The organism is Morganella sp. TYF_1, from assembly GCF_043105645.1.
Taxonomy (GTDB): Bacteria; Pseudomonadota; Gammaproteobacteria; order Enterobacterales; family Enterobacteriaceae; genus Morganella; species Morganella morganii_B.
The window spans coordinates 1-57,348 of sequence record NZ_JBICLU010000024.1 but is presented as its reverse complement, the minus strand read 5'-3'; the positions used below and the strand labels follow the sequence as shown (position 1 = coordinate 57,348).

Annotated in this window: 58 protein-coding genes (1 of these 58 only partly in view); 19 read left to right on the top strand and 39 right to left on the bottom strand. The window is 48.6% G+C overall.

Annotated elements, in window-relative coordinates; translation table 11 throughout:
- The 3 genes from gntU to gntR all read right to left on the bottom strand — a co-directional run.
- Positions 1 to 1,226: the 5' portion of a gluconate transporter gene (gene gntU, locus ACF8OF_RS11455; protein WP_262860130.1), read on the bottom strand. It extends 112 nt beyond the left edge of the window; 1,226 of the gene's 1,338 nt are visible here — the first part of the coding sequence; it begins with the start codon at positions 1,224 to 1,226; its stop codon lies off the left edge, out of view.
- A complete protein-coding gene (gene gntK, locus ACF8OF_RS11450) occupies positions 1,223 to 1,765 on the bottom strand; it encodes a gluconokinase (protein ID WP_262860131.1) in 543 nt (180 codons plus the stop codon). Before gntK ends, gntU begins: the two co-directional genes overlap by 4 nt.
- A gap of 170 nt (positions 1,766 to 1,935) precedes the next feature.
- Entirely contained in the window at positions 1,936 to 2,931 is a 996-nt protein-coding gene (gntR, locus tag ACF8OF_RS11445) for a gluconate operon transcriptional repressor GntR (protein ID WP_262860132.1), read from the bottom strand.
- A 201-nt stretch (positions 2,932 to 3,132) separates the two neighbouring features.
- On the opposite strand from gntR, the gene ACF8OF_RS11440 reads away from it, so the two are divergent.
- The 6 genes from ACF8OF_RS11440 to ACF8OF_RS11415 all read left to right on the top strand — a co-directional run bounded on the left by ACF8OF_RS11440 (position 3,133) and on the right by ACF8OF_RS11415 (position 9,688).
- Positions 3,133 to 4,164 (top strand): ABC transporter substrate-binding protein, encoded by a 1,032-nt coding sequence (locus ACF8OF_RS11440; protein ID WP_392496697.1) that lies wholly within the window; start codon positions 3,133 to 3,135, stop codon positions 4,162 to 4,164.
- Positions 4,161 to 5,174, top strand: coding sequence for an iron ABC transporter permease (locus ACF8OF_RS11435; RefSeq protein ID WP_262862363.1), 1,014 nt, complete (start codon positions 4,161 to 4,163; stop codon positions 5,172 to 5,174). The genes ACF8OF_RS11440 and ACF8OF_RS11435 overlap by 4 nt, the downstream gene beginning before the upstream one ends.
- On the top strand, positions 5,171 to 5,944 hold the full coding sequence (locus ACF8OF_RS11430) for an ABC transporter ATP-binding protein (protein WP_392496696.1): 774 nt from the start codon (positions 5,171 to 5,173) through the stop codon (positions 5,942 to 5,944). Before ACF8OF_RS11435 ends, ACF8OF_RS11430 begins: the two co-directional genes overlap by 4 nt.
- Positions 5,941 to 6,780, top strand: coding sequence for a class I SAM-dependent methyltransferase (locus ACF8OF_RS11425; RefSeq protein ID WP_262864193.1), 840 nt, complete (start codon positions 5,941 to 5,943; stop codon positions 6,778 to 6,780). The genes ACF8OF_RS11430 and ACF8OF_RS11425 overlap by 4 nt, the downstream gene beginning before the upstream one ends.
- Entirely contained in the window at positions 6,777 to 7,622 is an 846-nt protein-coding gene (gene modD / locus ACF8OF_RS11420) for a ModD protein (protein WP_392496695.1), read from the top strand. The genes ACF8OF_RS11425 and modD overlap by 4 nt, the downstream gene beginning before the upstream one ends.
- Before the next feature lie 128 nt (positions 7,623 to 7,750).
- Entirely contained in the window at positions 7,751 to 9,688 is a 1,938-nt protein-coding gene (locus ACF8OF_RS11415) for a TonB-dependent receptor plug domain-containing protein (RefSeq protein WP_392496694.1), read from the top strand.
- A 54-nt stretch (positions 9,689 to 9,742) separates the two neighbouring features.
- On the opposite strand, the gene ACF8OF_RS11410 is transcribed toward ACF8OF_RS11415, so the two are convergent.
- The 5 genes from ACF8OF_RS11410 to soxR form a co-directional block, all read right to left on the bottom strand.
- Entirely contained in the window at positions 9,743 to 11,014 is a 1,272-nt protein-coding gene (locus ACF8OF_RS11410; protein WP_392496693.1) for a nitrate/nitrite transporter, read from the bottom strand.
- 30 nt (positions 11,015 to 11,044) lie between these two features.
- A complete protein-coding gene (locus ACF8OF_RS11405) occupies positions 11,045 to 12,202 on the bottom strand; it encodes a trans-sulfuration enzyme family protein (RefSeq protein ID WP_392496692.1) in 1,158 nt (385 codons plus the stop codon).
- A gap of 296 nt (positions 12,203 to 12,498) precedes the next feature.
- Complete coding sequence (locus ACF8OF_RS11400; protein WP_262860140.1) at positions 12,499 to 13,356, bottom strand: MerR family transcriptional regulator; 858 nt, start codon at positions 13,354 to 13,356, stop codon at positions 12,499 to 12,501.
- An 82-nt stretch (positions 13,357 to 13,438) separates the two neighbouring features.
- Entirely contained in the window at positions 13,439 to 14,476 is a 1,038-nt protein-coding gene (locus ACF8OF_RS11395) for a mechanosensitive ion channel family protein (RefSeq protein ID WP_392496706.1), read from the bottom strand.
- A gap of 58 nt (positions 14,477 to 14,534) precedes the next feature.
- Positions 14,535 to 15,026 (bottom strand): redox-sensitive transcriptional activator SoxR, encoded by a 492-nt coding sequence (gene soxR, locus ACF8OF_RS11390; protein WP_046894693.1) that lies wholly within the window; start codon positions 15,024 to 15,026, stop codon positions 14,535 to 14,537.
- 152 nt (positions 15,027 to 15,178) lie between these two features.
- Here soxR and ACF8OF_RS11385 point away from each other — a divergent pair, with 152 nt between their 5' ends.
- A complete protein-coding gene (locus tag ACF8OF_RS11385) occupies positions 15,179 to 16,291 on the top strand; it encodes an efflux RND transporter periplasmic adaptor subunit (protein WP_392496691.1) in 1,113 nt (370 codons plus the stop codon).
- A complete protein-coding gene (locus tag ACF8OF_RS11380; RefSeq protein ID WP_279796938.1) occupies positions 16,291 to 19,383 on the top strand; it encodes a MexW/MexI family multidrug efflux RND transporter permease subunit in 3,093 nt (1,030 codons plus the stop codon). Before ACF8OF_RS11385 ends, ACF8OF_RS11380 begins: the two co-directional genes overlap by 1 nt.
- A 51-nt stretch (positions 19,384 to 19,434) precedes the next feature.
- Here ACF8OF_RS11380 and ACF8OF_RS11375 read toward each other — a convergent pair whose 3' ends face one another.
- The 20 genes from ACF8OF_RS11375 to ACF8OF_RS11280 form a co-directional block, all read right to left on the bottom strand.
- Positions 19,435 to 20,028: a LemA family protein gene (locus tag ACF8OF_RS11375; protein WP_262881828.1), complete on the bottom strand. Its 594-nt coding sequence runs from the start codon at positions 20,026 to 20,028 to the stop codon at positions 19,435 to 19,437.
- A gap of 382 nt (positions 20,029 to 20,410) precedes the next feature.
- Positions 20,411 to 21,214: a MetQ/NlpA family ABC transporter substrate-binding protein gene (locus ACF8OF_RS11370; RefSeq protein WP_279796941.1), complete on the bottom strand. Its 804-nt coding sequence runs from the start codon at positions 21,212 to 21,214 to the stop codon at positions 20,411 to 20,413.
- 49 nt (positions 21,215 to 21,263) lie between these two features.
- A complete protein-coding gene (locus ACF8OF_RS11365; RefSeq protein WP_392496690.1) occupies positions 21,264 to 22,538 on the bottom strand; it encodes a bifunctional O-acetylhomoserine aminocarboxypropyltransferase/cysteine synthase in 1,275 nt (424 codons plus the stop codon).
- A 304-nt stretch (positions 22,539 to 22,842) separates the two neighbouring features.
- Positions 22,843 to 23,610, bottom strand: a complete 768-nt coding sequence (locus tag ACF8OF_RS11360) for a hypothetical protein (RefSeq protein WP_392496688.1) — start codon at positions 23,608 to 23,610, stop codon at positions 22,843 to 22,845.
- A gap of 18 nt (positions 23,611 to 23,628) precedes the next feature.
- Positions 23,629 to 25,347 carry a type III secretion system translocon subunit SctE gene (sctE, locus tag ACF8OF_RS11355; protein ID WP_392496686.1) on the bottom strand — a complete coding sequence of 573 codons (1,719 nt, stop codon included), beginning with the start codon at positions 25,345 to 25,347 and terminating at the stop codon, positions 23,629 to 23,631.
- Between the two features lie 15 nt (positions 25,348 to 25,362).
- Positions 25,363 to 26,646, bottom strand: coding sequence for a hypothetical protein (locus ACF8OF_RS11350; RefSeq protein WP_392496685.1), 1,284 nt, complete (start codon positions 26,644 to 26,646; stop codon positions 25,363 to 25,365).
- Positions 26,643 to 27,110 (bottom strand): tetratricopeptide repeat protein, encoded by a 468-nt coding sequence (locus ACF8OF_RS11345; protein ID WP_072868954.1) that lies wholly within the window; start codon positions 27,108 to 27,110, stop codon positions 26,643 to 26,645. Before ACF8OF_RS11345 ends, ACF8OF_RS11350 begins: the two co-directional genes overlap by 4 nt.
- An 83-nt stretch (positions 27,111 to 27,193) precedes the next feature.
- Positions 27,194 to 28,264 carry an EscU/YscU/HrcU family type III secretion system export apparatus switch protein gene (locus ACF8OF_RS11340; protein WP_279796953.1) on the bottom strand — a complete coding sequence of 357 codons (1,071 nt, stop codon included), beginning with the start codon at positions 28,262 to 28,264 and terminating at the stop codon, positions 27,194 to 27,196.
- Entirely contained in the window at positions 28,257 to 29,015 is a 759-nt protein-coding gene (gene sctT, locus ACF8OF_RS11335) for a type III secretion system export apparatus subunit SctT (RefSeq protein WP_392496684.1), read from the bottom strand. The genes ACF8OF_RS11340 and sctT overlap by 8 nt, the downstream gene beginning before the upstream one ends.
- A gap of 6 nt (positions 29,016 to 29,021) precedes the next feature.
- Entirely contained in the window at positions 29,022 to 29,288 is a 267-nt protein-coding gene (gene sctS, locus ACF8OF_RS11330; RefSeq protein WP_108656053.1) for a type III secretion system export apparatus subunit SctS, read from the bottom strand.
- Position 29,289: 1 nt separating this feature from the next.
- Positions 29,290 to 29,952, bottom strand: coding sequence for an EscR/YscR/HrcR family type III secretion system export apparatus protein (locus ACF8OF_RS11325; protein WP_392496683.1), 663 nt, complete (start codon positions 29,950 to 29,952; stop codon positions 29,290 to 29,292).
- Positions 29,949 to 30,806, bottom strand: a complete 858-nt coding sequence (locus ACF8OF_RS11320; protein ID WP_392496682.1) for a FliM/FliN family flagellar motor switch protein — start codon at positions 30,804 to 30,806, stop codon at positions 29,949 to 29,951. The genes ACF8OF_RS11325 and ACF8OF_RS11320 overlap by 4 nt, the downstream gene beginning before the upstream one ends.
- 14 nt (positions 30,807 to 30,820) lie before the next feature.
- On the bottom strand, positions 30,821 to 31,654 hold the full coding sequence (locus ACF8OF_RS11315; RefSeq protein ID WP_392496681.1) for a hypothetical protein: 834 nt from the start codon (positions 31,652 to 31,654) through the stop codon (positions 30,821 to 30,823).
- Between the two features lie 29 nt (positions 31,655 to 31,683).
- Complete coding sequence (locus ACF8OF_RS11310) at positions 31,684 to 32,064, bottom strand: hypothetical protein (protein ID WP_392496680.1); 381 nt, start codon at positions 32,062 to 32,064, stop codon at positions 31,684 to 31,686.
- Complete coding sequence (gene sctN / locus ACF8OF_RS11305) at positions 32,045 to 33,337, bottom strand: type III secretion system ATPase SctN (RefSeq protein WP_392496679.1); 1,293 nt, start codon at positions 33,335 to 33,337, stop codon at positions 32,045 to 32,047. Before sctN ends, ACF8OF_RS11310 begins: the two co-directional genes overlap by 20 nt.
- Positions 33,338 to 33,339: 2 nt before the next feature.
- Positions 33,340 to 33,750: a Type III secretion system protein BsaR gene (locus ACF8OF_RS11300; protein WP_279796966.1), complete on the bottom strand. Its 411-nt coding sequence runs from the start codon at positions 33,748 to 33,750 to the stop codon at positions 33,340 to 33,342.
- 22 nt (positions 33,751 to 33,772) lie between these two features.
- Positions 33,773 to 35,833, bottom strand: coding sequence for an EscV/YscV/HrcV family type III secretion system export apparatus protein (locus tag ACF8OF_RS11295; RefSeq protein ID WP_392496678.1), 2,061 nt, complete (start codon positions 35,831 to 35,833; stop codon positions 33,773 to 33,775).
- A gap of 22 nt (positions 35,834 to 35,855) precedes the next feature.
- A complete protein-coding gene (gene sctW / locus ACF8OF_RS11290; RefSeq protein ID WP_392496677.1) occupies positions 35,856 to 36,908 on the bottom strand; it encodes a type III secretion system gatekeeper subunit SctW in 1,053 nt (350 codons plus the stop codon).
- A 1-nt stretch (position 36,909) separates the two neighbouring features.
- A complete protein-coding gene (sctC, locus tag ACF8OF_RS11285) occupies positions 36,910 to 38,535 on the bottom strand; it encodes a type III secretion system outer membrane ring subunit SctC (RefSeq protein WP_392496676.1) in 1,626 nt (541 codons plus the stop codon).
- The gene (locus ACF8OF_RS11280) at positions 38,519 to 38,989 is read right to left on the bottom strand and encodes a helix-turn-helix domain-containing protein (RefSeq protein ID WP_279796972.1); all 471 of its coding nucleotides are present in this window, start codon (positions 38,987 to 38,989) and stop codon (positions 38,519 to 38,521) included. The genes sctC and ACF8OF_RS11280 overlap by 17 nt, the downstream gene beginning before the upstream one ends.
- A gap of 374 nt (positions 38,990 to 39,363) precedes the next feature.
- Here ACF8OF_RS11280 and ACF8OF_RS11275 point away from each other — a divergent pair, with 374 nt between their 5' ends.
- Genes ACF8OF_RS11275 through ACF8OF_RS11245 form a run of 7 tightly spaced genes read left to right on the top strand, consistent with a single transcriptional unit; the run spans position 39,364 to position 43,376 of the window.
- Entirely contained in the window at positions 39,364 to 40,425 is a 1,062-nt protein-coding gene (locus ACF8OF_RS11275; RefSeq protein ID WP_392496675.1) for a hypothetical protein, read from the top strand.
- 8 nt (positions 40,426 to 40,433) lie between these two features.
- Positions 40,434 to 40,697 (top strand): hypothetical protein, encoded by a 264-nt coding sequence (locus tag ACF8OF_RS11270; RefSeq protein WP_279796976.1) that lies wholly within the window; start codon positions 40,434 to 40,436, stop codon positions 40,695 to 40,697.
- A gap of 56 nt (positions 40,698 to 40,753) precedes the next feature.
- Positions 40,754 to 41,062, top strand: a complete 309-nt coding sequence (locus ACF8OF_RS11265; protein ID WP_247709314.1) for a hypothetical protein — start codon at positions 40,754 to 40,756, stop codon at positions 41,060 to 41,062.
- Positions 41,062 to 41,796, top strand: a complete 735-nt coding sequence (sctJ, locus tag ACF8OF_RS11260; protein ID WP_279796980.1) for a type III secretion system inner membrane ring lipoprotein SctJ — start codon at positions 41,062 to 41,064, stop codon at positions 41,794 to 41,796. The genes ACF8OF_RS11265 and sctJ overlap by 1 nt, the downstream gene beginning before the upstream one ends.
- The gene (locus tag ACF8OF_RS11255) at positions 41,793 to 42,356 is read left to right on the top strand and encodes a hypothetical protein (protein ID WP_392496673.1); all 564 of its coding nucleotides are present in this window, start codon (positions 41,793 to 41,795) and stop codon (positions 42,354 to 42,356) included. The genes sctJ and ACF8OF_RS11255 overlap by 4 nt, the downstream gene beginning before the upstream one ends.
- The gene (locus ACF8OF_RS11250; protein WP_279796984.1) at positions 42,337 to 42,954 is read left to right on the top strand and encodes a hypothetical protein; all 618 of its coding nucleotides are present in this window, start codon (positions 42,337 to 42,339) and stop codon (positions 42,952 to 42,954) included. Before ACF8OF_RS11255 ends, ACF8OF_RS11250 begins: the two co-directional genes overlap by 20 nt.
- Before the next feature lie 5 nt (positions 42,955 to 42,959).
- Positions 42,960 to 43,376 (top strand): hypothetical protein, encoded by a 417-nt coding sequence (locus ACF8OF_RS11245; RefSeq protein ID WP_262881855.1) that lies wholly within the window; start codon positions 42,960 to 42,962, stop codon positions 43,374 to 43,376.
- Between the two features lie 45 nt (positions 43,377 to 43,421).
- Here ACF8OF_RS11245 and ACF8OF_RS11240 read toward each other — a convergent pair whose 3' ends face one another.
- The 5 genes from ACF8OF_RS11240 to potA all read right to left on the bottom strand — a co-directional run bounded on the left by ACF8OF_RS11240 (position 43,422) and on the right by potA (position 49,063).
- Positions 43,422 to 43,736, bottom strand: a complete 315-nt coding sequence (locus ACF8OF_RS11240) for a helix-turn-helix domain-containing protein (protein ID WP_262860167.1) — start codon at positions 43,734 to 43,736, stop codon at positions 43,422 to 43,424.
- Between the two features lie 1,327 nt (positions 43,737 to 45,063).
- Positions 45,064 to 46,107 carry a spermidine/putrescine ABC transporter substrate-binding protein PotD gene (gene potD, locus ACF8OF_RS11235; RefSeq protein WP_262860168.1) on the bottom strand — a complete coding sequence of 348 codons (1,044 nt, stop codon included), beginning with the start codon at positions 46,105 to 46,107 and terminating at the stop codon, positions 45,064 to 45,066.
- A gap of 217 nt (positions 46,108 to 46,324) precedes the next feature.
- Positions 46,325 to 47,107 (bottom strand): spermidine/putrescine ABC transporter permease PotC, encoded by a 783-nt coding sequence (potC, locus tag ACF8OF_RS11230; RefSeq protein WP_025152481.1) that lies wholly within the window; start codon positions 47,105 to 47,107, stop codon positions 46,325 to 46,327.
- Positions 47,104 to 47,964 carry a spermidine/putrescine ABC transporter permease PotB gene (gene potB / locus ACF8OF_RS11225; protein WP_262862351.1) on the bottom strand — a complete coding sequence of 287 codons (861 nt, stop codon included), beginning with the start codon at positions 47,962 to 47,964 and terminating at the stop codon, positions 47,104 to 47,106. The genes potC and potB overlap by 4 nt, the downstream gene beginning before the upstream one ends.
- Positions 47,948 to 49,063: a spermidine/putrescine ABC transporter ATP-binding protein PotA gene (potA, locus tag ACF8OF_RS11220; protein WP_262860170.1), complete on the bottom strand. Its 1,116-nt coding sequence runs from the start codon at positions 49,061 to 49,063 to the stop codon at positions 47,948 to 47,950. Before potA ends, potB begins: the two co-directional genes overlap by 17 nt.
- Positions 49,064 to 49,478: 415 nt before the next feature.
- On the opposite strand from potA, the gene ahpC reads away from it, so the two are divergent.
- The 3 genes from ahpC (at position 49,479) to ACF8OF_RS11205 (ending at position 52,609) form a co-directional block, all read left to right on the top strand.
- Positions 49,479 to 50,042 carry an alkyl hydroperoxide reductase subunit C gene (gene ahpC, locus ACF8OF_RS11215; RefSeq protein ID WP_262860171.1) on the top strand — a complete coding sequence of 188 codons (564 nt, stop codon included), beginning with the start codon at positions 49,479 to 49,481 and terminating at the stop codon, positions 50,040 to 50,042.
- A gap of 68 nt (positions 50,043 to 50,110) precedes the next feature.
- Positions 50,111 to 51,685 (top strand): alkyl hydroperoxide reductase subunit F, encoded by a 1,575-nt coding sequence (gene ahpF / locus ACF8OF_RS11210; RefSeq protein ID WP_072868903.1) that lies wholly within the window; start codon positions 50,111 to 50,113, stop codon positions 51,683 to 51,685.
- A 522-nt stretch (positions 51,686 to 52,207) separates the two neighbouring features.
- Positions 52,208 to 52,609: a hypothetical protein gene (locus tag ACF8OF_RS11205; protein WP_392496671.1), complete on the top strand. Its 402-nt coding sequence runs from the start codon at positions 52,208 to 52,210 to the stop codon at positions 52,607 to 52,609.
- Positions 52,610 to 52,658: 49 nt separating this feature from the next.
- Here the strand turns inward: ACF8OF_RS11205 and ACF8OF_RS11200 are convergent, their stop codons facing one another.
- The 4 genes from ACF8OF_RS11200 to ACF8OF_RS11185 form a co-directional block, all read right to left on the bottom strand.
- Positions 52,659 to 52,997, bottom strand: coding sequence for a tetratricopeptide repeat protein (locus ACF8OF_RS11200; protein WP_262861759.1), 339 nt, complete (start codon positions 52,995 to 52,997; stop codon positions 52,659 to 52,661).
- Positions 52,998 to 53,034: 37 nt separating this feature from the next.
- Positions 53,035 to 53,670, bottom strand: coding sequence for a polymer-forming cytoskeletal protein (locus ACF8OF_RS11195; protein WP_274370766.1), 636 nt, complete (start codon positions 53,668 to 53,670; stop codon positions 53,035 to 53,037).
- 13 nt (positions 53,671 to 53,683) lie between these two features.
- Positions 53,684 to 53,869, bottom strand: coding sequence for a hypothetical protein (locus tag ACF8OF_RS11190; protein WP_025152473.1), 186 nt, complete (start codon positions 53,867 to 53,869; stop codon positions 53,684 to 53,686).
- Between the two features lie 68 nt (positions 53,870 to 53,937).
- A complete protein-coding gene (locus tag ACF8OF_RS11185; protein ID WP_262861694.1) occupies positions 53,938 to 54,240 on the bottom strand; it encodes a hypothetical protein in 303 nt (100 codons plus the stop codon).
- Between ACF8OF_RS11185 and ACF8OF_RS11180 the strand changes: the two genes are divergently transcribed.
- On the top strand, positions 54,239 to 54,520 hold the full coding sequence (locus ACF8OF_RS11180) for a hypothetical protein (protein ID WP_262861695.1): 282 nt from the start codon (positions 54,239 to 54,241) through the stop codon (positions 54,518 to 54,520). The genes ACF8OF_RS11185 and ACF8OF_RS11180 overlap by 2 nt on opposite strands.
- 72 nt (positions 54,521 to 54,592) lie before the next feature.
- Here ACF8OF_RS11180 and ACF8OF_RS11175 read toward each other — a convergent pair whose 3' ends face one another.
- Positions 54,593 to 54,901 carry a helix-turn-helix domain-containing protein gene (locus ACF8OF_RS11175; protein WP_051583026.1) on the bottom strand — a complete coding sequence of 103 codons (309 nt, stop codon included), beginning with the start codon at positions 54,899 to 54,901 and terminating at the stop codon, positions 54,593 to 54,595.
- Positions 54,902 to 55,840: 939 nt separating this feature from the next.
- On the bottom strand, positions 55,841 to 57,348 hold a 1,508-nt coding region (locus ACF8OF_RS11170; protein WP_392496670.1), incomplete at its 5' end, for an Ig-like domain-containing protein.

Genomic DNA, 57,348 nt, shown 5'->3' with positions numbered 1-57,348 from the left:
CCGAACAGCCAGAAACCGGAGTCGTTCACGTGGCTCAGTACAATAGAGCCGCCCGCGATACAGACAGACAATGCCGCCAGCTGTGCGCCGGAATAGCCCAGCTCACCGATAACCGGTAATACCAGACCAACGGTGGTCAGACAGGCAACGGTTGCAGAGCCCTGGATCACACGGACGGCAGCGGAGAGAACAAAACAGGCAGCCGCAATCGGCAGCCCCGCACCAATCAGGGATTCACCCAGCGCCGGACCCACACCGGAATCCACCAGCACCTGTTTGAACACACCACCGGCACCGGTCACCAGCAGGATAATCCCGGCCGGCTGAATAGCGGCAGAGCAGATTTCCATGACTTTATTGCGGCTCATGCCACGGCGGATTGCCAGGCCATAAATCGCCACCAGACAGGCAATCAGGATCGCCAGGAACGGGTGTCCGATAAACACCAGCCAGGCGTGCAGTTTTGAATCCGGATCCACCATCGGCGCGGCAATGGTTTTCAGACCGACCAGCACCAGCGGGAACAGTACCAGCGCCAGGCTCAGGCCGAACGACGGCATTTTACTCTGCCCGATGCTCGGTTCAGTCAAATCTTCCGGCAACTCCAGGGTGACAAACTTACTGATAAAGTTACCGAACAGCGGGCCTGCCAGGATCATGCCCGGGATCGCCGCACACAGGCCGATCAGGATCATCCAGCCGAAATCCGCATCCATCTGGTCTGCCAGCAGCATCGGGGTCGGTCCCGGCAGCAGGAAGCAGGCCGCCGCCGCCACACCGGCAAACAGTGGGATAGCCAGGCGCACCACATTACCGCCGGTCCGGCGGGCAACGGCGAAAACCACGCCGATCAGCAGCACAATCGCCACATCAAAGAACAGCGGCAGCGCACAGATAAGCCCGGCGATCCCCAGCGCGTAGTGCGCCCGTTTTTCACCGAAGGCGTTAAGCAGCTTCACGGCTATCTGGTCGAGTGCGCCGGTTTCATGCAGGATTTTGCCGAACATCGCCCCGAGCGCGACCACTATCGCCAGGAAACCAAGTGTGCCGCCCATACCGTTTTGCATGGTCTGTGTGATCTGCTCCAGCGGCATGCCGGAGAACAGCCCCGCGCCGATAGCCACAATCATCAGCGCCACAAAGGCGTGCAGCCGTGCGACCATCACCAGGAACAGCAGCAGTAATACCGACCCGGCGGCAGTTAACACCAGAGTTAATGTTGTCATGACTGACCTCCGGAAACCTGTCTGATAATCTGAACCGCGCCCGCAATCACATCCTCAAGCGGCGGCTGAATGTCCAGCACCTGCACATCCGGCTCTGCGGCAGTGTCCGGTGCTTCTAAGGTATCGAACTGAGTGATCAGCATTTCCGGTTTGAAGAAATGCCCTTTGCGGGCTTTCAGGCGGCTTTCGATCAGATCAAAATCCCCTTTCAGCCAGATAAATGACAGGTTTTTGTTCTGACGGCGCAGGATATCGCGGTAGCTTTTTTTCAGGGCCGAACAGACAATCACCGAAAGCTCATTGGTCCGCTGCATAGCAAAAATCGCGTCATTGATGGCTTTCAGCCACGGTTCGCGATCGGCATCATTCAGCGGGTGCCCGGCTGCCATTTTTTCGATATTGGCACGCGGATGCAGGTAATCCCCGTCCAGAAAGGCCGCATTCAGCCCGGTTGCAACCCCGTTAGCCACAGCGGATTTTCCGCAGCCGGAAACCCCCATCAAAACAAAGGCGTGATGTGGTTTTTGGCTATCACTCATAACAATTCCTCTTATGCGGTCATTATCACCGGACATGTTACCGGTAACTATTACCGGTAACATTACCAACGGATATGGTTACAATGCAATCAAACACTGTTTTCAGATGAATAAATTGTGACAGTTATCTCAAACGAAATACCTGTCACTTCAGGAAGGGCCGGGAGCCGTTAAATACTCTCTCCCGGTAATAATTCGAAGCCGACATTCACTATCTGCTGAGGCGGCAGTTCACCGCGCAGACGCGCCAGCAGCACTTCTGCCGCACGGCGGCCCATCAGGTCACGCGGTGTGAGAACACTTGCCAGTTTCGGGGTCATCACACGACCGACATCATGGCCGTGGAACCCGGCAACCGCCAGATCCTGCGGAATGCGGATCCCGAGACGCTGACACTCAAAAATAGCACCGATCGCAAGGTCATCGTTGGTACAAAACAGCCCGTCAGCATCCGGATAATCGGCTCTGACCTGGTGCAGTTGTCTCGCCCCCAGCGAATAGGATGAACTTTCCTGTGTCATCACATTGCCCGGTTCAAGCCCGGCGTCCCGCATGGCCTGTTCATAACCCTGAAGGCGCATGAATGTCCGTTCGTCATGACGTGCGCCGAGGTAAATCACACGGCGGCAGCCGCGTGTAATCATGGCCTGTGTCATTTCAAATGCAGCGAGCCGGTTATCCAGCCCGACGGCGGAATCATAGCAGGGGGAGACGCTGTCCATCAGCTCAACCACCGGAATGCCGGCGGTAGCCAGCATTTTCAGGGTGCGCGGGGTGTGGGTACGTTCGGCCAGGATCAGGCCGTCAATATTGTAGGACAACAGGGAGACCAGGCGATCTTCTTCTTTCTCCGCCTGATAGCCGTAGTGCGCCAGCATCGTCTGATACCCGGCGGCATCTGTCACGGTTTCGATACCGCGGATCACTTCCGCAAACACCTGGTTGGTCAGCGAGGGCAGCAGCACGCCGATAGCCCGGCTGGTGGCGTTGGATAAAATATCCGGCACCCGGTTCGGAATATACCCCAGTTCATCGAGGGTACGGGCAATGGTGCCGCGCAGTTTTTCGGAAACCTGTTCAGGGTTACGTAAAAAGCGGCTGATAGTCATTTTGGTTACACCAACGCGGTCAGCCACGTCCTGTAACGAAGGGCGTTTTTTCTTCATAGTGCTTATCTTAATACAGACTGGTCTGTGTGTCGTCATATCCCGCCAAAAGAGGCCGTAGTTATACCGTATTCCACCCGGAATTTTACCTTGTTTTGACTTACTTCCCTATTTACCGCTGATTTTATTGACTCACCTCATGCTCTGCGCTAACGTCCCGCTGTATAACAATACATATAACGATAACGACGACTGATCACGATGACACTTAACCGCCTCTGTTCCGGATTTCTTTTCTGCTGCGCACTGCTGTTCACTTTCCCGGCATTGTCAGCCGCTGCCGCGCCGGAAACCGCCTCTCAGGTCTTTATTTATGGTCAGCTTCCGCCGCCGGAGGCCATTCACCGTGTGGTCAGCAGCGGCCCGCCAACTGATCAGCTGCTGTTTGCGGTCGCCCCGGAAAAACTGCCCGGCTTCGCCTCCCTGTCGGTAAAAAACAGCCCGTATTTTGCGCCCCGCTGGCGCGCGCTGCCGGTCACCGGACGCCTCTCCGGACGCGGCAGTACCCTCTCCCCGGAAGCCCTGCTGGCACTGGCACCGGATGTGATTGTTGACAGCGGACTGACCGATGACACTTACCGCTCTCAGGCCGCCCGTTTCAGCCGCCAGACCGGTATTCCGTATATTCTGTTGTCCGGTAATCTGACACAAACGCCGGATCTGCTGCGTCAGGCCGGTGCATTGCTGGGGGAAACAGAACGCACGGAACAACAGGCACAGCTGGCAGATAAATGGCTGCGGGATGCTGCCGCTTTTGCTGATCGTCAGACACACAACCGCCGTTTTTATCTGGCACGCGGTGCAAAAGGTCTGCAAACCGGCCTGCGCGGCTCCATTCACAGCGAAGCCCCGGAATTGCTGGGGTTTGAGAATGTCGCGGATGTCCCGGATATGCAGGGGCTGGCGGAAGTCTCTTTCGAGCAGTTACTGCAGTGGAACCCGGATTTTATTATCGCCCAGGATGCCGTGACGTATGATGCGATTATGCAGGGTGAGGTCTGGCAGAGCCTGGATGCGGTGAAGAATAAGCAGGTCTTTTACTATGCCGGGCTGCCGTCCGGCTGGCTCGACAGCCCGCCGGGACTGAACCGGTTATTAGGGCTGCGCCGCCTTCAGGCACAGTTTGACCCGGAGAGTGCCGATCTGAAAGCAGACACCGGTTTGTTTTTCAGTCTGTTTTATCACTCGCCGCTATCGGAGGCACAGATTAACAGTCTGTTATCCGCCCGATGACCACCTCCGCCAAAACCCTGTTACTGCTTGTGCTGCTGGTGCTGGTCACTGGTATTGCCCTGAATGTTGGTAAGTTCTCACTAACTCCGCAGCAACTGTGGGACGTGGTGACAGCGAAAATTACCGGCAACAGCGGTGCGGACGATCCGGCGCTGAGCCGCGATATGACCGTCTTCTGGCAAATCCGTCTGCCGCGCATTGCCGCCGCGCTGATCATCGGCGGCGGGCTGGCTATCGCCGGGGCAGCGTATCAGGGCATGTTCCGTAACCCGCTGGTTTCACCGGATATTCTGGGCGTTTCCGCCGGGGCGGGGGTTGGTGCGATCCTCGGGATTTTTGCCGGTCAGTCAATGCTCACTATCCAGCTGTTCGCCTTTACCGGCGGGCTGTGTGTGGTTGCCCTGGTCTATTCTGTCGCCCGGCTGGCGCGTCAGCATGATCCGGTACTGTCACTGGTGCTGGTCGGGATCGCCGTCAGCGCCCTGTGCGGCTCTGCCATTTCCCTGATGAAAATTCTGGCCGATCCCTATACCCAGCTGCCTGCTATGACCTTCTGGCTGCTCGGCGGCCTGTCCGCGATTTCACCTGATGATATTAAAACCACCGCTCCGCTGATCGTTGCCGGGATGGTGCCGCTTCTGCTGCTGCGCTGGCGCATGAACCTGCTCAGCCTGAGTGATGAGGAAGCCCGCGCACTCGGGCTGAATGTCACCGTGACGCGGCTGATTTTTATTGCTTCAGCCACCCTGATCACCGCCAGTGCGGTCTCCGTCGCGGGGATTATCGGCTGGCTCGGACTGATTGTCCCGCATATCACCCGTTTGTTAGTGGGTGCCAACTTCAGCCACCAGCTGCCGGTATCTCTGCTGATCGGTGCCATTATGCTGCTGCTGACAGACACGCTGGCACGCACCATTGCCCCGATTGAACTGCCGCTCGGCATTCTGACCTCTGCGGTCGGCGCACCTTTCTTTATTTTTCTGCTGTTGCAGACCCGGAGGAACGGATGAGCGATGTCCTGACCACCCGCGGCCTGGCGGTCGGCTACGGAGATAAGTTAATACTCACTGACATCAATCTGCAATTGCATCAGGGAGAAATTATTTGTCTGCTCGGTGCCAATGGCTGCGGTAAAACCACACTGATGAAAACCCTGCTCGGCCTGTTACCGCCGAAAGCCGGGGAAATCCGCATTGATAACACACCGCTGCGTGACTGGAGTGCCGCCGCACTCGCCCGCCGCGTTGCCTATGTACCGCAGGCACACAACATGCCATTTTCTTTCCGTGTGGCGGATATGGTTGCTCTCGGACGCAGTGCCCATCTCTCTCTGTTTGCCGCCCCCGGACGCGCCGAACGGCAGATGGCAGAGCAGGAACTGGCCCACCTGGGGATCGCCCATCTGGCACAACGCGCCTATTCCTGCCTGAGCGGCGGGGAAAAACAGCTGGTACTGATTGCCCGCGCCCTGATACAACAGCCGGGACTGCTGATTATGGATGAACCAGCGGCCAGCCTCGATTTCGGCAATCAGATAAAATTACTTAATAAAATCGAACAGTTACGTGAGAGAGGGATCACCGTGCTGATGTCCACCCACCACCCGCAGCATGCGGCAGCCGTGGCGGACAGTATCGTAATGCTCAGCAAAGACGGCCCCGCCTGCCAGGATAAACCTGCTGCGCTGCTCACACCGGAAACCCTGGCGGCACTCTATCATGTGACACCAGAACATATTGCTGCCCACTTCGCGCAGCCAGCTTATAAAGGATGCTCATGACTATTGATGATATCGATTTCGCACAACTCTACCGCGACCATCTCGCACAGGCCGAACGCACCCGCAAAGATCCGGAACACTGGGATAAACGTGCGGAGAAAATGGCACAAAACTGTGCGAACCCCGCCGATCCGTACCTGATCCGCTTTAAAGAGATTGTCGATACCACCGGCGCAAAAACCCTGCTGGATGTCGGCTGCGGGCCGGGCTCTGTCGCGTTACAGCTGGCGGACAGCTTTGAGCAGGTCACCGGCATTGATTACAGCGAAGGAATGCTGAAAGTCGCGCGCCAGCGGGCAGAGACTCAGGGCTGTTCACACGTCACTTTCCGCCACTGCGCCTGGGAAGATGACTGGTCAGCCCTGCCGCCGTGCGATATCGCAGTGGCCTCCCGCTCCACACTGGTGATGGATTTACAGGCCGCGCTGCTGAAACTGAACCGCCATGCACGGCTGCGGGTTTACACCACTCACACTGTCAGCCCGACATTTGTCGATATCCGCGTGATCCGCGCCATCGGGCGCACGCCGGTCACGCTGCCGACCTATATTTACGCGGTGAATATCCTCAACCAGCTTGGTATTCATCCCGATGTGGAATTTATCCGCAGCCCGAACTGCCAGAGCCGCGACAATATGACCTTTGAGCAGTTTGCCGAAGGGGTGGTCTGGTCGCTGGGACAGCTTGATGACCATGAAATGACGCTGCTGCGCCGCTATTACGACCAACAGGCGGCAGACGGCCTGCCGGTGGTACCCGCCACCCGCGACTGGGCCATGGTGTCCTGGAATGTGGTACCGGAATCGTCCCTGCTGCTGCCGGGAGGCCGGAAGTGATCTACTACAGTGATGCCTTTATGGACAACCTCCTGCTGGAGGATATTCATTACGGCGATCTCACCACCCGCGCACTCGGCATCGGCGCACAGAGCGGGGAAATGCACTTTTCCCGCAAGCAGGCCGGTTATGTCAGCGGGCTGACATTGGGTCAGAAATTACTGGAAAAACTCGGCTTACAGACACAATTACACGCGAACGACGGCGATCATACCGAAGCCGGTACCCTGTTACTGACCGCAACCGGTCGCGCGGAAGCGCTGCATCAGGGCTGGAAGATGGTCCAGAATGTAATTGAGTGGAGCAGCGGCGTGACACAGATGACCCGCTGCATGGTGGATACCCTTCGTCAGTATCAGCCGGACGCACAGCTGGCCTGCACCCGTAAAAATATCCCCGGCACCAAACTGCTGGCAACCGCTGCTGTACTGGCAGGGAAAGGCATCATCCACCGTCAGGGCTGCGCGGAAACTATCCTGCTGTTTGCCAATCACCGCCGTTTCCTGGCAGAGCCGGAAAACTGGTGTGCGGCGATTGCCGCATTGCGCCGTGAAGCGCCGGAAAAGGCCATTATTGCCGAGGCGGATAACCCGGATGAAGCTTATCAGGCGCTGAAAGGCTGCCCGGATGTGCTGCAGCTGGATAAATTCAGTCCTGATGATATCCGCCGTCTCGTTAAAGATGCGGCGGTGCTGGCACCGGGCTGCACACTGTCGGTTGCCGGCGGACTGAATGCAGAAACCATCGGGCAGTATGCGGATACCGGCGTGAAGCTGTTTGTCACGTCTGCGCCGTATTATGCGTCCCCTGCGGACATTAAAGTCCGGTTATATCCGCGCTGACGGAAAACCGCACAACCTTATAGTGAGTTAAGGGATAAACCGGTCAGGTCACTGAACCGGCCATTTTATCCTTTTGTCTGGCAAGTCGTTATATAAATAAATACATATCGGTAACAGGAAAAATAATAATGAAACGAACTCTACTCTGCTCAGCAATTCTGCTGGCAACCGCGCCTGCGGTACAGGCAGAAAGCACAGATATTCTGACCGTCTGGGGCAGCCCGGTGGCCTCTAATCCGGATGTCATCACACAGCCGCAGATGCAGTCGCTGAACAAAACCAATGCGGCGACAGCGATCAGCACCATGCCGGGTGTGGTTCTCGAAAAATCAGGCAACCGTAATGAACTGACGGTCAAAGTCCGTGGTTTTGACAGCCGCCAGGTGCCGGTATTCTTCGACGGCATCCCGACTTACGTCCCGTATGACGGCAACCTTGACCTCGGTCGCTTTATGACCAGCGAGCTGGAAAGTATTGAGGTGAGCAAAGGCTATACCTCGCTGTTACAGGGCCCGAACCTGATGGGCGGTGCAATCAACCTCACCACCGCCACCCCGAAAAAACCGTTTGAGGCCAATGTGGCATTCAGCCAGGGCTTCGCACGCGGCGCGGATAATGCCTATAACACCAGCGCCCGTGTCGGCGCACGCAACGATCTCGGGTTTATCCAGGTCAGCGGCAGCCAGTACAAACAGCGTTTCCTCGGCCTGCCGGGATCCGATGATGATAATGCCCTGGCAGGCAGTAACGGCCGCCGTGCACACTCCTCATCCGATGACAAACGCGGCATGGTAAAAGTAGGCTGGACCCCGCGTGAGACCGACCAGTATGTCTTTACTTATCTGAAGCAGGACGGCAGCAAAGACAGTTCGCCGTCTGCGGTGTCGGGCAAAGGCAAATACAGCTGGTGGGAATGGCCGGATTACAACAAAGAGAGCTACTATTTCAACAGTACCACTCAACTGACAGACGGCGTAAATCTCCAGGGCCGCCTGTTCCATGACAAGTTTGAAAATACCCTGCTGATGTACCCGAAAAAGGGCAACCAGGTGGATTACAGCCGTTATGATGATTTCAGCAACGGCGCCTCTCTCCAGTTAGGGATCGACATGCGGGAAAATGATCTGCTCTCGTTCTCCGCACACTGGAAAGATGATGTTCACCGTGCTCAGAAAGAGAAAGGTGGTGACTGGCAGCGTTATAAAGACCGCACCTACTCCGTGGCAACAGAGTATCAGTGGGCTGCCACTCAGGATTTAGATATCATCGGTGCTATCGGCTATGACTGGCGAGAAAGTCGTCAGGCAGATAAAGGGGCGGATGATAATGATCAGCACGCCTTTAACTGGGAGGTGATGTCAAAATATACCTTCGCCAACCAGGATAACGTGCGGTTCTCCGTGTCTGACAGGACCCGCTTTCCTACTCAAAAAGAACGTTACACAACTGATAAACCCGGGTTCAATGAAGAAGTCATTATTAACCCACATCTGAAAGCCGAGCATGCACTGACCTTTGATTTAACCTATGAAGGCAATATCACTGATAAATGGGGTTACCAAGCCAGCCTCTATCATAACCGCATAAGTGATGCCATCATTTCCCGACATGTCGGTGTTAATCCTAAAAATGGAAAAAACATTGCTCAATACAGAAATAGCGGCCGTGTAGACTACACAGGGTTAGATTTAGGTGTGAAGGGCGAAGTCAGTGACTGGCTGAAAACCGGGATCAACTACAGCTACATCCACAGTGATCCGAAAGATGTTGATCATATAGATGGACTACCAAAACAAAAAGTCTATGCATGGGTAAAAGTCTCGCCGATCGAACCGCTGACCATCACCCTGGCTGAAGAGTTTCGTGCATGGAGCTATAACCGTACGGATGAAAATAACAAAGTGGCCGGTTATGCTCTTACTGATTTGCGCGTGGACTATGACTTCGGTTACGGCATTTCCGCAAATGCCTCTGTTAATAACCTGTTTGATAAATCCTACGAGTACACCAACGGCTATATGGAAGAAGGCCGTAACTTCTGGCTGGGCGTGGAATACCGCTATTAATCAGCAGGACGCTTTTAGTGCAAAGCCCCCCGTTTCGGGGGGCTTTCTGTATTTTCAGACTGACGGAGAGAGTGCCATCCCGCCGCCCGCCGCTTCCCGGCGGTTGATCTGACGCAGCAGGAACGTTGCCACCACACCCAACAGCGCACAGGAGACCGAGAGCATAAAGATATAGCTGTAGCCGGTTTCGCCGTATTTATCCAGCCAGTAGCCGGCAACGGAATAATAGAACGCGTCCGGGGAGAAGCCGATAAAGGAGGCAAACCCCACCACCGCACCGGTGGTTTTCATCGGGATTTTCGATTCTGCGACTGAGGCAAAATAGATACCACGGAAGGCAAACAGTAACGCACTCAGTACCACCATATTCACCACCGCAAACCACATAAAGGCATTACCTTTCGGGATCACGAGGAACAGAGCACAGTTCACCGCCATGATGATAAAGCCGACAAACATCACGCTGATAGATGATCCGACTTTATCCGTCACGATCCCCGCCACCGGAGAGGCCACCATTTTGATCACATAGGTACGGATAATCGACAGCGCCGTCACCAGGGTAATCGGTACCACATACACCTGTGACAGATACGGGCTGAGATACGTCAGGCTGGAGAACACTACATAAGTGGAGAAAATAATCAGCCCGATCAGCCACGCTTTCGGCATGGTCACCACACTCATCAGCGAACGGAATGTGGTTTTCTCTTCCGGTTCACCGCTGTCAGCGGCACTGCTGCGGTGTGCGATCAGGAAGAACAGCAGCACGCCACACATTACGGAAGCACCGGAGTAAAGCCAGACCACATAACGGAAACCGATAGCCGCCTCGGCGAATTTGCCGAAGAAATAGAGGCCGACGAACGAAATCAGCGTGCCGGATACACCGGATAATCCTTCATAAAACCCGAAGATCCGCCCCTGCTCTTTTTCCGTACCCTGCATCCGCACCACTTTGATCGATGCGGCGAAGAACGTCAGGATCGTCGTGACACCCCACAGAATGTGGATCAGCAGGATCGTGTTATACGACGGGAAGGTCGCAAACCAGAATCCCAGCGATCCGGATGCGATCAGTGAGAAGGTGATCAGGTTGCGCAGTGAAAAACGATCCGCAAACCAGCCGCCGAAAAAGTAGGAAAACATACCGATCAAACCATACAGACTGAGCAGGTTACCGATCTCAATGTGTGTCAGTCCCAGCGCCTGCTGCATCGGATCATAGAACGAAGACTTCAGGTAAGGCAGGCTGTACATTGCGGTGGTACCGAATGCCAGCAGAAACAGAATCAGCATCCGTCTGACGCGGGATTGATTTGCCATGTGATTTGCCATAATGATTATCTCTTTTTATCAGCCGTGAACTGCATCCAGGGCCTGGCGGAAATCCGCAATAATGTCTTTTGCTGATTCAAGTCCGACAGCAATACGGATCAGGTTTTCGCCGTTCATCTGAACCAGGGTGTGTTCTTCGCCCAGGCTGGTGGCAATGGTGGTCAGTTTCAGGGAGTTCACAAATTTGCGGCTCACCTGGTCGCGGGTCAGGCCGTGAATATCCTCTTTCAGACGGAAAGAAACGATACCGCCGCCAAGGCCGTTCATCTGAGACTGACACAGTTCATAATGCGGATGGTTTTTCAGTGCCGGGTAGCGGACTTCTTCAATCTCACTCTGAGATGTCAGGAACTCCGCCAGTGCCAGGCCGTTTTCACAGTGTTTTTTCATGCGCATATCGAGGGTTTTCATCCCGCGCATAATCATCCAGGCATTGTTTGGTGCCAGCGCCGCACCGGTAAAGCAGCATAATCCCGGCCATTTGATCAGCTCGATCAGCTCACGTGAGCCGATAACCGCGCCGCCCAGTGTATCGCCGTGACCGTTCATAAACTTGGTCAGGCTGTGAACCACCAGATCCGCACCCAGTTCCAGCGGACGTTGCAGGATCGGCGTACAGAAGGTGCTGTCAACAATCAGCAGGCTTTTGTTCTGATGGGCAATGTCCGCCACCGCGCGGATATCCACCAGCTCCAGAGACGGATTCAGCGGGCTTTCCACATACACGAGCTTTGTCGCCGGTTTCATGGCAGCGCGGATATTGTCGCTGTTCGTGGCATCAACAAAGGTGATTTCCACACCGAATTTTGCCAGCAGTTCAGTCATCAGCAGGCGGGTGTGGGAGAAGATCCCGTCCGCGCTGACAATATGATCGCCGGTTTTCACCAGTGACAGCAGGGTTGAGGCAATTGCCCCCATACCGGATGCGCTGACAATCGCGCTGTCCGCCCCTTCCAGCATCGCCAGTTTGCTTTCCAGCTCGGTCAGGTTCGGGTTGCACTCGCGGCTGTAGACATAGCCCCATGTCCGGCACAATTCTTCGAAATGCTCCACAGAATGCGCCGCAAATGTGGCGGTCTGGTAGATAGGACTGGCCAGCGCGCCGGTGGCCGGATCCGGTGAATGACCCTGGTGGATCAGTTTGGTTTCCAAATCATAATCAGTATTTTTTTGCACAACAGACTCCTCATGAGATCAGCATTCTGATCCGCATGTCATCATTTATTATCATTAGTGAGTTCGGGTTGCTGATTCAGGATCAGCGGGGGTAATAGTGTGGCGGTAACGACCTTTTTAACCATTGCTGTAATGTGGATAACTATAGACTCTCCAGTTACTATAGAGTCAATTCAGAGATAGTAGATATGCATCACAAAACGGGTAATTATACGGTGGATAAAAGCAAAACAGGCTGAGGAATATCAGCCTGTTTCTGTATTGAAAGCATTTATACCTGTAGCAGAAGGAGAGTTTTATACCAGGCAGCGGGTATCAATTTCACGCCGTTTCACTTTGATCTGGATTTCCGTCAGCAGCTGACGCTGATCATTGGTGGAAAGCGGGTCAATCACCGGGATTTCATACATCATGTCATCCACCGGAATGCGTTTGTATTCCGCATAGTCCGTCAGCGCTTTAAATGCTGCCGTATTTTCGCTGTAAGGCCCTTGATACATCAGGCAGATAAATTCACCGTCGGGAATTTCTGTAATTTTATCCTGCACCTGCGGATTAAACAGGTCGCGCTCAACAATCACAAAACTGTTCAGATAATGCACCTGCTGTGTGGCCAGAAATTCCTCACGGGAGACCAGTCCACTGACGCCGCCGTAGAAAATAGAAATGTTTTCCTCGAGGATATTGGCAATCTGCCGCCGCGAGAATTCCATGGTCTCCTCAAAGCTCAGACCCGGCTCATAATTCATCGATAAAATATGACGGCGCGGAATATAACGGCGGGTAATTTTGCCGATGCTCTCAGTATCAATCCCTTTTTCCAGGGTCTCTTTTTTGGTGGAGAGGACTTTTTTAATCAGCTCGAGCTCGCGGATTTTCTCATCCACCACGGAAATTTTCCGGGTCAGCAGGCTGAGGATCTGTGTGTCACTGTCTTCCAGGCGGTGTTTGATCTCTTTCAGCGGCATACCCAGGTATTTCAGATATTTAATAATATCCAGCTGGGAAAACTGATCAATCGTGTAATAGCGGTAGTTACTTTCCTGGTCGACATACACCGGGCGGAACAGCCCCAGCTGGTCATAATAACGCAGTGTCTGAATGCTGATTTTATGGAGCTTTGCCATCTCACCGATGGAAAAATATTTCGCCATATTGTGCCGCCTCTGATGACCTTCTCAGGAATTAACCGGCGGCACAATAACGGAAACAAGGGGGATGACGCAAGGCGTCAGATCACACTCCCGGCGGTTCGCGGGAGACACTGTTGCGTTCCATATAGAGTGTCCTGCTCGGGAAAGCAAAGTCCGCACCGTTGCGGTGTACGATATCAATAATCTTCAGATACACCGCCTGCTGTGCCGCCAGCCACTCCGCCCAGACCGTGGTTTTGGTAAAGCAGTACACCATGATATTGAGGGCAGAATCACCGAATTCATCAAAATAGACCAGTAATGTCTGGTGCTGATCAATACTGCTCTCCGCTTTCAGCATAGCCCGTATTTCACTGACAATCTGCGAAATCTTCTCCGCATCCTCATAGCGCAGCCCGATGGTGGTTTTGATCCGCCGGTTAGTCATGCGTCCCGGGTTTTCCACACTGATGGAGGAGAACAGCGAGTTCGGTATATAGAGCGGACGGTGGTCGAAGGTAATGATTTTGGTGATACGCCAGCCGATTTCCACCACCGTGCCCTCAATCTGCCGGTCAGGTGAGCTGACCCAGTCACCGATTTTAAACGGACGGTCAAAATAGAGCATGATGCCGGAAAAGAGGTTGCTGAGAATATCTTTCCCCGCCATACCGATAGCAATACCGCCGATACCGCCGAAGGTCAGCAGGCCGGACAGGCTCATGCCGAAGTGTTCGCCGTAGAACAGGAACACCACGATCACAATCAGGATTTTCAGCACGCGGGAAACAATATGCGCCGACGTGATATCGCTGCCGCGTTTGATCTGCGCGGCGGCCAGGCGGTTTATCATCAGGAACAGCTTGCGGATCAGCATCAGCACGATCAGTGTGGTGCAGATCATCCCGACCGTATCTGCGGTGATAAAGCGCCACTGAAAATGGTCAATTCCCTGCTCAACAAAATCGCCAAGGATAATCACCCCCAGCGCCCACATGATAAACTGGGAAACATGCACTAATGTGGCATGCTCGCCCTTTTCCCGTTTGCGGTTATAAATCATCAGCCCGCCGGAACCGAGCAGACACAGCACCAGCACAATCAGGCTGAGCACATTATTGGAGAGAAACTCTTCGGTAATCACGATAACTCCTTAGTATTATCCTCTCCTTCTAACGGATTTTGCCCGGAAACTCAATTTATCCCGCCGTAAATTCCTCATCATCCACCGGACGGTTCAGAATCTGAGCACCGGCTCCCAGAGCGCCGAGCTTATCTTCCGGGTTACGCAGCGGACAATCGGTCAGAGACAGACAACCGCAACCGATACATTTATCAAATTCATCCCGCAGCCGGGTGAGGCGGGTGATCTTCTCATCCAGATAACGGCGCACCCGTGACGACAGAATGCGCCACTGTTCTGATGTCAGCTTACTGTTGACCGGAAACTGACTGAGCACCGCCTGAATCTCTTTCAGCGGAATCCCGGTGCTCTGCGCCGCCTTGATAAACGCCACATAGCGCAGCACCACCGACGGGTAACGCCGCTGGTTTCCCTGATTGCGGGTACTGGTGATCAGCCCTTTTTCCTCATAAAAATGCAGCGCGGAGACGGTCACACCGCTCCGTTTAGCCACTTCCCCCACCGTCAGCACCCGGGCGGAATCGATCGGTTTTCCGGCATTTTTCATGGTGAATGTTCCTTTCGTGTTATTCCGGCATCCGGAGTGTTGACCTCAACTTAACCTGAGGTTTTATAGTCCGACGGCATTCCGGTGTCAAATATCCCGGTTCTTTTTATTTTTTAATGCCGTTTTATGGCTTTTTGTAAGGGCTGACAGTGATGAAGAAAAAGTATGTGATCGGTTCCGCGGCTGCCGCGGTGATCCTGGCCGGTGCAGCCGGTACTTATGTAATGGCCTCCGGGCAGGATGATACCGCGGACGGACAGTATGTTATACCGCCGGTACAGGTTGCGCTGGCACCGGTTGAGGAAACCGGGCTGAACCGGACACTGGCCGGGGTCGGAGAACTGGAGGCCGCCCGCCAGGTACTGGTGGCACCGGAAACTGCGGGGCGTATTACGGCTATCCGTTTTGTCTCCGGTGATACAGTCAAAGAAGGTCAGCCGCTGGTGCAGCTCAATGATGCTATCGAACAGGGAGAGCTCGCGAAACTGCAGGCACAGCTGCGCAATACCGAGCAGCTTCATAACCGGACCACACAATTATTCAGTAAAAATATGGTGGCTGCCGCCCAGGTGGATAATACCCGCGCAGAACGGGATATGGCACGGGGGGCTATCCGGCAGACACAGGCGCAGATCGCACAAAAAACAATCCGTGCGCCTTTCTCCGGCACACTCGGGATACGTCAGGTTCATGAGGGTCAGTATGTTCAGGCAGGTGATCCTGTCGTCAGTCTGATCAACGCCGACACACTGAAAATCAACTTTTCACTGGATGAGCAGGCTGTTCCTCAGCTCTATACCGGGCAGCCGGTCACCGTGCTGGCAGATGCCTGGCCGGGTGAGACTTTCTCCGCAAAAATTGTGGCCGTCGATCCCCTGATCGATAAATCCCGGACAGTGCGGGTTCAGGCGGAACTGCCGAACCATGACGGCAGACTGAAAGCCGGTATGTATGCAGGCGTGCAGGTTTCGCAGAAAGAAGCCTCCAGGGTACTTGCGGTGCCGGAAACTGCGGTAACTTACAGTGCCTACGGCGATACGGTGTTTGTGGCTCAGAAAAGTGAGGATAACCGGCTGATTGCCCGCCGTACTGCGGTCAAAACCGGGAAACGCTGGGACGGCAAAACAGAAATTACGGAAGGGCTGACCGCCGGTATGCAGGTAGTGACATCCGGCCAGCTCCGGTTATCTGACGGCAGCCCCATTATACAGAGTGACAACGACACGCTGGCTGCCGCGCAGACAACCGCATCCCGGAGGAAGTGATGACTTTTACTGATATTTTTGTCAGACGTCCGGTGCTGGCGCTGGTTGTCAGCGCCCTGATTGTGCTGCTCGGGCTGTTTGCATTAAGTAAATTGCCGATCCGTCAGTATCCGATGCTGCAAAGCTCGGCTATCACCATCACCACCAGCTATCCGGGAGCATCCGCTGAGCTGATACAGGGTTTCGTTACCCAGCCGATTGCTCAGTCTGTCTCTTCCGTGGAGGGGGTGGACTACCTCACCTCCTCTTCTGTACAGGGGCAAAGTACCGTGACCGTACGGATGGAACTGAACCGTGATCCGACGGCAGCCCTTGCCCAGGCAATGGCCAAGGTAAACCAGGTACGCTATAAACTGCCGGAGCAGGCATATGATCCGGTGATTGAATTATCATCCGGGGAATCCACGGCGGTCGCCTATATCGGTTTTTCCGGCGGTGATATCGGACTGCCGGCGCTGACTGACTATCTTTCCCGTGTGGTTGAACCGCAGTTCTCTGCGATTGAGGGAGTATCCAAAGTACAGGTTTTCGGCGGACAGACGCTGGCAATGCGGCTGTGGCTGGATGCGGAACGCCTTGCCGGACGCGGCCTGACAGCGGCTGATGTTGCGGATGCCGTACGGCGCAATAACTACCAGGCGGCTCCCGGCAAGGTCAAAGGCGAGTTTGTGATAGCCAACGTATATGTGAATACCGATCTGACCAGCGTCGATGAGTTCCGCGACATGGTGATCCACAGTGACGGCAACGGTCTGGTCCGGCTGAAAGATGTGGCAACCGTCGAACTCGGTGCGGCATCAGCCGAAACCAGCGGCCTGATGAACGGCGAATCTGCGATTTATCTGGGTCTTTTCTCCACGCCGTCCGGTAACCCGCTGGTCATTGTTGACGGTATGAAAAAGTTACTGCCGGGGATCGAAAAAACGCTGCCGCCGGGTGTAAAGGCAGAGATGGCCTTTGAAACCGCCCGTTTTATTGAAGCCTCCATTGATCAGGTAATGCAGACACTGCTGGAAGCGCTGGCGATCGTGATCGCGGTGATCTTCCTGTGTCTCGGCTCCCTGCGCAGTGTGCTGATCCCGGTACTGGCGATCCCGCTCTCCATGCTGGGCGCGGCAATTATCATGCTGGCGGCCGGTTTCAGTATTAACCTGCTGACATTGCTGGCGATGGTGCTTGCTATCGGCCTTGTGGTGGATGATGCCATCGTGGTGGTGGAAAACGTCCACCGCCATATTGAGGAAGGTAAATCACCGGTGCTGGCGGCGCTGATCGGTGCCCGTGAAGTTGCGGGACCGGTCATTGCCATGACCATTACTCTCGCGGCAGTCTATGCGCCAATCGGTCTGATGTCCGGACTGACCGGCGCACTGTTCAGAGAGTTTGCCCTGACACTTGCCGGTGCTGTGATTGTTTCCGGTATTGTCGCGCTGACGCTGTCACCGGTCATGAGTTCCTTTATGCTGAACGCCGGACAGAATGAAGGCCGGATGGCGGCGGGTGCGGAGTATGTTTTCAGCTCACTGGCTGCGGGCTACGGCCGGCTCCTGAATTTTTTACTCGATCACCGCCGGATCACCGGCCTGTTTGCTGTCGCCGTCTGTATCAGCCTGCCGCTGCTTTACCAGCAGGCACAGCAGGAGCTGGCACCGGCAGAAGATCAGGCCAGTATTCTGACCGCCGTCAAAGCACCGCAGCATGCCAATCTCGCCTATGCCGAGCGTTTTAACCAGCGGCTGCATGAGGTCATGATGACACTGCCGGAAAGTGACAGCACATGGATTATCAACGGCACGGATGGCCCGTCTGCCAGTTTCGGCGGGATCAACCTGTCTGACTGGTCAGCCCGTACCACATCCGCAGCACAGGTTCAGCAGTCACTGCAACAGGCGGTCAGTGAGATAGAAGGCAGTCAGATATTTGTCTTCCAGCTGCCGCCGCTGCCGGGGTCAGCCGGTGGCCTGCCGGTGCAGATGGTACTGCGCAGCCCGCTGGGTTATCCGGTACTGTATCAGGCGATGGAGGACATCAAACAGCAGGCGCGGGAGAGTGGTTTATTTATGGTGGTTGACAGTGATCTCGATTACAACAACCCGGTCGTGCAGGTGAAGATCAACCGTGAAAAAGCGAATAGTCTGGGGATCCGCATGAGTGATATCGGCGAATCACTGAATCTGCTGGTCGGGGAGAACTATATTAACCGCTTCGCGATGGATGGCCGTTCCTATGATGTCATTCCGCAGAGCACCCGCGAACAGCGCCTGACACCGCAGGCACTGGAGCGCCAGTATGTGCGTACCCGGGATAATCAGCTGATCCCGCTTTCTGCCATTGTGACAATCAGCACCACGGTCGAACCGAATAAACTGACCCAGTTTGATCAGCAGAATGCGGCTGTTTTTCAGGCAATACCGGCCCCCGGTGTCACGCTGGGTGAGGCGGTGAATTTCCTGGAGCAGGCCGGACAGGCGCTGCCGGCCGGGTTCAGTTATGACTGGCAGTCAGACGCCCGGCAGTTCAGACAGGAAGGAAATACGCTGATGTTTGCTTTCGCGGCGGCACTTATCATTATTTATCTGGTGCTGGCTGCACAGTATGAGAGCCTGACAGATCCGCTGATTATTCTGATCACCGTGCCGTTGTCGGTTTGCGGTGCTCTGCTGCCGCTGGCACTCGGCTATGCGACACTCAATATTTATACACAGATAGGATTGGTGACATTGATCGGGCTTATCAGTAAGCACGGTATTCTGATGGTGGAATTTGCCAATGAACTCCAGATGCATGAAAAGCTTGATCGCCGTCAGGCCATTATCCGCGCCGCACAGATACGTCTGCGTCCGGTACTGATGACCACGGCCGCCATGGTGATAGGGCTTATCCCGCTGCTGTTTGCTTCCGGTGCCGGTGCCAACAGCCGTTTCGGTCTGGGTGTGGTAATTGTATCAGGGATGATGGTCGGAACACTCTTTACTCTGTTTGTTCTGCCGGCCGTCTACACCCGGCTCGCCCGTGATCATTCCGGTATGAATGCCACGGAACGCAGCCGGGCATTACAGGCCGCAGAGAAAGCGCTGAAACAAGGCCTGTAAACCGGCTGATTAATACAGAAAAGGGATAACTGAACGGTTATCCCTTTTTATTTATTTAAACTGCACATCCGGAACTGTTGTGACTTCTGCTTCGTTTTCGACGCTGAAGTTGGGTTTAGCGGTGTATCCCATATAGTTCGCAATAATCACGGCTGGGAATTTCCGGATAGTGGTGTTGTATTCACGGACGCTTTCGATATAGCGGCCGCGCGCAACGGCGATCCGGTTTTCGCTGCCTTCCAGTTGTACCATTAAGTCGCTGTAGAGTGCGTTACTTTTCAGATCCGGATAGCGTTCTGATACTGCCAGCAGACGGGAGAGCGAGGAGCCGAGTTCAGTCTGCGCCTGCTGGAATTTGGCGAGCAGTGCCGGGTCATTCAGGTCAGTGACATTGATATTCATCTGTCCGACTTTTGCCCGTGCATTCACCACATCCTGCAAGACCTGACGTTCAAAGTCAGAGGAAGCCTGCACGGTTTTCACCAGGTTCGGGATCAGATCCGCGCGGCGTTTGTACTGGTTGAGCATTTCAGAGGCGGAGGCGGTCACCGCTTCGTCCTGTGTCTGGATGCTGTTGTAATTGGAGACCAGCAGTACGCCGACCAGCACCACCACACCCAGTAATCCGATAATCAGTTGTTTCATCGTATTTTCCTTATCTCAGTGGCGACTATTATTCAGGCAATCCGCCGGGGATTCAAGATAAGGATGAAAGGTAAAAACCGGAGTTCCGGTATCTGAAACAGACAGAGCCGGGGATTACGGTGCCTGCAGATCTCAATACGCTAAATCATTCCGTTCAGAGCAAGGCGGCAAATGAAGGGGCACGGGGAGCATACATCAGTATGTGACCCGGGACACTGAGTGCGACCAACGCGGCTATGGACGGAAGGATGACGCGTATACGTTAAATCATTCCGCTCAGAGCCAGACAGCAAAGTGAGAACATCCGGGGAGCATACATCAGTATGTGACCCGGATGGGCGAACGAAGTCAACGCCGCTATGGGCGGAAGGATGACGCGTATTTACCAGGCCCGGACAGCATCGCCCTTATAAACCTCATCGGCCTTTTTCAGCACCTCATCACTCTGGAATGCCGCGACCAGTTTTTTCAGCTTCTCATTGTCTTTATCTGCTGCTCTGACCACAATCAGGTTCACATACGGGGAATCTGCACCTTCCATAAACAGTCCGTCACGGGCGGCGGATAATCCGACCTGAGATGAGAAGTTATTGTTGATAATGGAAAGATACACATCCGGATCATCCAGTGTACGTGTCAGTTGCGGGGTATCGATTTCCGCAAACTTCAGTTTCTTCGGATTTTCGATGATATCCAGCGTGGTCGGCAGATAACCGACACCGTCTTTCAGTTTAATCAGCCCCTGAGCCTGCAACAGCAGGAGACTGCGGCCGAGAGTGGTGGCTTCGTTGGAGATAGCCACTGTTGCGCCGTCCGGCAGTTCGGCTGCGGATTTGATTTTTTTCGAGTATGCCGCTATAGGGAAAATAAAGGTTTTACCAATGACTTCAAACTGATAGCCGCGTTCTTTGCTTTGTGCCTCATAGTACGGCACGGTCTGGAACGCATTGGCATCCACATCATTGTTGCGCAGTGCTTCATTCGGCAGGACATAGTCATTGAAGGCGATAACATCAACATCCAGCCCCTGCTTCTCTTTGGCCACTTTGACCACTTCTTCCCAGATAGCCTGATCCGGCCCGGTGTTAATCGCTACTTTCAGTGGTTTTTCATCATCATTCTGCGAGCAGGACACCGTCAGTAATGTCGTGCAGGCGAGCAGTGCCGATACAATAATTTTTCTCATACTATCTCCGGAACATATTGTTATGGTTATATTTTATTGACTAATAATATTATTTCGCACTGTCCAGTGCCGCACTGATATCCGCCAGGATGTCATCAATGTGCTCAATACCGATAGATAGCCGGATCATGTCCTGTGATACCCCGGCACGGGCCAGTTCGGCTTCATTCAGCTGACGGTGAGTGGTGGTCGCCGGATGGCAGGCCAGGGATTTTGCATCACCGATATTGACCAGGCGGACAATCAGTTTCAGGGCATCGATAAACTTCGCTCCTGCTTCTGCCCCGCCTTTGATACCGAAAGACATAATGGATGCCGGCGTGCCTTTCACGTATTTTTTCGCCAGTGCATGTTCCGGACTATCCGCCAGACCCGCGTATTTCACCCAGGCCACCTGCGGGTGTTGTTGCAGGTATTCCGCGACACGCAGGGCGTTTTCGGTATGGCGCTCCATGCGCAGCGCCAGTGTTTCAAGTCCCTGTAAAATCAGGAAGCTGTTAAACGGCGACAATGCCGCGCCGGTATTACGCAGCGGCGCCACACGGCAGCGGGCGATAAATGCCGCCGCACCGAAGTGTTCGCTGTAGTTCACACCGTGATAGGAAGGATCAGGGGTGTTCAGTACCGCAAAGCGCTCCGCATGTTGCTGCCACGGGAATTTGCCGGAGTCGATAACAATCCCGCCGAGCGATGAGCCGTGTCCGCCGATATATTTGGTCAGTGAATGCACCACGATATCCGCACCAAACTCAATCGGGCGGCACAGCGCCGGAGAGGCAACGGTGTTATCCACAATCAGCGGAACACCGTGGCGGTGGGCGATGTCCGCCAGTTTTTCAATATCCGCGATATGCCCCGCCGGGTTGGAAATGGTTTCGCAGAAAACGGCTTTAGTATTGTCATCAATCAGCGATTCCAGTTGTGCGAAATCGTCATGGTCAGCAAAACGGACGTCGATGCCGATGCGCGGAAAATTATGCGCAAACAAATTATACGTACCGCCGTAGAGTTTGGAGACACTGATAATATTGTCACCCACCCCGGCCAGGGTCTGGATAGCATAGGTGATCGCCGCCATGCCCGATGCCACCGCCAGCCCGGCAATTCCGCCCTCCAGTGCTGCCACTCGCTGCTCCAGCACATCATTGGTCGGGTTCATGATGCGTGAGTAGATATTCCCCGCGACTTTCAGATCAAACAGATCCGCGCCGTGCTGCGTGTCATCAAAGGCATAGGATGTGGTCTGATAGATAGGAACCGCGACAGATTTGGTGGTCGGATCCGGTGAATAACCGGCATGGACAGAGAGCGTTTCAAGTTTCATGTGTTCTTCCTTACCGCACAGGTGAATATTTTTATTTAGACGTCCAGACGTTTAGACATTTCTTTCTTATACCGGTATTCCCCGCAGAGATCAAAACGGAAGTGGCAAAACAAGATGAATTTTCTTCATGATGAGAGCAAATATGAAAAAAGACGGTCATCACTGACCGGCTCAGGCCGTTGACAAACCCGCAGGGGTTGGCGAGGACCGATAACACAAAGCAGGGAAAACCACGTTTTATCCTGCTTTGTCAGCAATATCAAAGCCGCTGTCAGAAGCGGCTTTGGTCTATCGCGGGGCAAAATCAGATCTTCATATTATTAAGCAGATTCTGCGTTGTACTTTTGCGGTTCTCCAATTCACTGGTCAGCATATCCAGCAGTTTTTTCTGAAACGCTTTCTGGTCATCTGATACTTTATTATGAGTTGACATGGCGTTGAGCAGGACATCTTTCCTGACACGGACCACTTCCGCATCCCCCTGCGACCGGGTTCCCATTGCCGCAATCGGCTGGGAAGCAAGCTGCCCGAGAGATTGTGACAAACCGGATATAGCCTGCCCGGCAAGGCCTTTCGCCGATAATACGCCAGGATTCGCCGCGTCAATCCCTTTAATCGACATACTGCCGCCAACGACAGCAACCGCAACTGATACAAACGCCCCGGCAACCGCCGCTGCAACCTGATAATCGGCTTCTTTATATTTCAGATCTTTTAAGAGTACTGCCTGCTGCACAGCCTGCTTTTCTAACGTATTCCGTCGCGCCTGCTGATTAATCGCATCAAGCAACAAAACATTGCATAATTCAATGATAATATTCATACGTTTACTATCATAGTCATTTAACAGTACAGGTAATACATGCTGCGAAAATGGTCTGATGACCTCTTCCGCTGTTTTACCGGCCGGCGTTTCCTGCTGAAAATATTGACTATCAGCAACTGACTGAACTATTCTTTGATTAATCTGATTAACCGGCAGTGCCGATTTTTCTTTTACAATAACAACATTCTCAGGTACATAACCCGAAGATGAAATATTGATATTATCGCTATTATTTGAAATGTTCATCTTAATTCCCTTTGTAAATTAAACAGCTAATTGCCCTTGCTGTATTATTGATTTCATTCTCTGGAAAGATTCATTACCGCATTTGCTTAGTTTTTCATTTAGCGCGATGAGCTCTTTGTGTGATTCAGAAAAAGTCTCCATTATCTGATTCATCATTTCTGTTATTCTGTCCAGAAATTCCAAATCAAGATCCATATCTGCCCGCAACCGTGCCGCATCAGCCTGCAATAATGCATTCGTAACAGAACTGGCGCTATTTATAAATGTTGACACCATCATGACATTAATCAGTATGGTTTGTATCTGAGCGAAAGCACTCTTTATTGCTGTCTGCATTGCTTCTGATGCAAAACTACCTATAGCTTTTCCCGCAATTGAGCCAACCGCTGACGCCGCCGCTATAAATAATGCAGCCACGGCCACAACGGCCAGTACCATAGCGACAATCTCCATCGTTTTTTCCAGCTTTTTCAGTTCTTCCGGTGATTTTCCTTCTAATTTACCAATAAACATAGCAACATCTTTAATAAACTTCTGAACCGATTCTATCAGTTTCATCGCCGGCTCCATGATTTTTGCCATAATATCCGGGCCACCGGCTGCTTTTACAACTTCAGTGATCAGAGTCATCACAACAATAACGGCTGCCAGGGCTTTGGCCAGTAATCCGCCGGTCAGTGCTGTTAATACTGACATAATGGCAATCAGCAATGGCCCCAGCCATTTAAACAAGGCCTGCAACCGTTCTGCTTTTTTTATTTTCTCTGCTATATCAGCGGCATCTTTATCTGTTTTGGTCTGCAATGCCAACTGTTGTACCCGGGCTAACTCCCGGTCATTTTCCAGCTTCTTTTGAGCCATCTGATCACGTAAATCAGCCAGTTTCCCCATCAATACTTCAAGCGAATTATTATACTCAATCGTATTTTTATTATTCATATTGACCAGTGATTGTGCTGCAGACAGGCAATCTCTTGCTGAAGCTAACGTTTCTGCTGTATTATGCAACAGTACTGACTCTGATTTCAGTAAAACTAATTCATCAGGATCTATTATCCACTGTTGTTCTTTTACTTTTGGCAGACTGATAATATCATTCAGCAACTTCTTAATTAAACTTGTTTTTTCTTTGCAGTCCCCTACGTTATCTGACATAATTTTCAGAATATTACCAAAACCAAGTTTATTGTAAAAATGAACAAGGAATTCTTTTTTATCACTGACATTGACATCTTCACCTCCGGTAAAAAACAACCGGATATCGTCATAATCTTTATTATTATCATTGATGATATTATAGTAATACTCTGATATATCATTAACCCTGACAGATAATACATTAAAATACTTTATAATATCTTTATCTAACTCAGATTCCTGCTGCGGAGACCAGATATTTTTTAAAATGCTACTGTTAATATTATTATTTATACCTGAATTTTTAACCTGCTCACCCAAAAGGTCATCAGATAACCGGGCAAACAGTTCATTAATTGACATCCTTTTTGCTGATGTTTTACCGCTATTTTGTTTACCTGTCTGCTGTCCGTTAAGCTGTGGCTTTGTTTTTTTACTGTTTTCCCGGCTATATCTCTCACCCAATTCCTCAACGATTTTTTCAGAAAAAGATATCTCCTCTGATTGGTTAACAACCTTGCTTTTTTCTGTTTCATTTATTTCTCCGGCTAAAGCACCGGAAGTGATTAATTGCGCTGATTTAATCCCTGATACATCCATGTATTCACCTTTATTTTAAATCCGTAAAAAACCTTTTAATTCCTGAGTCAGTTCGCTGATCATGGTGGTAATGACTCTGAGCATATTATCGTAATTACTATTGATCGTATTATATCGCTGAGAAAATTCATCAAGGGTCATTTGCAGTTCTTTCTTAATCCCATCAATAATGGTATTATAGGAATTAATTTTCCCCTGATCTAAACTCCACTCTTCATTTCTTCCTGATACGGCTGTTTTAAAATAACTGTTATTTAATTTATCATTAAAGTAATCACTGGTTTTTTTTAATACATCCTCATACAAAGAAGATACCGATGAGTAGTCATCATTAATATTATTAAACTTTTTTAATTTATCCATTGACTGATCAAAAAAAGAATTTATTTCATCAAAATCTTCTTTTTTGATAGAAAAATCAAGCCATCTGAATAATGCCTCGGGCATTACCATAACGTCAACCATTCCGGTTATCTTTACCAGATTGCCATCACGATCTGTTTCTGTATTTATTTTTTTTATTACCCCGGTGCCTGATACCGGTTTTCTCATTACGGAAAAGAAATATTCCATTTTTTTTATAGCATCACTATAAATAACATTCGAATCAATGAGTTCGCCATCAACATAAATTGAACAGTTATTTACCCCATTCTTTGTATCTATTTCAAATCGCCCTTTATATATTGAGCAATCTTTTCCCGCATCGTTTTTTAAGTCACCTGTCACGGGATAAAATTTCATTAATGCCATATGCAGATCATAGTAAAATGCATTTTGTCTGAACTTTGTTTTTTTACCGTCATCTATTACACCGGCAGAATACTCACCATACGAGCTTAGTAATTTCGACAGTGTTTTATAAAATTCCGTATACTGACTAAATCCATCCCGGTAACATTTAACACTTAAATCATGTCCATACTTAGATGCAACATCCATTTTGTCAACAAAATAACCAAAGGTGACCATCTCTTTTTTTAAAAAATAATACTCCATAGATTCTTGTATATCTTTTATTTTATGTGAAACTTCACTTTCATGAGATAACATGAGTTTTGAAAATTCGGGTCTTTTTATTAATTCATTATATTTACCCAGCTCTTGGAGTGCTTGTTCTTCTGTTGTTGCCGGATTTGACAAAATTACACTTATGTTATTTAATTCATTATAGAAATATGAAAGCAATTCACTATCAGTTGATACCTCCGCCAACTGCGATTTTTCTTGCATTCCGGAAACCTGAGAATGTGTATCCTGTGCCACAGGTAAAAAATTATAATAGTTATTTACATTCATCGCTCACTCTCCAACATTGATATATAATGTAATGATTGCTCTCTTTCATTTTCATTGCATGCCATTGAGATACATTGCCTGAAACCCGACATTGCCAAATCTTTCTCCCCGGAAAACAAATAACACTGGCCAATGTAAAAATAACAGGATGCATTATCTTCATTCAGACTGATAGCCAAAGAATAGAGATTAATTGCTTTCTGATATTGTTTCTGAACCTGCTTTACCGCTGCCAGCCCGAGTAAATAATCAATATTGCTGAAATCGTAAAGGCACAAAGATCGGAAAATTTTTTCAGCCTGCTCAATCAATCCTTTATCATAATAATCACAAGCCAGAGAATAAACATTACTGAAATCATGCTCTTTATTATTTTTAAAAAGATCAGAAAATGAGCCATTTTCCAGGTAAGAAAAAATTTGCTCCATAAGCGACTTTATATCTGAATTAATACTATCATCCATAATAGTTTTCCTTAATAATATCCGATTATCAAGTCAGACAATACTATCTGACGCCACTGATAATCACTTTCATAAAATGCGCCTCAGTCACCCTGCTGATGCATGTGCTGTTGTTCAGTATCAGCGAGAGCCGCCTGCTCTGCGTCATTCAGCCACAATAAAAGATCGAGAAACTTATCCAGTTCATCATCAATTATGGTGTCAAAGACATGGTATTTCCGGAATAGCGTCCGCGCCAGGCGGATATCCCGGGCTACCGGCACCCTGTGCTTTTCAGCATAGCGGCGGACCGCCAGTGCATATGTGCCCTTCTCTTTTACTGTAATCAGCGGCATAACGCCATTTTCCGGGTCAAGATAGATAGCGACGGCAATGTGTGTCGGGTTAACCACCACCACATCCGAGTTCTTTATCAGCGCTTTGGTTTCCGCATTCAGCAATTCCCGGTGCTGCTGTTTACGGGCAGATTTTATCTCCTGATTCCCCTCACTGTTTTTATGCTCCTGTTTAACTTCATGCTTTTCCATCTTCATGTCATTAAAAAAGAAAAAATATTCAACGATGTAATCAATCACCAGTAATGGCATCAGCATCAGAATAAAAATAGCGATATAGCGGCCGGTGAAATACAAAAAACCGTTACCGGCGTCAGAAAAAGGTGATGTCATTAACTGATAAATATCACCGGTATACAGCGATATAAATACATAGCCCGCCGATAAATATACAATAAGTGAGATCAGGGCTTTGACCAGATTTTTCAGCGATTTTTTGGTAAAGATCCGTTTAAATCCGGCGATGGGATCAATTTTCTTTAAATCAAATTTAATCGCTTCCGTTGCGATAGCAAAACGGGTCTGCATCAGGGAAATAAAGCTGACACTCACGCCGCATAATATAATCAGCGGTAACACCATCTGAAAAAAGATATCCGATAACATCTGTATATAAACAGAGAGAGACAGATGGTTCACATTGCGTAATACCGTCTGATAAAAACGGGAGAATGCGGTCCAGTCGGCAACATAAAGCAGGTATGCGATACCCGCCGCATAACCGGTCGTGGAGAGCAGTTCTTTATATTTGAATGCATTCCCTTTTTTCGATTCATCCTTCAGTTTTTTACTGGTGGGTTTTTCCGTTTTTTCAGCCATCGTTCCCCCTCAGAAATTGTGTGACAGGGAATGTATCAAACAGCAGCGTAACATCCGTTACCGTTGTGCTGCGAAACAGCAGCAGCGTCAGCAGAAAGGCAATAATGCTCTTTATTGAAAGCGACAGTGAAAACGGATTAAGCTGCGAATTATACAATGCCAGAATGCCCAGGCTGACCTCAGAAATGAATAAGATAATCAGTACCGGCATACAGAACAGCAAAGAGAGCGACAGGCTGTTTGTCAGCCAGTGAAACAGCGGCGCATAATGTATTTCTGTCAGTAATGTGCCTGGCGGCAACAAACGAAAACTATCCTGAACAGACACCATCAGTAACACCAGGCCATCATTGAGCAGAAAAAAAGAGACGGAAAACAGGTTCATAAAGGTGGAGAACGGTGATGCATCCGTGCCGGTTGTCGGGTCAGCGGTATCACTGATATTCGCACCGCGCTGGTTATCGATATATTCACCGAAAGCAGCAAAAATAAAGAATGGTGTGCTGTAAACCAGCCCCATCACCGTGCCGGTAATCATTTCACTCAGTATGCTGACCACCGAAAATTCTGCCGGACCGTGTTCATTTCCGCTGAGGCACAGAGCCGTGAGAAAGACGATAATACCCCGTGTGGTACGACTGAGGATAAATTTATCATTCAGAAACGGCAGGAAAGCGAACGCCGCAAATAACCGCACACTGCTGAGCAATACGCCCTGAAACAGCTCATGAGCCCAGGAGAATAACGGCACCGTGGATTAACCTGCCGCCGTTGCGCTGAGCGCCAGTGAGAACATTTCGCGGGCATAACTGAGCATCGAATCCCCCAGCCAGGTAAGCTGCATTAAGATACAGACAAACACGGCGATCAGCTTCAGCCCGAAGGGCAATGTCTGCTCCTGGATTTGTGTGACGGTTTGCAGCAGGCCGACGGTCAGCCCCACGACAGTCGCCACACTCACCGGCAGCAGCGATAACATAATCACCAGATAAATTCCTTTATCTGCCGCATAAATAGCATCCATATTAAATATCCATCAGATCGAGATACTGAGAGACCAGACTGGTCGATAACAACGACCAGCCATCCAAAGCAATAAATAAGATCAGTTTAATCGGCACCGAGAGCGTCACCGGACTCATCATCATCATCCCCAGCGCCAGCAGAACACTGGATACCACAAGATCGATCACGATAAACGGCAGATAGAGGTAGAAGCTGATCAAAAATGCGGATTTAATTTCCCCCAGCGCATAGGCTGCCAGCAAAGGGAAAAATGCAATATCACGGGCATCCGTCAGTTCCGGATCGGCGTCTTCATCAACGCCGGTTTGCGCAAAAAAATGCAGAAGGGGCTTGTCCGCATAACGGAACAGATAGTCCCGGTAATCCTGTAAGCCTTCATCCGCAAAACGCGACACTGATTCCGGCTGAGATAATTCCACCGGATTTTCGGCAACATAGGCATAGGTTTGACTGACCAGGGGGAACATCACCACCATTGCCAGAATAAACGCAACCGCATTGAGCACCATATTTGACGGCACCTGCTGCACTCCCAGGGCGTTGCGCACCATCACAAAGACAATGGAAAATTTAAGGTAGCAGGTTCCCGCCGCCAGAATAAACGGCAGAACCGATGCCGCTGCCAGCATCAGCATCATTGAAACAGCGCTGTCAGTCATCATTTACCCTTCTGAAAGATATGATGAATTTCCACGGCGTATTGCTCCCCGATACGCACCAGTTCCCCCTGAGCAAAACGCTGCCCGCTGATTTCCAGCGTGATCAGGTGATGATCCGCCGCCGGCAGCGCCAGTTTATCGCCCGGTTGCAGCGCCATCAGTTCTGATAGCGGAAACACCCTGCGGTACTGCAAAAAATCCACCTGAACCGGCACTCTGCGACTGTCAAAAAGGGTGGTTTCCGGCGGGGTTACCGGCGCTTCCGGAACTATTCCCCGTTCAGTGATAACTGTCTCGTCCTGCTCCTGCTTCAGTGTCATCTGAAAATAGCCTCCTGCTCTCAGAAACCGCTGGTTTTGTGTAATGAAAAAGATATCGCCTTCATTGATTTGCTGAATCACACCGGTAAATGTCCGGGTTGAACCCATATAAATGCCGGCATTCACCGGAACAGAAAAATCTGCTGTCAACGGCATGCCGGTAATATCAAACCTGCCTTTTGCCCCGATCAGACAGAAATCAATACCGTTCCCGCTGAATGCAAGCCTGCGTGTGATATTCGCCGCCGGAATGACGGTACAAAGTTCAGGGAAATAACATTCCGGTGAAAAGAAAGGCAGCCTGATCGCTTTTTTATGTTCATTAATCAGTTCAGACAAATAATGTTCCGGAATAATTTCCCACGGAATGGTATTTTCCCCAATCAGATAATGAAGAAGAGATTCAACATCAATTAAAACATCCAATGTATTCTGTGTATTAATCAGATGACAATGAATGACACGCCCATTAATCTCTTTTTTTTCCGGAAGGTAACAACTCAGGTAATCCATTGCCTGACATGCATCATAATACATTTATTTTTTTCCGTTTATACTATATCAACACCATCAATTCCATTTATCGTTTTCAGTCGCCGGCTAAGCGTTTCTGAACCGGCTTCCAGTTTAAATCGCCCCGGCTTTTCCCGGTAAATAAACACCGGTTCAGGTGGCTGATATTTCTGCCTGAAATGATAAGAACAATAATAATCAGGTCTGCCGTTTTCCGGGACAGCCTGATTTTTTCCGGTATAGCCGATAACCTGAGCGGCTTTTTCCTGCGACCCCTTTCCCTGCTCATAATACCGTAACGTGAGACTCCTTTTCTCCGGTGTGGTTCCGGAGAGCCGGAAAACCGGAAACTCCGGCAATATCGGCGCCATATCTGCTGTTGGCACGTTTTCTGTCTCCGGGATGTGTTCTGTGCCCGGTGTGTATTCTGCCACCGGAGTGCTTGCTGATTCAGGGGTATTTTCCGCCGCTATCCTTTCTGCTGCCATGCTTTTAGAGGTCACATTCTCAGGATGCGTATCAGGGCGTTCATCTGCCGGATTTTCACATAAAATATATCCGGGAATAGTATTCTGCCGGGTTGTATTTTTTATCGTTCCTGTTGATGACATCAAGGTCAAAATAGCATCATGCCTTTCACGGAAAGGATAATCACTGCTTTTTATCTTTGGAAGAAGATATAATACATTACCATCATAATATTTATCATTATAATATTGAATGGATGAACTGATTACCGGAATATCGTTGTCACACCACCTTTTTTCTTTTCTTTTTATCATCACTGATAATAAATCGGTCACCTGTTTACTCACCCTCTCCCCACCAAAACCGGGTTCAGGCTCACTGTAATAACATTCAAGATTTACCATGGCTTCCCGCTTGTATTTATAATATCAATTTATTGCCCACTGTATTGTTCAAACTTAATAACTTTCTTCTTCAGATTGTTTATCGTTTTATTACTTTTATCGATATCATCTGCGATTTTCGCCAGCAAAAGGGATGACTCATCCACCCGGACGCGGATATCCGGGATTTGTTTACGATATATTGCCTGTTTACGGCGACGTTCATTCAACGCGATATAAGATAATAATCCGCAGCATTCAAACTCATGAATTTGCTGTTCTAATCCTTTGATTAACAACAGCAGTTTCTCTTTATTTTCCTGTTCCTGCCGATAGCGCTGATGCAGTTGTGCCAGTGCGGCCTGTACACAGCGCTCTTTCAGGCTGAAGTGTGCGATCAGTTGCTGTAATTCATTGCGTGAGCTGTTCAAGTAACCTGCCTGTTTCATCCGCCGCAACGGATTCCGCCGGTGACTGACACAAAAAATGGCGCATCGGCAAAGTGAGCTCAACGGCTTTATCACTCTCCGCATTCAGTCCGGGTTTATATTCCCCGAGCTCCACCAGCAGTTTCAGCTCATTCTGTTTCGCCAGCAGTGCCCGGAAACGCCCTGCTGCCGACAAATGCGGTGGTGAAACAATCTGCGACATCACACGGCTGATACTGGCCGGGATATCGATCGCCGGATAGTGATTCTGCATCGCCAGCCGCCGGGAGAGATAAATATGCCCGTCGAGAATGGAACGCACTTCATCACCGAAGCCGTCCGGCTCATTTTCACTGTCAAGCAGTACAGTATAAAAAGCCGTAATCACCCCGCTTTTTGTCGCCCCGGGGCGCTCCAGCAGTGCCGGTAACTGCTCAAATACCGATGCCGGATACCCCAGCCGGACAGGAACTTCCCCGGCACTGAGCGCCACATCCCGCAGTGCCCGCCCGTAGCGGGTCAGAGAGTCAACAAACAGCACCACCTCTTTCCCTTCATCACGGTAATATTCCGCCAGTGACGTTGCCACCAGTGCCGCATTACAGCGATCAACAGCCGGTTTATCAGAGGTGGAGCAGACCAGGATACACTTAGCGGCCTGCGGGCTGTTGCGCAGTTCATCAATCAGTTCCGTCACTTCCCGGCCGCGCTCACCAATCAGCGCTATCACAAAAATATCGGCTTGTGCATGCGCAATCAGCATATTCATCAGCACCGTTTTACCGCAGCCTGCACCGGCAAAGATCCCCAGCCGCTGACCTTTTCCGCAGGTCAGCAGGGCATCAATGGCTTTCACACCGGTCGGCAGAATCTCCGTGATGCGCTGCCGGGAGAGCACATCCGGCGCTTCCGCGCAGACAGGGCGGGTGATAGTCTGGTTATCCGGTCCTGTTATCTCACTCAGACGGGCCAGGATATTACCGGACGGATCAATCACCGAGCCCGGGATCTGCGGTGTGAATGTCAGTGTTACTGCACGGCCTGTCGGCGCGATAACTGTTGTCAGCGTCAGCCCGGTTGCCTGCCCGATCAGACTCAGCAGGGTGTAGTGTTCATTAAACCCCACCACCTGAGCACGTCCGAGCAGGACACGACAGGTGAGATCCTGCCATAACAGGCAAATTTCCCCGATAAAAACATCCGGCAGCGGGGCTTCCAGGTAATACCCGCGGATATGCACCGGAAATGCCCGCTGACTAAGCAGTGCCGCCAGCATGATCAGCCTCTGAGGATCAGCGTATGACACTGCTGACTGAGGCGGACAAACTGATCCAGCGCCTGTACAAAGGATTCCGCATCACTCACTGCACTGTGACTGAAGCAGCCGACCAGCTCTGCGCCGTTATCCGTCTGACGCAGTGCCGGTGAACCCGGATAAAACAGTGCAGCCGGTTCTTCTGTCAGAATATCCAGCAATCCGCCTTTGACCTCCGGCAGCAATGCCGGTAAATCCGCCGGCAGCGGTGCCCAGATAACCGGATATTCATCCACCACCGCAATATGAATCACCTGCTGTTCACCCAGCGATAATGAAATGGTTGAGTGATTATCAAGAGAACTGCCTTCCGGCACCAAATCCCCGCGTCCGATCAGTTTCATTCCTTCTGTTACCAGTGTTGCAAGATCCATCTTCAGTTTCCTTTTTATGACATTAAACAGAATCAATCACCGACACCTGTGCCGACGGGACAATTTCAGAAAATGACAGCACCGCTATTCCCGGATAGTGCATTTCAGTCAGTTTCCGGACAAAACGACGGACATCCATGGCCGTCAGTAACACGATATCCCGCCGGTGGTGCAGCGGTGTCATGACCAGCGCCAGCGCATCATAAAAATGATCCAGCTGTGCCGGTTCGAGATTAATAAATGTGCCGCCCGCTGACTGGCGGATCCCCTGACGGATCATCTCCTCCAGCGGGTTTGACAACACAACCGCCTGCAATACCTGATTACAGGCAAAATGTGCTGAAATATAACGGGCAAGCTGGCTGCGGACATGCTCAACCAGTACCAGCGGATCTTTTTCTTTCTGACCCCACTGCACCAGCGCGCCGAGAATAATTTTGATGTTACGGATGGATATCTGCTCTGCAATAAGCCGCTGAAAAACATCGGCAATTCTCTGCACAGATAAATAGCGGTAACACTCTTTCAGCAGTTCCGGATATTTATTTTCCACATTATCCAGCAGCATTTTGGTTTCCTGAATGCCCAGCAGTTCCTGAATATTTTGTGTCATTATCCGGCTGAATTCGCTGAAAAATACCGTAATACCGTGTTCTGTCTCTATGCCGGCGGCCCGGCAGGCTTCATCGTGCTTTTTATCCGTCCAGATCGTTTTTTCCCCGCCTTCCTGATCAATACTCTCAGATTCAATATTCAGTGAATCAAGAGCACCATTGATTTCAGTGATCCGACAGCGATCCGGATAGCTGTAAATAACCCCGGACTGAATTTCATTGATTAACACCACGGCTTTATGTTCCGGTATTTCGCGGCTGTAATTGATAATAACAGCGGGCAAAAAGAAACCGTAACGGAAGGCAAACTCCTCCTGCAGCCACGCTGTCATGTTTTGTTTTTCAAACAACACCTGATAACGGTGATGAAGTGTGATGATAAGCGGAATAGCTTCGTTATTTTCCGCCGTCAGCCCGCGCGGCGAAAAATCATCCGCAGACGACACAGATACTGCCTGAGAAAGAGTGTCAGTGCGGGTTTGTGCCGGATCAGAGGTCTGCTTCTGCTTATTTTGTCTGAGCCGCATTCCGTAAAACAACATCAGTCCGGCCGCCAGCAGGCCGAAAACACCCGCCGGAAATCCCGGCAGCATCCCCATACACAGTGCCAGTATCGCGGTGACAATCAGGGTAAAGTCGTGGGAAAACAGCTCCCTGACAATATTGGCCCCTAAATTTTGATTGGTACCGCTGACCCGGGTGACGATAAACCCGGCACTGATAGCAATCAGCAGCGCCGGGATCTGCGCCACCAGGCCATCTCCGATCGTCAGCAACGTGTAAGTGCTGAGTGCCTCACTGAACGGCATCGACATTTGCGCCACACCAATGCCGATTCCACCGGCAAAATTCACAAAAATGATGACAATACCGGCGATCGCATCCCCTTTGATAAACTTCATCGCACCGTCAAACGCGCCGTACATCTGGCTCTCCTGCTCCAGCTCTTTACGGCGTTTACGCACTTCTTCGTTATCAATCAGGCCGGATTTCAGATCGGCATCAATACTCATCTGTTTGCCGGGCATACCGTCAAGAGAGAAACGTGCCGCCACTTCCGCCACCCGCTCCGAGCCCTTGGTGATAACAATAAACTGCACCACGGTGACAATGGCGAAGATAACAAAACCCACCACAATATTTTCGCCGATAACAAATTCACCAAATGACTGAATGATATTCCCGGCGTCCGCATCCAGCAGGATCAGGCGGCTGGTGCTGATCGACAATGCCAGCCGGAACAGCGTGGTGATCAGCAGAAGTGCCGGAAAAGAGGTAAATCCCAGAATCCGGGTGATATAGAAAGAGAGCAGTAACATCAGGATAGAAATGACGATGTTCAGCCCGATGAGAAAATCGACCAGCATTTTCGGCAGCGGAATGATCAGCATGGCAATGACCATCACCATAATCAGCAGTACCGCGATCTCCGGCCTGCTTTTCACTGCATTGATAAAAGTTGTCAGCATAGCAATCCATTGCCGGTGAAAGTTATAAGATATTAATAGTTTTGCTCATAAGGGCTTTCAGAAAAGAAACCACCTGCTCTTTCCCTGCTTCCTGCAAAAAAAGAACATCCGGTATCTCACCAAAAATCACAATCAGGCGCTGTAAAATAAGCGGCCTGTTTTTGTCATCTTCTGCCGCCGCCAGCAACGATTCGGTTTCCGTCTGAAATGCCTCTGCGTCACCGAGCCCGGAAATCAGTAACTGGTTCAGCCGGGGCTCATCCGCCAGTACCGGTTCTGTACAATTCAGAGAAGAAATTTTCTGATGAAACATATCATTCAGGGAAATAAGCTGATTCAGGGTATGCAACCGGGCGGTCAACTCCCCGAACTCACTGTGATGACTGCAACTGGGCAGCGCCGCCGCCATATCACACACCAGCGAGTCGCGGACATAATTCAGCAGGCTTCTGACCCGGCTTTTCCGGTACTGCTCCAGCCACACTTTCCACAAATACAAAATATCGAATTTCCAGCTGATGTAGCTGCGGTACACCATTCTCAGCTGTGCGCAATCCAGTTGTGTCACCGGTGCGTGCAGGCGGATTTTCAGTGCGATATTGATTCCGGCCCGCGTTTCCTGCGCAAACTCACCATGAAGTAACTGCTCAATTTCCGCATCAATTTCAGCCGCTTCTTCCGCCGAAAACGGCAGCTTACGCAATAAGGAACGCAGTGCCATAACATAATCACTGGGGTCCGGAAACAGGTTGCGCACATAATCGAGAAACTCACAGACAGAACGTCCGCAAGCCGCAAACCACTGCACAACCCGATCCAGTTTTGTCTCTGTCCCCTCTGCACTGTTTTTTTGCTCTGACGCCGGTAACTGACTGATATTGTCATCTTTGCCGTACTGCCGCCGGTTAAACTGTGACAGCGCCATCGCCATGTCATCCATCACATCCATCATCTGTTCGGCATGATTTTCTGCCTGGTTTTCCGCCGGGCGCTGCTCCGCAGCCACATCACCCGCCTGTTTTTGTGGTGCTGCTGACGGACGGAACGCCGCTGCGCCGGATACGCTATTGATCATATCAATAGCCCTGTTTCAGTGTCTGCATCATCTTAATACCTTGTTTATTCTCATGATTAAACGGAATATGACCGGTAATTTCTGTGTCGCTGAAAAAATCCTGTTGCAGAATACGGGGTTGTAACAGAAAAAGCCGGACCATTTTTTCTGTCTTTACTGATTCAAACTGAAACAACCGGCCTGCCAGCGGAATATCGCCCAGCAGCGGAATTTTGTCATTATGGCGGTGGCTGTTTTCCCGCGTGTACCCGCCAATCAGCAGTGTATTGCCCTGAGCAACCCTGGCTATCGTGCTGATATTGGTGCGGTTAATCACCGGCAGTGCGTCTTCTCCGCCTGTTCCGTCAGCGTCCTTTTTCTGTGCGCCATCTTCAAGCTCGATAATCATCTCCACGGATTTCCGCTGATTGGCGATCCGCGGCGTCACACTCACTTTTGTACCATAAGTAATGCTTTCCAGGGATGATGTGCGCTCTCCCTGTAACTTACTGTAAAACGTGGTGTTATTATCAAAAACCGCCGGGGTGTTATCCTGAGTCAGGATAATCGGCCGGGAGACCATATTGGCCTGCCCTTTCGCAGACAATGCCCTGATTTTGCTGAAGAAGGAAAAACCGGTGAACTGGTTAAGCTCACTGAGATTAAATGACACCTTCATTTTTCCGGTACCGTAATCGGCCTGCCAGTTGATCCCCAGTTGGTCAGCTTCGTTTTTTGATACATCAATAATCCACAATGATAATTCGATCTGCGGTTTGGCAACATCCAGTTGCTTTATCAGTTGATTGATTAAGTGCAGGGCATTGCGGCTCCCTTTTAACAACAGGCTGTTTTCCCCCTGTAACGGCACAATCCGCACCCGCTCACCGCCCAGCCAGACGGTTTCAGCCGGCTGAATATCGCCCTGTTCTGCATCCTGCGGCACCAGTCCGGTTTTTGCCGCCGGCCCTGAGTCCAGTAACTCCCGCAATGCTGACGCCACCCCCGGCAATACCAGACTTTTTCCCCGCGACGTGATTTCGCGGTCCTGCACAAAACTGTTTTCCAGCTTAACCAACTGAATATGCTCATCCTCCGGTGAAATTCCCTGTTCCTGCACACTGTACTGAGCCTCAAGTGCATCCACCGCAGAACGGATAAGCGTCAGATAGCGCGGGGGCGCAGTGACATATAAAATCCGCTGCTGCCGGTCAGATGTCAGCGGATATTGCGCGTCAAATAACCCGGTTTGTTTCAGAAAAGCCGTCAGTTCATGGCGGGTGATGGCATTCAGCGTCAGCATCGATGATTCAATCTCATTGCTGCTGTAAATATAGAGGGTGCGGTTTTCCCGGTATGACACCAGTGCCATCGTTTTCAGCATCTGTGACAGTGCGGCCTGCGGGTCGGATAAATCAAAGGTGCCGGAAATCTTCTTCTTTTTCACCGCGTCCGACGAAATCATCATGACATCCAGCTTTCCGGCCAGCGCATCAAAAAAATGATCCAGCCGTGTTTCTTTCGCCACATACTGCTCCTGACGCGGTGGTTTTTTTTCGTATAACACTGTTTGCTCCGCCATGAGCGGCAGAGAAAGCAGACAAAGAATAAGACCAAACAGTCCCCCGGCGCTATTTTTTAACCGCATGATTTAAATTCCTTATTTTCCGGGGAGACATGCCAAATAATAGTTTGATTTCATTTGAGAAATGCGAAGCCGAGCAGTAGCCGTTATCTGCCGCGATACGGGTCAGTGAGTGCTCTTCTACCAGAATATCGAGCACCGAGGCCACGCCACGCCAGTGCCGCAACTGGTATTTACTCTGATTGCCGATATAACGCTGACACAAACGTCTGAAATGAGTGCCGGATAACCCGTAGCGCTGACTGATATCGCGGATATTGCTGTTTTTACAATCGGCAGCGCTGATCAGATGCTTTACCAGCCAGTAATGTTCTGAGTGACGCAGTGAATTCAAAAATGTTTTTATTTCGCTGTTTTCGTTCAGCATTTCACAGACAACCCGGTATTCCGGATTATCAGCCTCACCCTGAACAGAAAAAATTACTTCATCATTCTGACAGATTGCATTATCCGTCATTTCGTCATTATCTTTTTGCGGTAAATGATAATGACAGTCTATAAAAGCCAATAGTTTTATACATTTTGACAGCGGAAAACAGCAATCAACCCGATCACTTTTTTTACATCCATCTGTATTATATATATCATTATAAATATATATCCGACTCATCTTTTCCATATGATTTCACATCATCCTTTTCATCCGAATATATAACAAATACGTGTATAACGTTAAACAATCATTGAACAAACTAAAATTTATCAGTGAATTTAAAATATAACACTATTTTTTACTACCATTTTTTTATAAAACTCACTACCATTTAAAAAAATGGCGAAAAGGATAAATCAAAATTATTCCACACATATAATCATAACCAGGAACAATTGATGATAAAATTATACGACATAATAACAATGGGAGATTCATCCGGAAAAGAAATTACATTACCTTCCGGTAAATATCATATTAACAATACCGATAGTGTTGGATCCGGTGACGCACTGATCCCCTTGTCCCTCCCGGTACCGGATTCATCATTACAGCGTATCGAGGCCGAATTGCATGAAGAGTATTATAGTGTTTCCTGTACTACTCACAGCAATGAAACTATCACGACAGACATCGGCTATAACGCATTATTTTCTTATCAGGGAATACCTTTTTTCGCTGTAAAAGAACAGCAGGATACCTGGCATAAAAGCATTCTGTCTGTGACAAAAAAGGCCGGAACACGCCGCAGCAGGTTCTCCGGACCCGCCTGTTTTTATGTTGTACTGATGTTATCGCTCCTGCTGACAGCAGGATTGATACTCCTGAAAAACCAAAGCAGAACAGAGACAAAAAACCATACGATAAGTTATGAAAATATTATACGCAGCTATATAAATAACAATGAATATATTATAAAAGACAATAATATCCTTGTTTTCTCATCCCCCGAAAACGATATTGCCGGGCTGAAAAAAGAACTACCGGGCTATACTATTTTTGAGGTTAATAAAACAAGCATAAAGATAGATAAAGATGATATTATCACCATGCCTGATTTTAATAAAAGAAAAGAAATCATTTATATATATCAAATGAATAAGATAGTTATCCCTGAAACCTTCAATCTTCCTGATGAGTTCAGAGAGGACATTACTGTCAGGACATTATCATTCAGTGATATTGTTAAATTAATAAATGACCGGTTCGGTCAGCACTCAATCCGGTACTCTGTAAAAAAATCAGGAAATACCATTTGGATTTACGCAGCTAAAAGGAGAGACAAGGAAACAGAGACTATTATTAAGGATATCAATACCACGATATTCTCAGCCCCCGGAAATACACTGGTACAGTACAGGGAAAGTATGCCCCACAACATTTATCCCGGCCTATATGGCACAGTAAATTATATTCACCTGTCTGATAACCACACAAAATTCACCTCTGATAATGAATAAGGACATTTATGCCTGATATAGCAAATAAAAATGATGCAATAACATTTACCACTCTGACGAAGCAATTCAAATCACCGATTCATGAAGACAATGTAAAACTGAATGCGCTGATGAATAATTTACAGTCAGGCAATAAAGACACGGCCAATGCCTATGACCTGGCGATATTGCAGGCCTGTACTTCATCGCTGAATATTAAATGTACTGCGCTCTCAGCGATGATTCGCCAGCATAAAGAAAACCTGTCAACACCGATCGGCAATATGCGCTGATTTATAACGTAAAAATGGCAGGTTACCTGCCTGCCATTAACCATAAAAAGGATTTTATGATGTCATCATTTAACCGGACTTTACCTGTCACAACGATCACCGGGATCACGGAGTTACTGACTGATCTCAGCGGCCGGGAGCAGGCGGCTTATCAGAATATCGTATTACCCGGAACCGCAAAAAAAGACCTGCGCCGGAAAACACAGGCACTGAGCACAGGGCAAACAACCACAGACACCAACGATGTCATGATGATGCTGGAAAACCAGGCCGTGATGGCCAAATGGCATACGGAGATCAGTTTTTATTCCCGTATGCTGCATCTGACCCTGAATGCCGCCGATACCGTCATTAAGGGTCAGTGATGCACAAGATAATGTTTATATTAATAATAAGCGGGATAAGCCTGCTGCTCAGCGGCTGTAAAGAGGGAACGATTCTGTCATCGCTGAATCAGCGTCAGTCTAATGAAGTGCTGGCCGCGCTGCATAAACATCAGATTCAGGCAGTGAAGACGCCGCAGGGAAAGGGGTTGTTCACCATTTCCGTACCGGAAGAACAGAGCCGTCACGCTATTCATATTTTACAGGAATACCATCTGCCCACTGATGAGCGGATTGAAATTGCCGGGATCTTCCCGTCAGATTCACTGATTGCCTCCCCGCAATCAGAAAAAGCCCGCCTGATTTCTGCCATTGAGCAGCGGCTGGAACAATCGCTGTTGTCATTTGATGCGGTTACCGGAGCCCGTGTTCATCTCAGTTATCCGCTGTCCGGGCCGGGAAGCCCCCGTAAACAGCCGGAAACACCCCGTGCCTCGGTGCTGATTTACCACTCCGGGATTGAGGATGAAACACAGTTCGCGCAGGATATTCAGACATTTGTGATGAATGCCTTTAACGGACTGACAGAAGAAACCGTTTCTGTACTCCTGTATCCCGGGAAACCGGTTATTGATTTGCCTCCGCAACCGGAGAACGCCGGTGTGTCCCCGTTTTTTCTGCTGTTTCCGGCAGGGATCATGCTGATAGCAGCTGGTTATGTCCGGCGCGGGCAATTACGGGCATTTCTGATGCGGAAAAAGGTCAGAACACCATGAATAACCGGTTTGATATACAAGGCACCGTCGCCCGGGTGATGTACCAGCCTGCGGATTATCTGCACAGCAGCCGCTTATTTGCCGGGTTGCCGCCGGCAGCGCAATCTGCGTCATACCGCAGAATGTATAATGCGGCCATTATCGATCACTACCGGCTGCCGCGTGAGCAGGATTTTGATCTGTTATCTCCGCTGACGATCCCGCTGATGCGCCACTGGCAGCGGCTTCCCGTACTTTGTCACTATCTGGATATGTTCATCCGCCATGCTTATGGCCTGCCGGATGATACCGTGCCGGATTTATCACAACAGGCATTTTTATCTCTGACCCCGGCACTGCCGCTACCGGCATGGCCGCAAGCTCAGGCACAGCCGGATATCCCTGCGGTGCTGCCCGGCCAGATTGCCATGGCGCAATTATTATCCGCTTTTTCCCCCGCGCTGGCGGCGCGCTTTCAGCTGATGACGGATGCATCCTTATCACCGGCAGAAATCCGTCTGCCGCACCTGCCCGATTCCCTTTTACCGCTGGTATTGCATTATGTGCCGTTCACTGCCTGATCCTCTGCTGTTACATGTTAAATACGGCGTACTGATTAAACGCCGCCACGTCTCTGCGCTTTGCCGTCTCAGTAACCTGACCCGGCAGGCAAACCATCATGCTGCCCGCCTGATAAAACAGGCTGAAGACAAGGCAGAACAACATCGCCAAACAGGCTTTGATGCCGGTTTTCAACAGGGGCTGACACAGGCACTGCCTGAAATGGTACGGGTGATAAATGAATATAAATCAGTGATCCATCAAAATCTCGCCGGCGCGATTTCCGGCCTGGAAACGGAGTTATCTGCATTTTTCGATGACACCGGAATACGTTTTACGCTGATTCACCAATTAGTTGAGCAGTTTTCCGCAGAGAGTGAATGTGAATTAATTCTGCCGGCTGAACTTAAAAAGGGAATGACTGAGTATCCGGACTTCACTGTGCCGGTATCTTTTCATTTCAGCCGTAACATCATATTACGTACCGGGAAAAAATTACTTTATCTGACACCGGACACGTTTGCCCGTGAAAAAGCCACACAAATAAATAGCGGTATTGTTCCGGATAGCCCGGCGGGTATCTCCGGCGGCTATTTATCATTATACAAAAAAGGATAATAAATATGAAAATAGACAGGACCACCGGAAAGCCGGATATTCAGCCCGGCGGGGACCATGAGAAAGCCAAACGATTGCATGACTGGCTTATCAGTAATTTTAATAGAAAGGAAGATATTTATCGCGGACTCGAGTTAGTGGGAACAGATGGATATAATACCGGTAATAATATAAAAGAAAAAATAACGTTATTAATTACCGTTGAAAATAAATTAACAAAAAACCCGGAATATTCTGATGCGAAAATACGTAAATCAGTAAGCCAGGTTGGCGGTGACATTGTTAACTATCATGCCTTTTACCAACAATATCTTCTTAGAATGGTAAATCAAAAACAGCTGGGATTAGCACCGGATGTACTTTCCGCTGATTTTGACCATAATAATAACAAAGATGACTGGCTTACTGTATTTAGCGGATAATGTCTGTTGTATCAGAATTGATAACAGCAGAAACAATATCCTGATTTAGATAAATTGTTTACCGTTCAGCAATACCGTTTCTGCTCTGAACTGATTTGAGCGCATCTGAATATGCGGTTCATGCGGATGTTCTGATGCTTCAGCTCTGCCGCTGAGGAACCATTCGACCGATGCATCTAATAATTCAGATAATTCAATAAGATGATGCAGGCTGATTTTACTGACACCGCGCTCATAACGGTTAAACTGTTGCTGACTGATATTCAGTTTTTGCGCTAATTTAACCGTAACAATCCCGAGTTCTTTACGTCTTGATTGGATTCTGTGGCCTAAGACTGCATAAAAGTCGGAAGTTTCCATAATGTCTACCTATTTTCTCTATAAGTCGTGAATTCAATTAAGTAAATTTACTTAAAAGCTATATTTTTTATGTATAAAAACGTTAAATACGAACAAAGTATTTCTCGCGAAATACTAAAATGATGAATAATTTCGTTTTAATCATGGCGTAATATTTAAATTCAGTTCAATATCGATATCACACTTCAAAGAAATTTAATTATACCTGTCAGATATAAACAGATTTATCTGAATTTTGATGAAGTGCTTAACCCGGTTTATCTATTTAACCAATTAAAAAATTAAGCGTCACAGAAAAACGTGAGAATCTATAATTACGATATCAAAATTTAAAATCACTCTGCGTATTTAAGACTATTCCCTAAGCAAAATAAGACCGGGATTACTAACTAGTCACATAAAGATAAGTTATTTTTTTAGTAAAATTACTTAGTCATTTTGCGATTAATTCATCGCCCTGTCTTTTTTATGCTATCCGTAGCATCAGCCGAAATAATGAGAGAATGTAAATCAGGATGTCTGATTATATCCTAATCCATCCACTAACCATGATTCTTTGATCTGACCACATAAAAAGTGAAATAGATCACACGTAACAAAATATTTTTCATCTCTTTACATCAATTAAGTGGCAATGGTCACATTTCAATCATGTTTTTGTCTAAAAAAACAACGGCGTGGTTAGAAAAAGCGCAAAAATCAGCTGATAAGCTATCCACAGGGTGCGTTGATTGAAAAAACCAGTAACAAATAATGGTATTTATAATTACCCATTTACACACTACTTGTGTCACTTTCGTAATTATAATCATCTAATTATTTTTAGATAGACACGTGTTATGCTGCTCCGAGAAAAAACCATTAAAATCTGACATTCACAGTGAGTAAGTGTTTAATGCTGCATTGTGAATATTTCACTTTAATTTCAAGTTTTTATTCTTAACAAAAAAAGATATCCAGCATGATATTGCAGTCTAATTGTATTTTTTTGTAACTTATTTGTTGTATTTGTAATTTTTTATTTATCGCGTTGCACATCACTTTTCATTCATGCCGTAATACGTCAAATTATTTCTTATATATCAATATATTATACGTTAATTGATATAAAACAATCCATTGGGGCAGCATGAGATTCACCTTGTGACAGGTATCATTTAGCGTTTTTTTATAAAACAGATTATTGATTCAGCTTCTGTTTAATAATTAGAAATGTTTTTGCTCACCTGTTTATATATTATTTGCAATGAAATCATTCAGGTTATGTCACTTTATTACAGACATAAAAAAAGCACCTCTGAGGTGCTTTTTCAAACGGAGAGTAAAATCAACGACCGGCTTTCAGCTTCTGATAATAGTTTTCATAGAGCACACTGGTGTCACCCACATCATCCTGCCACTGCCCTTTACGGATGGTTTCCTCATCCGGATAGAGTGATTTGTCATTGACAATCTCTGCCGGGAGCCGTTTTTTCGCCGCCAGATTCGGGGTCGGATACCCGATAGTCTGTGCGACCTGTGCCGCAATTTCCGGACGCAGCAGGAAATCAATCAGCTTATGTGCGCCTTCCGGGTTTTTAGCGTTAGCCGGAATAGCCAGGCTGTCCATCCAGAAGATGCCGCCCTCCTCAGGCCAGACAACATCAATATTCAGCCCGGACTGACGTGCCACATACGCGGAGCCGTTCCAGATCATCCCGACATTGACTTCCCCTTCCATAAACGGGTTCGCCGGGTTATCGGAGTTAAACGCTAAAATGTTCGGGCGCAATTTTTGCAGTTCTTTATAAGCCTGCTCAATTTCAGCCGGATTGGTGGTATTTGCTGAATAACCCAGTTTGCTCAGGGCAATCTGGAATACTTCACGGGCATCATCGGTCATCAGCAGGCTGTTTTTGTACTCCGGTTTCCACAGGTCAGCCCAGGAGGTCACAGAGGCCGGATCGACCTCATCACCGTTAATCCCGATAGCAGTCGCACCCCAGATATACGGAATCGAGTAATCGTTTTCCGGATCGAATGGTTTGTGCAGCAGATTCGGATCCAGGTTATCAAAGTGACTCAGCTTTGATTTATCGATCTTCTGCAGCATTCCTTCGTGGCGCATTTTGGCGACAAAATAGGTTGAAGGCACCACCAGGTCATAAGCCCCGTCTTTGTAGGTCTTCAGTTTGGTGTACATGCTTTCGTTGGATTCATAGGTGGAGTAAATCACCTTGATTCCGGTCTCTTTGGTAAACTGCTCTAATAACCCCGGCGGAACATATTCCGTCCAGTTATAGAAATAGAGTGTTTTACTGTCATCTGCTGATGCTGAACTCAAGCCCGCTGCCAGAATGCCGGCACCAAGCAGTAAGGACCACTTTTTCATTTCAGTGTTTCCCTCAACCCGGGTTAATCAGTGAATATCACAGGCGGTAACGCCCCCTTTGTTAATTAAGCAGAGTAATTATAAAAGCGGAAATGCGGGGGGTAAAGCAACGATTACGTCATAAAACGGTAACAGAATTGAAAATTCTGCGGCAATGCGGGATTATTCACACAATAAACCGGCGGATCCGCTGAAGACCGCGCCGGTAACAGAAAGGTTACTGCTGTTTGTGTGAGCGGTCACGCAGCACAAGCTGACTGATGATGACCATAAACAGCGAAAGTGCCATTAAAATCGTGGCCAGCGCATTCACTTCCGGTGAAACCCCGACTTTTACCATCGAGTAGATTTTCAGAGGCAGAATTTCATAGCCTGGTCCGGTAACAAATGAGGACACCACCACGTCATCCATTGACAGGGTAAAGCTCAGCAGCCAGCCCGCGATCACTGCCGGTAACGCCAGCGGCAGAATAATTTTGCGCAGAATGGTGAATTCCCCGGCCCCCAGATCACGTGCCGCTTCCAGCATTTTCACATCAAAATCTTTCAGCCGCGAATAGACTGTGACCACCACAAACGGCAGGCAGAAGGTAATGTGCGAGAACAGTAATGACCAGAAACCAAGCGACACCCCGAGGATCATAAACAACACCAGCAGGGAAATAGCCATCACGATATCCGGCGACATCATCACCACAAACAACATACCGCCGACAAACGGTTTTCCTTTGAAGCGGTAGCGGTACAGTGCCACCGCTGTCAGTGAACCGATAACCGTGGCAAATGTGGCAGACAGAATTGCCATCGTCAGTGAATGACCCGCCGCCTGCAGCAGGCTGTCATTATTGATCAGCGTGCTGTACCAGTCAGTCGTGAATCCCTGCCAGTTGATCCCGAAACGGGATGAGTTAAAGGAGTTCACAATCAGGATAACAATCGGGATGTATAAATAAGCATAGATGATGGTCATAAAACCACCGCGTAACAGGCGTCCTATCATTCCAGTTCACCCTTCTTATTCAACATTTTCGCCGCACGGTAATAAACATACAGCAGCAGCCCCATTGCTGCGGTCAGGAAGATACTGGTTGCCGCACCAAACGGCCAGTCACGGATGTTCAGGAACTGACTTTTTATCACGTTACCAATCAGCAGGTTTTTCGCCCCGCCCATCAGATCCGCCACATAGAACAGCCCCATCGCCGGCAGCAGCACCAGCAGACAACCGGCAATAATGCCCGGCATGGTCAGCGGCAGAATAATGCGGAAGAAGGTCTGAACTTTATTCGCCCCCAGATCACGTGCCGCCTCCAGTAAGGATTTATCAAGTTTCTCAATCGCGGAATAGAGCGGCATCACCATAAACGGCAGCAGAATATAGATAAGCCCGAGCACCACCGCTTCAGAGGTATACATCAGCTTAAAGGGTTTATCGATAAGCCCTGTCCATAATAAAAACTCATTCAGATAGCCGCGTGTACTGAGGAAAATTTTCAGCCCGTAAATACGGATAAGCGAGTTTGTCCAGAACGGGACTATCAGCAGGAATAACATCAGCGGACGATACTTCTGCGGCATCCTTGCAATAAACGCCGCAAACGGATAGCCGATCAGCAGGCAGCAGACCGTGGCAATCACCGCCATATTAAGCGAGTGCAGCATCACCTGTGCATACATCGGGTCAAATAAGCGCCGGTAATTGTCGAGGGTAAAGACCATATCGACCAGATTCGCGTCATTGCGTGTCAGGAAACTGGTGCCGATGATCATCAGATTGGGCAGGAAAACAAACAACAGTAACCAGGCGACAATCCCCGTGATCACGATAGTCTGGAGTGGTTTACGCGTCATTTTCATCGCCCAGCACCACCTCCCAGCTTTCAACCCATGTCACGGCGATTTTCTGATTCAGCGAGTGATCCACATCCGGATCATCCTCATTAAAGAACTCACTAACCATCACCCGCTTGCCGTTTTCCATCTCCACTTCGGAATCCAGCGTCATACCTTTATAGTTGCGCTCGCGGACATAACCGATAAGCCCGGTAATCGGCTCATTATCATGGATTTCTTCAACACGCAGATCTTCCGGACGCAGCAGCACATGGACTCTCTGCCCCGGCGTGACATCCAGCGTGGTGTAAATATCACACTCGTGCCCTTCGACATTTGCGCGGATCCGCTGTTCATCGATTCGGTGCAGAACATCCGCATCAAAGATATTGATCTCACCGATAAACTGCGCCACAAACAGGTTTTTCGGCTCTTCGTAGATTTCACGCGGCGTGCCGTCCTGCTCAATCCTGCCGTCACGCATCACAATGATGCGGTCAGACATGGTCAGCGCCTCTTCCTGGTCGTGGGTAACAAACACAAAGGTGATCCCCAGCTGACGCTGAAGGGCTTTCAGTTCACTCTGCATCTGTTTGCGCAGCTTGTAATCCAGTGCGGAGAGAGATTCATCCAGCAGCAGCACTTCCGGTTTATTCACCACCGCACGGGCAATGGCAACACGCTGCTGTTGTCCGCCGGAAAGGTGTCCCGGTTTACGCCCGGCAAAATCCGCCAGCTGCACCATTTTCAGGGCTTCTTCCACACGCTGTGTGATTTCATGTTCCGGGGTTTTCTGCATACGCAGCCCGAACGCAACGTTTTCAAAGACTGTCATGTGCGGAAACAGGGCGTAGCTCTGGAAAACCGTGTTGATATGGCGCTGTTCAGCAGGGATATGTGTGATATCCTGGTCGCCGAGCATAATGGTGCCTTCATCCGCATCCTCAAGCCCGGCGATTAACCGTAAAACCGTGGTTTTACCGCACCCGGACGGGCCCAGAATGGTGACGAACTCACCATGATTAATTGTGAGGTCTAAATGCTTAATTATGTTCTTGTCATCAAAGCTTTTGCTCAGCCCTTTCAGGGTGACAAGTGGTGTCAGAGAGGTTGTCTCAGTCATTTATGCTATTCACTCTATCCCGGAGGTCATGCAGATAGAACCGTAACTGAAAAAAGACTGTTAAAGCAGATTGGTCTACTTATGGCCAATGCCCAAAACCAGTTACGCCGTCAAAAAAAGAAGAGGGCATAATAAACACAGCGACCTTAAAATGAAAGCTGAAACGTCATCACGCCACTAATTTTTTGTTCATCTTTATTCATACATATCTTAACAATCATCCCCCTGATTGAAGGCATTTTCAAACAGGAATGCGATCTTATTGTCCGTGCGCAATATCTGCCGTTTTCGTACCGTAAACTATTAAAATAAACCCATCGTTAGATAAAACCTATCACATCGATAGCAGCAAGCCATTGGCTTCCCCGCGCCGCTTCCCGTATTGTTATTTTCAACGAAACAGGAGGAATCATCTATGTCTTTAATTAATACCCCAATCAAACCTTTCAAAAACATGGCATTCAAAAACGGTGAATTCATTGAAGTCACCGAAAAAGACACCGAAGGCAAATGGAGCATTTTCTTCTTTTATCCTGCTGACTTCACGTTTGTCTGCCCGACTGAGTTAGGCGACCTGGCTGACCATTACGATGAATTTCAGAAAATGGGCGTGGACATCTACTCTGTCTCCACTGACACCCATTTCACCCACAAAGCATGGCACAGCAGCTCAGAAACCATCGGCAAAATCAACTATGCCATGATCGGTGACCCGACCGGCGCACTGACCCGTAACTTCGAAAACATGCGTGAACTGGAAGGTCTGGCTGACCGCGGTACGTTCGTTGTTGACCCGCAGGGTATCATCCAGGCGATTGAAATCACTGCTGAAGGTATCGGCCGTGACGCATCTGACCTGCTGCGTAAAGTGAAAGCGGCTCAGTATGTTGCCAGCCATCCGGGTGAAGTCTGCCCTGCCAAATGGAAAGAAGGTGAAGCGACGCTGTCTCCGTCACTGGACCTGGTCGGTAAAATCTAAGCTCCCCCGTCTCCTTTCTTATTTACTGTTATCGGGTGCATTGCACCCGATTTTTTAAGGGAATAATCATGCTCGATAACACAATGAAAGCGCAGCTTAAAGCGTATCTCGAAAAATTAACCCGTCCGGTTGAGCTGGTATCAACCCTTGACGACAGTGCTAAGTCCGGTGAAATCAGAACATTATTACAGGAAATCGCTGAGTTATCGCCGAAGATTACCGTTCGCGAAGATAACAGTGCTTCTGCACGCAAGCCGTCATTCCTGATTGTCAATCCGGGACAGACGCAGGGCATCCGTTTTGCCGGTTCCCCGCTGGGTCATGAATTCACCTCACTGGTGTTAGCACTGTTACAAGTCGGCGGTCATCCGTCAAAAGAAGCACAGGAATTACTGGATCAGGTGCGCAATCTGGAAGGTGAATTCCATTTTGAAACCTATTATTCACTCTCCTGCCATAACTGCCCGGATGTGGTGCAGGCACTGAACCTGATGGCGGTACTTAATCCGAATATCACACACACGGCCATTGACGGCGGTCTGTTTCAGAATGAGATCACCGAACGCAATATCATGGGCGTGCCGGCGGTTTTCCTGAATGGTAACGAGTTCGGTCAGGGTCGTATGACACTGGCGGAAATCGTCAATAAAGTGGACAGCAACGCCGGTAAACGAGCAGCTGATGCTCTGAATCAGCAGGCACCGTATGAAGTGCTGATTGTCGGCAGCGGCCCTGCCGGAGCATCCGCAGCCGTGTATGCTGCCCGTAAAGGGATCCGTACCGGACTTATCGGTGAGCGTTTCGGCGGCCAGGTGCTGGATACCGTGGATATTGAAAACTATATCTCCGTACCCAAAACCGAAGGCGCAAAACTGGCGGCAGCACTGAAAGTGCATGTGGAAGATTACACCGCAGATGTGATTGATAACCAGAGCATCACGGCGCTGATCCCGGCCACGGAACAAGGCGGCCTGCATCAGTTACAGACCGCATCCGGTGCAACCCTGAAAGCGCGCAGCGTCATTATCAGTACCGGTGCCCGCTGGCGTAACATGGGTGTTCCGGGCGAGCAGGAATACCGCACCAAAGGGGTGACTTACTGCCCGCACTGTGACGGCCCGCTGTTCAAAGGGAAATCTGTGGCGGTGATCGGCGGCGGTAACTCCGGCGCGGAAGCCGCTATCGACCTGGCCGGTGTGGTGGAACACGTCACGCTGCTGGAATTTGCCCCGGAACTGAAAGCCGATGCGGTGTTACAGCAGAAATTACACAGCCTGGCAAACGTGGATATTATTGTGAATGCCCAAACCACCGAAGTGCTCGGCGACGGCAGCAAAGTGACCGGCTTACAGTACAAAGATCGTGTATCCGGTGAGCTTCACACACTGACACTGGCGGGGATTTTCGTTCAGATTGGCCTGCTGCCGAATACGCAGTGGCTGAAAGGAACACTGGATCTGAACCCGATGGGTGAGATTGTGGTCGATGCCCGTAACGAAACCAGTATTAAAGGGGTGTTCGGTGCCGGTGACTGCACCACCGTACCGTACAAACAAATTATTATCGCGGCAGGCGAAGGTGCCAAAGCGTCACTCAGCGCCTTTGATTACCTGATCCGCACCAGTACCAGAACCGCTGAATAGTCCGCTGTTCAGCTGTTGTACCCAAAGGCATCCGGGGGCGGATGCCTTTTTTTATTCCCCGCTAAACGCCGTCACACTCCGCCGGATCTGTTTGCGCAGCCAGCGGGTTTTCTGATGAATCGTAAAAGGCCGTTTTCCGTTCCGGAAAAGAGCGTTTCCTGTCACGACACAACAACACCGGCGGAGAAAAAGACTTTTTTTGTTTACTCTGCGGAAAAATACCGGTTATATATAATCACTCGATCCTTCCTGTTTATAATATCACTCTTATTATCACTCTTTTAACGTGTATATAATGATATCTTCTGCCTGCGCTGATTAACATTCAGCACTGTGCCACATTTAATACAGACAAATATAACTATATTTATATTTATCACTATAGCAGTAAAGATAGACACCATATTATTATGTTTATTTCGTCACACTCTATTCATATACAAACACCGCAGACATACTTTAAGGTATAGCCCTCTCTGTTCTTAAAATCCGATACAATATATACCCGCCAGAGGAGTTCCCATGCGTTTTAAAACATTCATTCTGATTTCGGGATTATTGACTACGCTGTCCGGCTGTACCAGCGCATCACAGCAAATATCACCTCAGCCCGCACAACCAGTGGCAGAGCCGGTAAAATTACTCCCTGCACCGGCACAGAATTCCACCAGTAACAGCTGTATTGATGATATGTATCTGCTGCGCAAAACCAATACCGGTGATTACCGGATATTATCCGGAAAATACGGTGAAGTCATGAATGAGTTTAATTTCCTGCGGGAAAATGAAAGCATTATGGATAATGACATTAAAATTTATATGAGAAACAGCCTGACGATAAAGCTTGGTAAGGTATGCAGTGATATCAAACTGAGTGCATTCCGCTCAATAAAAAAGAAATCCAGCCTGAATGCCGGTTCATAAATAAAAAAGGCTTGCATTCAATACAAGCCTTTTTAAAACCCGGTTTTTGTCATTCAGAACTTTGTTCAATAATATCCCTGCAATATTCATAAAACAGAGTAAGAAATGCAAAATAGTCTTTTTCATTGTAATACTGAAGCGCTAAAAAGCGTTTTGCATCGGAATCGCCCTTTCCGGCCGCAATACGCAAATAATACTTTCCCTTCTCAATATCTTTTTTCACACCATAACGTCCGGTGAGATACAGTGTCCCCAGTAAAAACTGGGCATTTGTTTCTCCCTGTATCGCTTTTATATTCAACAACTCAATATTTTGCGACGGTGTTTCCGCAAAACAAAGTAACGGGATAAAAAATAAAGCTATCAAAAACCGGGAATATATTTTCATTTTTCCTTTATCCGTTAACAGTGTGCCGGGATAACGATCATTTTTGATTTATTGTCTTTTCTTTACCGGCAACAATGGCTTCAGGGGTGACTTTATGACTTTTATAAGGCTCGGACTGGCCGGTAAAACGCCCGCCGGTAATAATGGAAAATACTTCAGTCCGGCAAATACCATTCAGTTCACCCTTTTGCAGGATTTCCGTATTTTTGGCATTACAGGTTCCCATCATCATGCCATTAACGGCAACATGTTCCGCAGTCACATCACCTTCAATAACCCCTTTTTCCATAACGGAAACTTTAAATGCGCCGGCATTGATATTCCCTTTTACTTTTCCGTATATTTCGATATTACCTCCCGGGGTCATATCACCGGTTATTTCACAACCTGTTCCCACGATAGTAATACTCTTACCCGCCGGTTCATTTTTTACCGGTTCTGCTTTTGCCTGTTCCGCCTTCACAGATTCTGCTTTATTTACTTTATCTTTTTTATCGTCTTGTCTGAATAATGCCATAAAAAAACGCCTTCCTGTTGTGATGAAAAATAATATAAAGAGAAGCAACACGTACATGCTCATATGAAAATACAATTCTCTCCCGGAAGAGATAATGGCTATCAGTATTTCTCCCCAGAGAAACCAGAGACCGTATAAATATAAATGTATTTTCATTCGTTCAGAGTCATCATGCCTGCTGGTATACCGGCATATCACTGATACAATTTATATTGATCTGGATACGCATACCATTCTCTTCATCGATATAAAAAATAACATTATCTGCATCATAGTGATATTTAATATGACATTTCCGTTTTACAAATTTCTTCATAATATCTGCCAAGTCAGTTTTCATATCATCAAAAATCATAGATCCTCCTGATATTACGTTTATAAGTAATAATAAAATATACCTGAGCAGAGATGCATAAGATAAACCTATGGTTTTTCATCATAGATGACCATATAACTGCTGGTATTTAATACGCTGTTTTTTTGATTATTTTTCAGATCTTTTTCCAGATCACCACCGAATTTGATCGGTATATCATCGCCGTCGTTATCGAAAAATGCCTGCCAGGCACCGGCGATTTCATCCGAGTAAAACTGATCACCGGATTTATCACGCTGCACCGGCACTGCCGGTAATGTACTGAACACATCACTGTGCGGGATCCGGCTTCCGGGCGGTAATTTTCCGGCGGGTTCCGGCAGGGTGGTCAGATCCATCGGAAACGGCATGCCCCGTCTGCCGGATAAAAAACGGTTTCTCAGAGAATCCGGAGACACAGCAACAACCGCCCCTATACCTTCTATTGTTTCCGATATCACCGGCTCAGATTGCCTGACAACCGGCTTTGCTGCAGACGATTCGGCGACTGAAACCGGAAAAATAAAGGGTAAAGAAAACAGCAGATATAATCTTATTTTTTTTATCTTAAACGTGTTATATGACATAAACATAAATATGTCCCGGCTCCGGATTCTCAGAGTTAATGATGATAAAATAATTTATCAATAAGTACTTACGACATCCCCATCGTAATGATTTCATTCATTATTTCTGTATAAATATACGTTATTATTGTTTAAATCATTTTCTGTAATCATGACAGTATGAGGGTTCTATTCTTCCTTCATGCTCACCGACCTTATGATGGTAATAGCTGCCTAACACAGAGAATAAATTATTAACATCGTTTGGTGTCATTTGCAGAGCAGCGAAATAACGCATAAGCATGTCCAGGTTAAAACAATTCACACCTCTTTCATAACGGGAAATTTGTTGCTGGCTGATGCTTAAAATTTTTGAAAGTTCAATACCGGATAACCCGAGCTGTCGGCGTTTATTCTTAAGAGCCTGACCTATTACACTGGAAATAGGATGAATATTTTTAATCACAAATCCTCCTGACGACTACATTACACTCTGACTGCTATTTTATAAATAAAACAACATATATTCTGTTTTATATGCCATGTGAAATAATAATAATCACTGAAAAGATAAACCAATATATTGCATGCCTGTTTCAGACACCTCCTTCTTCAGTTAAATAATTAGCGTGATAATACATTCACACTCCATATAAGAGTAAAAATGTTATTTTTAACACTCATATTGTTTAGTGGCAAAATAATTAAATAATCAACTATTTTGTTGATCACAATATCACAGCAGCAGAGATTAATGCTCTCTGCTATCCCGTGTATGAATAAACATTATCGTCACTGACATTTCAGCTGTATTTCTTTTTATCACAGGGGGAATTGGTATTACAAAATGGTCCGGATGATCATCTTGCTGCCATTACCTGTTATCGTTAATAGCCCTCTTTATATACGTTATTTTATTTTCATGTAAAGAGTAAATGACTTATGGCGGTGTGTGCAAATTTTTATTCACCTCTCCATTCAAATCTAACAATAGCTTAAACCTATCAATAAAAATTTATCCATATCTAAAAAATAGCATAATAAGTCAAATTTACTAATTACATCAGTAAGTTAAATTGAAGTGACTGTTTTTACACAATAAATACGATTTATCCTAAATATCCCGCCCACTCCTCTCGCGATTACGTTTGAAGCACTCTGTTACAAAATAAGCATTTTTTATTACCTTTGCCACAAAACGGAATACGTACTTACAACATATTATTAAAATTTTACTCCTTAAAATAATACTAAATCAGATGACAAAACCAGAACATTATTCATATAAATCAATAACCACCAAGATAATTAACCATAATCATATCGTTATCACAAAATAAAGAAGCCACAGACATTTCTGCCTGTGGCTTTTATTATTGTTACTGATTAATAGTAACCTTTCTTATTACGTTGGCTCAACTGATGTTACCGTTCCTTTTGGTACTACCTGAACCTCATTATTCTCATCAACAATAATATCAAATACAATCCATTGTGCTTTCGCAGGTACAACCACATCCGGTGCATCAAAACTCATCATCCTGGATGTTCCTGACTTCAGGACTAAATCCTTATTCAGGAAAAGCAAGACTTTCGCTGTTGATAATTTAGCATCAGCACCTGCGGAGTAGCGTTTAACAAAGTAGGTATAAGTCCCCTTATGCCCTTTCCTGATCGTAATCGTTTCGACCCCGGGTGGACTTTGCTGATCTTTATCCAGTGATGCATCCGCACCCGCCGGATCTTTAGAGCCGGAAGGGTAGTAAACATGGATTCTTGATCCTCCCCCGACAGGCGGAACCAGTAAATGCGCATCCAGATCGTTAGGTGCTTCACTCCACTGCAGAATAATACGGCCGAACTCTGTGCCCAGCGCCGGAGATAGCGCAAACTTAAAGTTGGTATCCGCACCGCTCTTCACGACCATAAAGTCATCGTAGTCGTCGTAATTATTCGCAGTGATCTTAACTGCATACTTTCCGCCAACCAGATCGACCTTAAACTTACCGGTTGCATCCGTTGTCGTCTCGAACAGCAATTCTGTTCCATCTACCGAGAAGATCTTAACGTGTGCTCCGTTAACCGGCTTATCTCCGGCTGCAATCGCATCAATCACCAGCACTGACGTTGAGAACAGCTCTTCAAAGGAAACTTCCTTATCCGCTTTAACCGTCTGGCTTCCCTGTGCAGCACTGATCACAATGTCATAGACCGGTGTCTTGGTACTGGTCAGTTTGACAGTCGCATTACCCGCTGCATCGGTCTGCTGTGAAGTCTCAGATAATTTAGCTGAAATACCGGCCGTACTGGTCCAGTTAACGGTCACACCACTCACCGCGTTGCCGTTCGCATCACGGACTTCGGCAATAAATTCAAAAGAATCCGTGCCGTTGGCAATCTTCCGTGTCAACGCACCGTTGAGTTTCACATTTGTGATAGTCGCTGTTGCGGCATCACCTGTCAGCGTGACGGTCACAACCGCAACCGGCATCTCAGTTCCGTTAACGGTTACTGTCAGCGGAGCATCACCGGCGGTTTTTCCTTTCAGTGTCGCCGTATAGGTACCATCGCCATGATCCGTCACCGTACCGAACGTGGTGTTGGCCAGGGTGGTACTGAACAGTACGGTCTGTCCGGAAACCAGGTTACCGTTAACGTCTTTCAGTGTCAGCTTCAGCGCTGACGTCGTGCTATCGTTTGCCACGATAGTCAGCGGATCGGCTGTCAGGACAGATTTATCCTTGTCCAGATTACTGCTGTCTGCCGTCAGTTTCACCGTGACCGGTGAGACTGCCAGCTCCGTACCGTTAACGGTGACTTTCAGTAACGCATCACCGGCGGTTTTCCCTTTCAGTGTCGCGGTATAGGTACCGTCCTGATTATCCTTCACTGTTCCGAAGGTGGTGTTGGCCA

What these genes read in the sequence shown, in the direction of transcription:
- ACF8OF_RS11375 (WP_262881828.1), bottom strand. Translation starts at nt 20,028, where the DNA reads ATGAAACAACTGATTATCGGATTACTGGGTGTGGTGGTGCTGGTCGGC.
- ACF8OF_RS11410 (WP_392496693.1), bottom strand. Translation starts at nt 11,014, where the DNA reads ATGGCAAATCAATCCCGCGTCAGACGGATGCTGATTCTGTTTCTGCTG.
- ahpC (WP_262860171.1), top strand. Translation starts at nt 49,479, where the DNA reads ATGTCTTTAATTAATACCCCAATCAAACCTTTCAAAAACATGGCATTC.
- potA (WP_262860170.1), bottom strand. Translation starts at nt 49,063, where the DNA reads ATGACTGAGACAACCTCTCTGACACCACTTGTCACCCTGAAAGGGCTG.
- ACF8OF_RS11270 (WP_279796976.1), top strand. Translation starts at nt 40,434, where the DNA reads ATGCCTGATATAGCAAATAAAAATGATGCAATAACATTTACCACTCTG.
- ACF8OF_RS11315 (WP_392496681.1), bottom strand. Translation starts at nt 31,654, where the DNA reads ATGGTAAATCTTGAATGTTATTACAGTGAGCCTGAACCCGGTTTTGGT.
- ACF8OF_RS11430 (WP_392496696.1), top strand. Translation starts at nt 5,171, where the DNA reads ATGAGCGATGTCCTGACCACCCGCGGCCTGGCGGTCGGCTACGGAGAT.
- ACF8OF_RS11280 (WP_279796972.1), bottom strand. Translation starts at nt 38,989, where the DNA reads ATGACGGATAATGCAATCTGTCAGAATGATGAAGTAATTTTTTCTGTT.
- ACF8OF_RS11425 (WP_262864193.1), top strand. Translation starts at nt 5,941, where the DNA reads ATGACTATTGATGATATCGATTTCGCACAACTCTACCGCGACCATCTC.
- ACF8OF_RS11345 (WP_072868954.1), bottom strand. Translation starts at nt 27,110, where the DNA reads ATGGATGATAGTATTAATTCAGATATAAAGTCGCTTATGGAGCAAATT.
- ACF8OF_RS11370 (WP_279796941.1), bottom strand. Translation starts at nt 21,214, where the DNA reads ATGAGAAAAATTATTGTATCGGCACTGCTCGCCTGCACGACATTACTG.
- sctS (WP_108656053.1), bottom strand. Translation starts at nt 29,288, where the DNA reads ATGGATGCTATTTATGCGGCAGATAAAGGAATTTATCTGGTGATTATG.
- ACF8OF_RS11365 (WP_392496690.1), bottom strand. Translation starts at nt 22,538, where the DNA reads ATGAAACTTGAAACGCTCTCTGTCCATGCCGGTTATTCACCGGATCCG.
- ACF8OF_RS11320 (WP_392496682.1), bottom strand. Translation starts at nt 30,806, where the DNA reads ATGTATTATGATGCATGTCAGGCAATGGATTACCTGAGTTGTTACCTT.
- ACF8OF_RS11185 (WP_262861694.1), bottom strand. Translation starts at nt 54,240, where the DNA reads ATGCCGTTTCCGATGGATCTGACCACCCTGCCGGAACCCGCCGGAAAA.
- ACF8OF_RS11200 (WP_262861759.1), bottom strand. Translation starts at nt 52,997, where the DNA reads ATGAAAATATATTCCCGGTTTTTGATAGCTTTATTTTTTATCCCGTTA.
- ACF8OF_RS11385 (WP_392496691.1), top strand. Translation starts at nt 15,179, where the DNA reads ATGAAGAAAAAGTATGTGATCGGTTCCGCGGCTGCCGCGGTGATCCTG.
- ACF8OF_RS11250 (WP_279796984.1), top strand. Translation starts at nt 42,337, where the DNA reads ATGTGCCGTTCACTGCCTGATCCTCTGCTGTTACATGTTAAATACGGC.
- ACF8OF_RS11245 (WP_262881855.1), top strand. Translation starts at nt 42,960, where the DNA reads ATGAAAATAGACAGGACCACCGGAAAGCCGGATATTCAGCCCGGCGGG.
- gntR (WP_262860132.1), bottom strand. Translation starts at nt 2,931, where the DNA reads ATGAAGAAAAAACGCCCTTCGTTACAGGACGTGGCTGACCGCGTTGGT.
- ACF8OF_RS11380 (WP_279796938.1), top strand. Translation starts at nt 16,291, where the DNA reads ATGACTTTTACTGATATTTTTGTCAGACGTCCGGTGCTGGCGCTGGTT.
- ACF8OF_RS11300 (WP_279796966.1), bottom strand. Translation starts at nt 33,750, where the DNA reads ATGGATCTTGCAACACTGGTAACAGAAGGAATGAAACTGATCGGACGC.
- ACF8OF_RS11340 (WP_279796953.1), bottom strand. Translation starts at nt 28,264, where the DNA reads ATGGCTGAAAAAACGGAAAAACCCACCAGTAAAAAACTGAAGGATGAA.
- potD (WP_262860168.1), bottom strand. Translation starts at nt 46,107, where the DNA reads ATGAAAAAGTGGTCCTTACTGCTTGGTGCCGGCATTCTGGCAGCGGGC.
- ACF8OF_RS11265 (WP_247709314.1), top strand. Translation starts at nt 40,754, where the DNA reads ATGATGTCATCATTTAACCGGACTTTACCTGTCACAACGATCACCGGG.
- ACF8OF_RS11205 (WP_392496671.1), top strand. Translation starts at nt 52,208, where the DNA reads ATGCGTTTTAAAACATTCATTCTGATTTCGGGATTATTGACTACGCTG.
- ACF8OF_RS11195 (WP_274370766.1), bottom strand. Translation starts at nt 53,670, where the DNA reads ATGAAAATACATTTATATTTATACGGTCTCTGGTTTCTCTGGGGAGAA.
- ACF8OF_RS11400 (WP_262860140.1), bottom strand. Translation starts at nt 13,356, where the DNA reads ATGGCGAAATATTTTTCCATCGGTGAGATGGCAAAGCTCCATAAAATC.
- ACF8OF_RS11440 (WP_392496697.1), top strand. Translation starts at nt 3,133, where the DNA reads ATGACACTTAACCGCCTCTGTTCCGGATTTCTTTTCTGCTGCGCACTG.
- ACF8OF_RS11255 (WP_392496673.1), top strand. Translation starts at nt 41,793, where the DNA reads ATGAATAACCGGTTTGATATACAAGGCACCGTCGCCCGGGTGATGTAC.
- ACF8OF_RS11360 (WP_392496688.1), bottom strand. Translation starts at nt 23,610, where the DNA reads ATGAACATTTCAAATAATAGCGATAATATCAATATTTCATCTTCGGGT.
- gntK (WP_262860131.1), bottom strand. Translation starts at nt 1,765, where the DNA reads ATGAGTGATAGCCAAAAACCACATCACGCCTTTGTTTTGATGGGGGTT.
- ACF8OF_RS11350 (WP_392496685.1), bottom strand. Translation starts at nt 26,646, where the DNA reads ATGAATGTAAATAACTATTATAATTTTTTACCTGTGGCACAGGATACA.
- sctN (WP_392496679.1), bottom strand. Translation starts at nt 33,337, where the DNA reads ATGCTGGCGGCACTGCTTAGTCAGCGGGCATTTCCGGTGCATATCCGC.
- sctJ (WP_279796980.1), top strand. Translation starts at nt 41,062, where the DNA reads ATGCACAAGATAATGTTTATATTAATAATAAGCGGGATAAGCCTGCTG.
- ACF8OF_RS11180 (WP_262861695.1), top strand. Translation starts at nt 54,239, where the DNA reads ATGCCCCGTCTGCCGGATAAAAAACGGTTTCTCAGAGAATCCGGAGAC.
- ACF8OF_RS11240 (WP_262860167.1), bottom strand. Translation starts at nt 43,736, where the DNA reads ATGGAAACTTCCGACTTTTATGCAGTCTTAGGCCACAGAATCCAATCA.
- ACF8OF_RS11190 (WP_025152473.1), bottom strand. Translation starts at nt 53,869, where the DNA reads ATGATTTTTGATGATATGAAAACTGACTTGGCAGATATTATGAAGAAA.
- potB (WP_262862351.1), bottom strand. Translation starts at nt 47,964, where the DNA reads ATGAAAATGACGCGTAAACCACTCCAGACTATCGTGATCACGGGGATT.
- ACF8OF_RS11435 (WP_262862363.1), top strand. Translation starts at nt 4,161, where the DNA reads ATGACCACCTCCGCCAAAACCCTGTTACTGCTTGTGCTGCTGGTGCTG.
- ahpF (WP_072868903.1), top strand. Translation starts at nt 50,111, where the DNA reads ATGCTCGATAACACAATGAAAGCGCAGCTTAAAGCGTATCTCGAAAAA.
- soxR (WP_046894693.1), bottom strand. Translation starts at nt 15,026, where the DNA reads ATGAAAAATGCCGGAAAACCGATCGATTCCGCCCGGGTGCTGACGGTG.
- ACF8OF_RS11325 (WP_392496683.1), bottom strand. Translation starts at nt 29,952, where the DNA reads ATGATGACTGACAGCGCTGTTTCAATGATGCTGATGCTGGCAGCGGCA.
- ACF8OF_RS11415 (WP_392496694.1), top strand. Translation starts at nt 7,751, where the DNA reads ATGAAACGAACTCTACTCTGCTCAGCAATTCTGCTGGCAACCGCGCCT.
- ACF8OF_RS11275 (WP_392496675.1), top strand. Translation starts at nt 39,364, where the DNA reads ATGATAAAATTATACGACATAATAACAATGGGAGATTCATCCGGAAAA.
- potC (WP_025152481.1), bottom strand. Translation starts at nt 47,107, where the DNA reads ATGATAGGACGCCTGTTACGCGGTGGTTTTATGACCATCATCTATGCT.
- ACF8OF_RS11295 (WP_392496678.1), bottom strand. Translation starts at nt 35,833, where the DNA reads ATGCTGACAACTTTTATCAATGCAGTGAAAAGCAGGCCGGAGATCGCG.
- sctW (WP_392496677.1), bottom strand. Translation starts at nt 36,908, where the DNA reads ATGATCAATAGCGTATCCGGCGCAGCGGCGTTCCGTCCGTCAGCAGCA.
- sctE (WP_392496686.1), bottom strand. Translation starts at nt 25,347, where the DNA reads ATGGATGTATCAGGGATTAAATCAGCGCAATTAATCACTTCCGGTGCT.
- sctC (WP_392496676.1), bottom strand. Translation starts at nt 38,535, where the DNA reads ATGCGGTTAAAAAATAGCGCCGGGGGACTGTTTGGTCTTATTCTTTGT.